Below are 57,671 nucleotides of genomic sequence, written 5' to 3' on the forward strand. Positions count from 1 at the left end.
GGCCGCGGCACCAACTCGTGTGGAGTGATACAAACACGCCAACCAGGTCTCGGCATGGTGGGCAACAGTACGTGGACATCTGTCCATCCGTGCACAAAATGTGGCGCTCGCGATCGGACGATCCGGAGGCGGGGGATTCCGTGACACCACACCTTTGAAAGTCCGGGCCGAGGGCTTGGCCATGGACAGCATTGTCGAGGGAACCTTGTACGCCTGGGCACGGACCGGTACCGGCGATTGGCTTGCGAGCGTGTCGTTTTCGATCCCCACCGGCAACAAAATGGGACGGCTCGACCTCGACCGACAATGGTGCCCCGCCGCCGCCATCACACCCATCACATGACCGACACCACCACCGAAGAAGCCATCAGGATCGACCTCAACCACCGACAATCAACACACACCACCGCAGCAGCACAGGAGAGACCGTGAACATCGGCGACCGCTACCACCTCGCACCCGGAGCACCCGGCATCGTCGTCGTACGCGACATCCAACCCGAGGGCCTCATCCTCGTCGAAAACGAAACACCAGGCCCCGGCGTCTACCCCTACCTCGTCAAACCCGACACCCTCGTACCCGCCACCACCTGAACGGCCAACCCTGCAGCAGCCACCCCATCAACAAACGGGCAGCCAGCAGGTGAATCCACTCTCGCTCAGTCCTAATCAATGGCGCACCGGTGCCACCATCGCGTGGACTCGAACTGGCTCAACGGGATCGGGGAGAGCGGTGCGAACTGTTGATCTTCTTGAATAACTCCTCGAAATTGTCGAGAGTCTCTGCACTCAAGGCATCAACGAGGTCTGGGTTGCGCATCAGAGCGTCTGCGGGGCCATAGTGGTCAAACGAGCCATGGTGTGCTTTGAGCCTCTCCACAATCCGTGATGCCTTTTGATCCTCAAGGTTCGCTTCTGTGATCGAGGTGTTGTAGGCCTTGTTGAATAGCGTCAAATAGTCAGCCACAGTGAATAAATCTTCGATGTCCGCGTGGGTGCGCGAAACTACTTCACCAACTCTGATCAAACGGTTGCGATGTATCCGCCCGGCGTCCAAGGCTGCCTGTATCCGGCCTCCACCTTCGGTACCGGAATCCATCACGACGGTCAGATCTGTCCTGGCTCCGAGCAGGGCGATATATGCAGGCAAATTCGACGCACCGCCGGTCGGCAGAAGACTCCACCTGGCATGGAGCGGCGTGCGTTCAGTCGCGGCCATCCGAGCAGACAACACAGTCAGGAACACAACGTCACTAGCACCCTCGACAGCAACGTTGTCCTTACCCACGAACAGGTGCTGGGTCGCGTCGTACCCAAGGGCCGCTTGGAGCGGGAACAAGCTGTTGTCATTGACCCCTAGGACATCTTGTGTGACCTTCGCTCCCACACTCTTGCCCTTGTCTTCCACTATGCGTATCCGCTCGATCCGATCGGTTTCGACCATGAATGGCGAATGCGTGGTGTACACGACCTGCACTGCAGAACCCAGACGATCGTTGAGAAACGTCAGCAGGTCGCGCTGAGCCAAACCATGCAAGCTCAGACCCGGCTCGTCCAGCAGGACAATGAAATTTGTGCCCTTACTTTTCGCCTCGAACTCGGTGAACGCCGCAAGGAACGAGAAAAACCACTGGAATCCGTGGGACCGGCGGTCGATGTTCGACGTGTATCGGTGCTCGGTGTTTTCCACCCGGATCTCGAGATAGTGATCGATCTCGGCCCTAGTGCTGTCGGGGTACCCGTTGTTCGTCGGTACGAGTCGCACGTCCTTGTCCAGATCGAACGCCACTCTCAGGTTCGCGTTCTGCTTCCAGTACGTGAAAATCTCGTCGGTCAGATCTGCACTGACCGCTTCCAGCTCTGCCTTTCGGTCTTCATAGTCATCAGAAACCAGTTCCTCGGGGGAAGTATTGGCAAGGTTGAGCAGAGCCCGCGCGGTCTGGGTGCCGGTGGATGCGATCGCATCGGCTCCATTCAAGCTGGCGATGTTGATTCGGCCGGGTAGCAGGGCATACTCGTCGAAATAGAAGAAGGTCGGAACCCGGGCCCAGATGGCGTTACGACTCCGGTCGAACGGGTTCTTGTCGCCGTCAAACACCGCTTTGACTTCAGCGACGTCGTCTTGCCACCCGTCTTTGCTCTCGAGTTCTGCGAGGACCTTCCGTACCGCGGCGAGACTATTGGCCTGCCCGAACGCTTCGCGGGCCTCGTTTGAGATGTCCAACTTCGACAGCGCCGCCGCGACCAGGACGGACCCGTTTGCCGGGTTGGTAACGAAGGCTTGGGGCTCGTTGTACCAACGCGATACGGTTACCGTCCTCGATGCCATGACACCTGCGCCGAACCTGTCCTCCATGGCTGTTACGTCGGCGTCGTCCAGCTCGAAAACGGCCGAAATCGCACTTTCAGACCCGATAGTGTCCTCGCGCTGGTCCTTCTTCCACAACCACCTCGGGTAGTCGTCCTTCACTACCAATTCCGCTTTGCCGTGAGGCTTGATACGGAGAAGCGCCTGAAGAAAGCTCGTCTTGCCAGCCTCATTCAAACCCACCAAGCACGTGAGTGAGTCGTCGAAAAGCAGCTCGCCGCTATCGACGATGTTCCTGAATTTTCTGATACGGACCGACTTCAATCGCACCCAAGTCTCACTTCCTCGATTAGTGTGCTCAAGGCTACCCAGAGTCGACCCCGGTAAGGGGCAACCTCAAAACTAAAGCTACCGCGACACCGAGCGTCGTCACCCTCCGTCGCTCCCGCACAATCACCTTCACAGCCGTACCCCACACCACGCCGCCGTAGAGCACCAGCTCCGGCGGCGTTCCGCGTCCCACCACCCGAAGCCGGCCACGTTCACAAGCAGGCCCTGGCGGGCCACACGCACCCCTACGGACTGCACCGAACCGAACTCCGCTTCGCTCCGCACTCAAAAGAGCGAAAAGAATCAATTTCTTTCGACGTAGGTGGCTTCTCCGAGCATCCATCACCCGTGCCCGCCGGCTCAACCCCTCGCTCCGCTGCGCTACGGCCAAGGCTCCGAACACTTTTCGTCCCGTAGTCGCTGCGCTCCCACGAAAACTGTCCGGCCGAAGGGTTGCCCCGTCGTTCCCGTGCGCTGGTTTCTCTCCCCAGCCACCACGGCGAAAGAAATTGGCAGGGCGAAGGTCCGGCCACCAGTCGAGAGGAACAGGTCACCATGCGAGCACAGCACCCCACCACCGCCGACGAAATCGACATCATCGTCCACCGAAACGGCAGCCGCAAAGTCCGGCGCACCGTCAAACGCGCCAGCGCACGCCGCGACCGCCGCACCGCCCGCCGCGAACTCCGCCACTGAAAACCGCGCTACCCCAACCACACCCGCACACACCGAAAGGCTTTCGCCATGACCCAACACCGCATGTCCCTCGCCACCGCTGCCGACACCCTCGCCGCCATCCCCGCCCTGCTCGGCTTCACCCCCGACAACTCTGTCGTCATCATCGCCCTGGCCGACGACGGGAACGGCTCGCACCTGGTCGCGCCTACCGCCCGCGTCGACGCCCACCAGGCCGAAGCCGCCGCAGGCATCATCACCGACGCGCTCACCCGGCAGGACACCCCCGTCACCGCCGTCATCCTCGCCGCCATCGCAGACACCACCCACGCAGGCGCAGCCCTGCTCGGACTCGACGCCATCCGCGACGCGCTCGCCGCAGTCGGAATCCGAACCATCCGCGCCCTGCACACCTACAGCCTCACCGCAGGAACCACCTTCACCGACCTCGACCGCTTCACCGACGGCACCATCCCCGACCCCGCCACCACCGAACTCGCGACCGCCCGCACCGCAGACGGAGCCGTCATCGCCCCATCACGCGCCGACCTCGAGGCCCGATACGCCCCCACCACCGAGATTCCCGAATCCCTCGCACTCGCCGCCGCCGCCACGATGGGCACCGACTTCCTACCCGTCACCTTCGACGAGCTCGCAGCCGTCATCCACGCCCGCGAAATCCCCAGCGCCGACCTCACCGCCCGCGTCGGCCTGGCACTGGCCACCGGCCACCTCGAAGTCCGAGACGCGTTCCTGGCCCTGTCCGTCCACGGAGACGCCGACGCAGCAGACGCGTTCACCCGCATCGCCGCCCCGCTACGCGGCACCGCCCGCGCGAACGCCCTCACCATCGCCGCCTACTTCCTGTACTGCACCGGCGACGGCGCAGCAGCACACGCAGCACTGCAGGCCGCCGAGCGCACCACCGAACGAGCCAACGTGCCATTGCCCAGCCTGACGGGAATTCTCCTGCGCGTCCTCAACGCCGGAATGCCGCCGGAACAGGTCAGAGGGATCGGCGCAGTCATCACCCCCGACTACGTCGCCGCCCACATCGGCACAGTACAGAGCTACACCTGACGATCGCTGCCGAGCGTGGCCACCGGTTCGAGGTGGCCACGCCCGGCAATCCAGGTCGCGGGCGCGGGGCCGGTGCATCGGGCATCGAGCCCTCACACCGACAAACGCGCACCACCCGCAGCAACGACAGGAGGGCCGGCGGGTGCGGCGAGGTGGCGTGGCAGAGGAAGAGCGGAACAGCGCTCAGAGAGACGTCGGATCGGCCGGCCACACCATATCGACCTCGGCGGCGGCGGGACGAGTGTCCTCGACCCGAACACCGGCCACGATCGCATCGAGCGCCAGATCCGACGGCGGCGGCTCAGCGTTCACCACAGCTTTGGACAAGGCATGTTCGATCCGCGAGCGCTCCATACCCCAGCACCCTACCGACCAGCACGAACACAGCCACCGCCACGAGTGCAGCGACACCGAGAGAGGGAGGTTCTTTTCGATCCGTCTGACTGCGCAACGAGAATGCATCACCCGTCCTCTCCCGGATCAACCCCTTCACTCCGCTCACGCTCCGGCCCACAGGGCCCAGCACGACTGTTCGCCCGACCCGCACTCGCTGCGCTCCCCGGCGAACACTCGCACCGGCCAGGCATTGACCATCGACGCCGTGCGCCGCCGTCTCTTCTCCGCGCCACCCGGAAGCGAAAAGAACGCAATAAAGGAAGCCCGATACACGTATCCGCACCCGTTTTCGACGGGCCCATCGGGTATCGAAATGGGTAAGTGAAAAACACCGAAAAACGTTATAGCGCAACGTAAATGACTATATCTACACCTGGTGCAAACGGCATTTTTGACGTAGAATAAAAGCCAATAGAACAATTCCGAGAAGGAGGCAACCATGTCGATCACCGTGTACACGAAACCGAATTGCGACCAATGCGATGCAACGAAACGACGGCTCGACAAGCACGGTCTCCAATACCGAATCGTCGACATCACCGAAGACGACACCGCCCGCCACTTCGTCACCTCCGAGCTCGGCTACCTCCAAGCGCCCGTCGTGGTCGTCGACCGAAGCGACGGTGACCGCGAAGACTGGTCCGGTTTCCGAATCGGCCGACTCGACGCACTCGCAGCCTGACACCCCCACCGACACAGGAGAACCGCCATGCACCTCGTCCCCGCCTACATCCCCGACGCCGACTACATCGACCGCCAGATCGATGCCGAACTCGCAGCAGAGCGCGACACCGAACAGAACGACACCCCATACGGCGACGCCGAGCAAGTCGCATCGTGACCACCACCCCCGAAGGCGTGGCCGCTAGTAATCCCATATCCGTTCACGACGACTTCTGACCCGACACCGACACGAACGCGAGGCCCGACGATGAACGCACTACGCGCAGTCCCCACACCCGGCGACGACCCGGCAGCGCAGGCACGCGCGGACCTCGCACCCGTCGAGGACCTCGACACAGCGGTCGAACCCGGGTACGACCCGGCCACCGACCCCGAAGCGATGCTCCTGTGCGCCTTGATGGATGTGCGCAACCAGAGTGCCGATGGAAGCGACGTCGAGCGGATCACCAGGACGCTCACCGCGGCGGACTTCGAGGATCCCGCGCACGCGCGTATGTACGGCCACATCGTCGACCTCATCACCGCCGGCCAACCCCACGACTTCGCCTCCGTCACCGGTGCGCTCATCCGATCCGGAGCCGACGGAGCCAAAGACGCCCCGCTACGCAAACGCCTCATGGGCATCGTCACCGCCGGCGCACACTCCGTCGCGGCCGTGCACTACGCCGACAACGTCCTGTCCCAGTCCTACCGCCGCAGCTTCCACATCGCGGGCCAACGACTGGCTCAGGCCGCCGAAGAAGCACCCGAAGCCGACCTGTTCGACTACATGGTCGAACTCGGCATCCGGCAGCGGGCAGCGTTCAAAAGGCTCAACAGCTTTCGGCAACCACCGACATCCTGAACGAACCCGCGCGGGCACCGGTGGGCGCATCGACGACGCCGAGGGCACTACGGTGCTAGCTGGCCACAACCGAAAGACGAGGACCGTGACAGAGACAGGTGAGCACGCCGAACGGCCGCCACAGGGCGCGCCGGACCGCACGAACGCACCCCCGACCGGTGCCGCTGTCGATGCGGGTCTGCCCGTCCACGTCCGCGAGCAGATCGCTGCTGTCGTCGACGCGTCCGGCGACCTCGAGCGCGTCCCCACCGGTAGTGGCGCGCTGACTGTGCAGGTGTGCTCGGCATCAGAAACCTCGTACGACGCCGCGACGTGGAGCACCCTGGGCACCTACCGCGCCGCTGACGCCGCAACCTTGGCCGAACGGCTGCTCGACGCTCTCGGAGACAGTGCGAACATCGGCACCGACCTCGGTGTCCTCATCGTCACCCACACCCACACCGACACCCTGGAGGCACCGGCCATGACCGCACCCACCGCCGACGGAACCCGCGCGCCGGCCGCCGCGCCGCTGCTCACCCTCGACCTCGCCAAAGCCGACGTGCTCGACGACGACTTCGAGTGGCCCGAACCGGGCAGCGCGCAGGCATTGTGGACTCCGCACTGGCTGCTGCAGGCCGCGATCAACTCCGGGGCCGTCACCTACGACCGGCGACTGTGGGGCGAGCTCGCACTGTCGGCCGAGTTCACCGCCCCGAACCGGCACGAGCTCGAATTCGTGATCACCTATGAGATCGACGGCGCACCGAACATCGTCGACGGTGACACCACCGACTACCCCGCCGACTTCAACGAACTCTCCGACGAGGAACAGAACGCCGTCCCCTCCACACTGGTCCCGAACCCGGAGACCGCAGCGTCGTGGCTGACGTACCTCGTCGACGCCTTCAACGCCGTGCACGCGAGCACCGACAAGCTCGTCCGCGGCTGGCCCCACCAGTAGAACCCCTGGAACGATCGAACCCCCGACCACAATATGGCGGGGGTTCATCTGTCGGGCAGTCGCTGTCGCCGAGAAGGACGCAGGCTAGGGCATGAACGTACTGCGACCGGAGCTGAACAATGCACCGAGCGCGAACGCGAACGCGAACACGGCCACGAACACCACGATCCGGAACACACCACTGGCGAGCATTCCCGTCGCGCGCAACGGCGCGAATTTCCACGTGCCGTCCGCTCGCTGTCCGGACCGCAACACCACGTACGCCAGGATCGCAGCGGCCACGAGATACACAGCCATCTCCAGCCCACCCCTTTCGTTCCTCGTGTCCTTCACTCGCGCAGACGTTTCGACGCGACCGGTCTTCGATTGGCTGTCAGTACACACCCACCCACCGACACAGTCGGTGCCACAACCGACCGGCCATCACCGCCCACACACGTTCGGGAGTCAGAACAGCGTCGGGGAAGCCTCATCGAGCAACGCAGTACGCACAGCGCCCTCGTCCCACCCACCGCGCACCGCATCGCGCAGCCGCCGCGACCGCGCCGCTCTCGCGACCCGATCGGGCCCGTACCAAAGCCCGCGCTGACGCCGGCCACCCCCGCGGCCCTTGGCTCCCATATCGAGCAGGTTCTGTGACTGCGTCCCGTCGACGACGTGACGCACCCCGCCAACGCGGGTGTCCTCGTCGAGAGTGACTCGTACACAGATCGGGTTGTCACACAGGTGCAATGCCGTCACCTCGTCGGTGAGCGGTACACCGAGCGCACGCGCCAACGCGTACCGGTGCGGGCGCACCACCCGCTGCCGGCCATCGCGCATCAACCAGAACCGGCCGTACCCGTCATCGGCTACCGCGCCGACCCAGATCGCACACGAATCAACGTGCGGGCCGCGCACGATGTAGCGCTCGAACCGCGTGAGTTCTGTTGCCCCGCCGATACCTAACGGTTCCGGCACCGACCCGGCCCGCCGACCATCACCTAACGTCTCCCGGCGACTGTGCTTCTACCGGTTCTGTCTCGGCGTCGTGGATCGTCCGGAGCGTCTGCACGGCGGTGAGTTTGAGGACTGGGTCCGAGGTGTCGAACACTCCGAACTTCTCCAACCGCGAGATGTCGACGGGGGAGCGCACGGCCGCGAACACTTCCGCGTCGATCGCCGACTCGAAGTCGCCGCCGGCCGCGAGAGCGTTGATCATCCGCAACAGGTCCGCGAACTGCGGCGCGGTCCGCGTGGTGATGAGAGGGCCGTAGGTGTCGAACGCCTCGTTCGCCTCCGCGGTTTGCAGCAGCGCAAGGATGTCGAGCTCCAACACATCGGACTCGCTCAGGTCCGTCTCAGGGTGGTTGCCGGTCATCGCGCACCCGCCTGATCCATCAACAGCTGTCCGACGGCGTCGGAGATCTCCGTCGGCGTCCCGGCCGAATCGAGCAGGTGCAGTCCGGTGTCGACCGGACCGCCGCGCACGATCGTCGCGGCGAGGTGCTCCTGCTCGCGGGTGATCGCCAGTACCCAGCATTGCGTGACGACGAACTGGGTTGCGTCGAGCAAGGTGAAGAACTCGCCGTACGCAACCGGTGCTCCCGGCTCACCGGCACTGTCGGCGTAGGCGATCGACGCGGCGAACGTCGACGGGTCGGGCCCGACGGAGTTCGAGACGACGACGCCGAGCGCGCCGAGGGCGCTCACTGCGCACCCTGCCCGGCGGAGGCGAACTCCTGCGCCGCAGGCGGTGTCTCGGAGTTCGGTGCGGGGTCGGTATGCGGGGGAGTAGCGGCGTCGGGCGACTCGCCCGAACCGGGCTTGTCCGCGTCGGTGGCGGTGCTCGCAACACCGATGCGCACCGGCCGCTTCTTGCGTCCCGATCCTGTCGAGGCCGGCTTCGGGGACGCGATGACAGAGGTCGGCACCGTCAACCCCATCTCCCGCAACTGCTGCGCCGTCCATCCACCGTCGAGCGCGGCCCGCAACGCGGTAGTGACCGCGTCCTTGGCCTTCTCGACGGACTTGGCAGAGGACCGTTTCGCGGCCTGGGCTTCCTTGATCGCCGCGTCGGCGGCCGTACGCGCTTTCGCGTCGTCTGCTTCGGCCTCGACGACCTTCTGCTGTGCGTCGGTGATCGCCTCGACCTTCGCGATGCGCTCGTTGATCGCCGCTTCGGCGGCCGCGCGGATCGCGTCCTTGTCCAACGGGGTGACAGTCATGTGTGTGGGCCTTTCTCGTCGAACCGACCGCCCGCAGACACGGGGAGAGTCGGTGAGGGTGCACGTGATCAACGTTCGGCGGAGGGCCCACACGGCACCGCCAGAACGCACTGCAAACTCTACCGCCCAGGCGTCGCAGACGACAGCGGACGGACGAGACGACCTACCTGCCCGACCGGTGCACGGCCCGGCGGGGGAGTCATCGACGAGGGAGGGGATCGGGTGCGGTGCCCCCAACTGTGCACCGGCCTTCATCCTCATGTGGATGCCCGAGATTCCTCCCACCGCTCCGCTCGATCTCAGGCACCCACAATCGGGGCCGGACACACAGATAGGGGACATCGCACCCATACGGTGCTCACGTGGGACCGGCGGGCGAGGGCTCGTCCGGTGGTCCCGTCGAGGTTCCGACAGTGGGGTGTTCACGACGACGTCGAGTCATCGCTCTCAGGAACAGCTCTGACGATCTGACGTGCGGACATCAGCCGCTCGGCCTCTACCAGATCCACGCCGACTAGCTCCGCCGCACGGGGCACAGATCCCTCTGACGTCGACAGCCGTTCCAACTCGGCAGCCATCACCTGTTCGGCGGCGTCCCGTTGTGCCCGCGCTGCAACGAATCGCCGCGCCGCCCTCTCGCGCTCCCGCACCGCTGTACCCGCCTGGCGGGTGGCCTTCTGCCATCCCCGCTCACGGGCGGCTACCCGATCTCCTGTCGACCCCATGACCCCGTTGCCTCTCGATCTCCTGACCCCCGCGACCCCAGCTCCGACCGCCCCAAGTCTGTGGCCTGGCCGAAGACATCTGAGGGCTTGGCCTTACTGCACAGGCTTCGCCTGCCAAAAGCCTAGGTGATTTACACACCTCTTGCTGAATTTCAGACTTTGGGGGGTTCCGGCCTTCCGCCTGCCCGCCTGCGGCGTCTAGGGTGGCGGTGTGATGACGCTCCACGTACTGCACGCGGGCGATGGCTACGAGTACCTGACCAAGCAGGTGGCCACCGCTGACCGCGAACGGGAGCACGGCCAAGATCTGACCGATTACTACACCGCGCACGGCACACCGCCGGGTGTCTGGTTCGGTGCGGGCCTGGACAATCTGGAGCAGATGCAGGCCGGGATCGACCCGACTGCGGGGCCGTCGATCACCGGCGGTGGGCAGGTGTCCGAGCCGCAGATGAAAGCGTTGTTCGGTAGCGGGCTGCATCCGAACGCCTCGGCGTTGATCGAAGATTCAATTACCAAGGGCGCGAACGAGAAGGCCGCGCTCAAAGCAGCCCGCCTGGGCCGTAAGTTCCCCGAATTCTCCAACGACATCGAACTGCTCCGCGAGCACAAGGCAGCGGTGGGGGAGTTCCGTAGGGAGCACGGGCACGCGCCGTCGAAAGCGCAGTCGCAGCAGATCATGGACGAGGTCGGTACCCGGTTGTTCACCGACGGCCACGGCCGCCCGCCGGAAGATCAGCGCGAGCTCCGTTCGTGGATCAGCGCGCAGAAGTCCCGCGTCCGCCAGCCCGTGGCCGGCTACGACCTGGTGTTCACCCCACCGAAAAGCGTGTCGGTGATGTGGGCGCTCGCCGACGACGGGACCCGCCGAGAAATCGAGCGCATCCACAAAGAGACCGTCACCGACGCCCTCGGCTGGATCGAGAAGGAAGCGTGCTTCACCCGTACCGGCAACACCAGCCAGGAAGTCCAGGACACCACCGGTCTGGTCGCGACCCTCTACGACCATTACGACTCCCGCGCCGGGGATCCGAACCTGCACACCCACGCCGTCGTCTCGATCAAGGTCTGCACCGAATCCGACGGTAAATGGCGGGCCCTCGACGGGTCGATCCTGCACCGGTACGCGGTGCCGGCCTCGCAGCGCTACAACGCCACCATCATGTCCAAGCTGCATACCGAACTCGGTTTTTCCCTCGCTGCCCGCTCCACCGGTCACGGCCGGCAGGACGTCGTCGAAATCGAGCAGGTCCCGCGTGAGCTGTGCGAGATGTTCTCCTCACGCCGCAGTCAGATCGAAACGCGCAGAGACCAGCTCGTCGCCGAGTACCGCGCCGAACACGGCCGGATGCCGTCCCCGAAAGCGATGTACTCGCTCTACCAACAGGCGAACCTCGACACCCGCGCCGGCAAGCAGGAACCGCAGACGTTGCGCGAGATGCAGAACGCCTGGCTCACCCGGTCCGCGCAGATCCTCGGCACCCCACGCGAGGTCGACGCCCTCGCCGCGGGGTGGCAACAGGTCCAACGAGAGCACGCCTCCGGTGTGCGCGAGGTCGGCGAGCACATGCGCACCCTCGATTCCCTCGACGAGGAGGTCGAGCGCGTGCTCGAACGCCTCGAAGACAAGCGATCGAACTGGGCGATCACCCACGTCCACTCCGCCGTCGATGCGAACTTCGCCGCCGTCGCGTTCACCGACGACACCGCACGGCGCGCCGCCACTGCCGCCGTGATCGACCGTGTCCTCGCAACATCGGTACACATGCCGCTCCCAGAGCTGCCCGAAGCTCCGACGGCGCTGCGCCGCCGCGACGGCGAGTTCATCCTCACCCGCCCCGGCACCGCCCTGCACACCTCGCACACCGTCCTCGCCGCAGAACGTTCCCTGCTCGACGCCGCACAGACCCCGGTCGCCTACATCGCTCCGCAGGCCGCGCTCGACAAGGTCATCACCGCCGCCGCGAAAGGCAAGGACGGACGCACTCTCAACGCCGGGCAACGTGAACTCGCGGAACATTTCGTCGGTAGCGGCACCCTTGTTGCGGTCGGTATCGGACCGGCCGGCACCGGCAAGACCACCGCCATGAAGGCCGTCGCCGACACGTGGAAGAAGGCCGGATATCAGGTCATCGCACTCGCACCGTCGGCCGTCGCAGCGGAAACCCTCGGTGAGGAAATCGGGGTCACCGCGCACACTCTCGCCACCCTGACCTACCCGTGGCGAGGCAAGAACGGCGACGAACCCCTGACCCTGTCCGACCGGATCGACATTCGCCCCGGTGCGATGCTGCTCGTCGACGAAGCCTCCCTCGCTTCGACCAAAGACCTCGCCGCCATCACCGAGATCGCTGCAGCCAAAGGCGCGGTCGTGCGTTTGCTCGGTGACCCGAACCAGCTCGACGCCGTCGAAACGGGCGGTGCGTTGCGGCTGCTCGCCGAAGAGACTCGCGCGCCCGAACTGACCACCGTTGTGCGGTTCGGCAGCGACACCGAACAGGCCGAGAATTCGCTCGATCTGCGGCACGGCGACCCGGCCAGTCTCGAGATGTTCTACCAACGCGGATGGGTCCACACCGGCACTGCCGCGGAGATGAAGGACGCCGCCGCCGGGGCGTACCTCGCCGACATCGCAGCCGGTAAGTCCTCGCTCGTCATGCTCTCCACCGGCGAGGACGTCCGCACCGTCAACCTCGCCATCCAAGAGCACTTCCGTAGCCAGGGAACGGTGAAGTCCCGCCGCACCGCCGAGCTGTCGGACGAGCTCACCGCAGGGGTCGGAGATACCGTCCTCACCCGCAAGAACGCACGGTGGCTGCGCACCAAGGGTGGTCGGCGACGGAACATGTTCGTCCGCAACGGTGACCTGTGGACCGTCACCGCAGTCGGCAAAGACGGCTCGCTGACCGTCCGCAGCAAAACCCACGACGGCACGGTCACCCTGCCGGCCGACTACGTGTCCGGCTTGACCGAACTCGGCTACGCCGCCACCGTGCACCGCAGCCAAGGCATCACCGTCGACACCTCCCACACCGCGCTCAGCCCCACCACAGACCGGGCCGGGCTCTATGTCGCGGCCACCCGCGGGCGCACCAACAACGAGCTGTACGTGCCCGTCGAACCGGGCGTCACACTCGACACCGAGGGAATGCACCTCTCGGAGATCGACACCCCGAACTCCCGCGAGGTCCTCACCGGCATCCTCGCCAACGACAACGGCCACAAGGCCGCCATCACCGCGATACGCGACGCCGCCGAACACGCGAACAGCCCCGACCGGCTCCGCGAGGCATACCTCGCCGCCCACACCCGGCTTCGTGATCACTGGCTCGACACCGTCCTCGACCGGGCACTCCCGGCAGCGCTTCTGGCGACCGCGCAAGCCGAACACCCCGGAAGCCTCGCAGCACTGCGCGCGACCCTCGCCGAGATCCACGACCGCGGCGACAGCGCCCGCCACGTCCTCGTCGACGCACTCGCCGCCGGCGAGCTCCACACCGCACGCGACGTCGCGAGAGTGCTCAACTCACGGATCATCGAGGCACGCAGCTCCACCGACACCACCGACACCACCGACACGGTGGCCGGCGCTACCGGGCGACCGGAACACGAGCTGCCCCCGCTCCCGCCGCGCACACCCGGCACCGACAAAGAGCTCGACGATTACGCCCGACTCGTCGCCGACCGCTACACCACCGTTCGGCCGGCACCCGCCGAAACCGATGGCATCGGCCGACGGATCCGCGACTACGACGCTGCCCACGCCGAACTCGACGCTGCACGAGTCCAGCGCCCCATCCAGGCCGCGTTCGAACCCGCGACCGCCGAACGCCTCATCGCCGAACCCGGCGTGCACCGACTCGGCCGACACCTGCGCACCGCAGCGCTGGCGGGACTGTCACCGGAGAACGTTCTCGCCTGGCACGCCCAGCAACTGACCACACGCGGCGACGACGTCACCGCCCGCGCCCTCATCAAAGACCTCGTACCCGCCGTCACCGACGCGGCCGAACGCGCGAACACCAGGTGGCTCGCCGAGCACGAAGACACGATGCGCGAGCACTTCCCGATCGCGATGGCCACCGCAGCACGTAGCGACGACCCCCGGTGGAACACCGCTATCGCCCGAATGCGGGAACTGACCGCACACGGCGGCTACGACCTCGACGAGCTGTGCCGCGACATCCACACCGCCACACACCCCGGCGTCCTCGCCGGAGGCATCGTCGACGCACTCGACGACATCGCGCCCACACACCGGACACCGGTCGACCAGGACGCACCGCACTGGGTGCCGTCACCGGACCTCGACGCCCACCTCGTCGATCCCGTCCTAGGCGAGCAACTCGACAACCGATACGACGACATCGCCGCCGAGCACGCCGCCGCCGTCGACCGCATCGCCGCCGTCCCCGACCCGGCCTCGACCCCGGACCTCGAATTCACCCGCCACCTCGAACAGCGGCCCGACGACGACGCCCTCGCGGCCGAATGGAATCGCACCGCCGCTGAGATCGCCGCCTACCGAGACCGCTACCAGATCACCGACACCACCTCGATCGCCGGCGACCGACCCGAGAACCGGGCCGAGCACGCGCCGTACAACACCGTCCACACGAACATCGACACCCTGCACGACCACATTGAGCAGCAACGACGCGACGAGCACGAAGAACAGCAGCGACTACAGCGCGAGGCCGAGAACATCGAGCACCACCACACCATCGCGCAGCAGAACATCGAACACGGACACCAGCGGCGCGGCCCGCGGCTGTAAGCGCGGGCCGGTCGCACTCGTGGCCATCGGTGAGACCGCGTGTGAGGCCGCCCGCCACGCGGACGGCCTCATACACGCCGTGGGCTACTTTCTCGTCAGAGCACCCAGTACGGCGGCGAAGATCGTTGCTCCAATGGATGGGTCCCGCGAGAAGTACGTAGCGGTCGCACCCATAAGTCCCGCAACTGCAAATGCGGCAGGAGTCGTCAGTGACGGAAAGAGGTTCCGTCCGGCCTGGTCAGGATCGTCGTTCGATCCGTTCGGTGTGTTGTTCATGCAGACAACTGTGGCGGGCTCTGGAGCTGCACGCACGCCGCTCGGAGTACCGTGGTGGCCGGTCACCGGGTCTAGGCTGGCCGGACATAGCCCCGTTACTCTTATCTACTTTAACGTTGCAATGTCCGGTTCCCGCAGCACCGGCTACATCGGTACTAATTCGAGGAGATCTGATGGTTGACATGGCGAAATCGGAGGATCTCGGCGAGCCCGAGAACAGCGACGTTACCGACACCGGGGAGCCGTCGGCAATCCCCAAACGGGTGTTCGCTCAAAAGTTCACCGCGGAGCAACAGGCGAAACTCGCGCGTCAGGAGCAGTACAACAAAGCAGTGTTCGAGGGATGGGAGGCGCGCAGGACCGCTCGTCGCGAGGCCCTGCTGGCTCGCAAGGACGCGGTGAAAGCAGCAACCAAGGAATACAGCCTGCTCGGCCTCGGCAGCCAATACGAAGACGTCAGGTTCGAGGACGTCAGAATCCGGACTCCGTTCGTCCGACTCGATCCGAAACGCCCTCTTCGCGCCCCCGGCGAGAAGTATGTTCGCTCAACAGATCTGGACACCCGACCTGCGTCCACCCGCTTGATCAACCGTAAGAACTCGGCACTGAGGGTTCTGATGTCGGCGATTTACGTAGCGCACCTCGAGTTCGAGGCCGGCAAGACGTTCGTCAACAAGCACCCCAACGTGTTCGGCGAACCGGAGCTCGCGGCGTGGTGGAAGCTTTGTGGTCTTCATGTCAAACCAACTTCACCTGCTCGAATCAATCGCGAACGAGGTCGGGCGCTGAACCGGGCGCTGTCCGTGCTGCACGATGTCGGGCTGGTGCACACCGGATCGGACCCGGTGGCGGGAAGGTTCAAGAACTGGATTCTGAACTCCGAGGCCGGAAACGGTCGACGGTACACAGTGCCGGCGGAAAGGCGCAGTCCCGAGACCGTGCGCGTACCGCGCGCATTTTTCGCCCGCGGCTGGCACCTCGTCCTCGAACCGGGCGAGATAGCCACCTTCCTGGCAATCGTCGAATTCACCCAGCGTATGGAGGGGCAGCCGCGCTCGTCGAAAAAAGACATCGGCGTGGCCCTCGGAGAAACGATTCGATGGGAACGCTATGGACTCAGCGAGGACACCTACCTGGAAGCGATCCATGCTCTGGACGAGTTCGGGCTGATCGATGTATTCGACCCGATGCCGAACCGCCGACGTGGAAAGTTGAATCCCTCGCGGAATCTGATTCCGGCAGGTGAAGAGTCCGACGAGCAAGTGCCCTACCGAGTGATCTATCCACCGCCGCCGGACTCGGTGACGGCACCCTTCGCAACCGATGCCGTCGACGTCGTCCTGAGTCGCCTTGCGTACCCCGTGCCGCTCTGGCTGGAGGATCTGCCGGTCGACGACCGCGTGGCCGAACGTTTGTTGGGGAAATGAGGAAGTCCAGAGGCGGTCCAGGTCATCTCCGGCGCATGTACGGCTTTGTTTCGAGGATCTGGTCGAGGGCGGACTGATCTCTCGCCCAGTCACGAAGGTTGTCGTCGAAGTAGCCGATCAGCGCGATGGCATTGTCGAACTTGTTCTTGATGAAATTGCCCGATTCGAAGCAGATGGGCTCGTGGTGGGCAATCCTGTTGCGCACCGTGTGCAGTGGGTTGACCACCTGACGCAGAAACGCCATGTCGTTGCTAGTTTTGCCGCGCGGCGCGTTGTCGAAGCCTCGCCTGATTCGAGTCCCGAACTTTATTTCCTTGTCTCCCGAAACCATGAACTTCCAGAACCCGAAGTCCACAGCAGCAATCACGTCATCCGCGCCGATGTCCGCGACTCTCTCGAACCCGCCTTTGCCCTTGCCGACCCGCTTCTTCAGCTTCCCGTACGCCTTGGACAGGTCCTCGAAGCAACTGCCCATTTCCGATGTACCCTCAGGGACTTCCAGCGCGTAAAAGACCCAATCGTCTTCCCTGCGCAGCTGCTCGTGCCGCTCGCTGAGCGAGATGTCGATCGCATGGCGAAGTGTCACCTCGGCGTGACAGATCACCTCCCACAACGCTGTGGACGCCTTGAGGTTCCATCGATACAGATCGAGCGCACCCTCGACCTTGCGGTGCCCCGCTGCGTCCAGGTATTTCTGCATCCGAGCGTGGGGCATCGACTCGAAGACGAAGTCCAGGTTCACCTCGCCTGCGGCCGTGCTTGTCACCCGTGCTCCTGCCTGCTAGCATTTCCGCCGAAGGCTGACGGATCATCGGTTATCTTAAAGGTGGTAATCGTCCGCAGTTGCGTGACCCTTGAACATACTCAACCCCGCCACTCTGTGGCGGGGTTGAGTTCTTTCGAACGGTGCAATTGGCGGTTCACAGTCCCCGAACGTCGCGTGACCCATCGGCGGCCGAGCGGGGAGTGAGTCCCTCTACGACCGTGATCGCCAACAAGACGCCTTCCGGGGTGGTGTTCGGGTAGTACAGGCGGCCGTGCGCGTCACTCATCTTGAAATTGGCTTGCGAGCTCCCGGGCAGCACGTGGGCTTTGCATTCCACTGCGATGTCGCAGAGTTCACCGGGTGCGGTGTCGGGGATCGGCGTGAGGCTGGGGGTTGCGACCTGGCTGGAACCGCCGAGAGGGCCCATCCGTTTGATGTAGCGGTCTTCCCAGTGGACCGATCCACCGTTTCGGACGCGCCAGATCTTCGTGAAGCGTTCGCCGGGAGCCATCAGTGTCCCGTCCGGAATCGTGATGTCGGCGACCCACAGAGACACATCCCCGGGCTCGAGGTGTAGATCCGCAGGCGTGAGCTCGGTCGACAGCGCTCCGGTCGTCGGGTCGTGGGAGCGGCCGATGCGGTCAGCGGTCTTTCGGTCCTTTTCCTCCTGGGCATCACGAAACAGAGACAGCAGCAAGCCGTTCCAGCCGAGAGCCTGATCGAGCGCCGTGGCCAACGCTGGGCTCGGACGCAGGATGCCGCGTTCGATCTGGCTGAGGCTTCCTGGTGTACACCCCACCCGCTCCGCGAGCTCGGTCTGCTTCAAGCCCGCGATCGCACGTCCCGATCGCACGTGATTGGCGAAGCGTCCGAGCGCATCGGTGGGTGGATCGAGCTTCTTCGGTGGCCGACCCCGCCCACGCGTGCTCTTACCCTCGTCCATGACGGTGCTCCCCCCTGGCGTCGCGCGAGTGCGCGAGGCGATCCATTAATTTAGCGGGTGCGTCATAAATATGTGCGGGTGCAGTCTTGTCCCACGGGATCGGAAACGGTGAAAAGCCTTTTGCCGACAGTGTTCTCGGGATGAGGAGAGTCCAGTGAAACTCAAGAGGAACATCGCAGCCCTGGCCATGGCAGGAGCTGCAGCCGGAGCCCTGACTGTCGGCGCGGCTGGTACGGCGCAGGCAGCCCCGAGCGGAGATCCGCTCTCGACCGGGTGCGCGAACGGTGCCCAGACGATCTGGGAGAACACGTATTTCGGCTCCGGAAAGGTCGAGGTTCGGTACAGCCCCAGTTGCGGTACGAACTGGGTCCGCGTCACGGGCGCCGCCGGCCGGCAGAGCGAAGCCGGCATTGCCTCGCAGGCTTCGGGTTGGCAGTGGTCACCCTCGTACGGCAACAGCCCGAACAGCTACTGGACGCCGATGGTGTACGCCCCGGGCAGTGCGTGCGTGACCTTCCGCGTGAAGATCGGCAACGCCAACGGCATCGGTCTGATGGACACCGGAAACAAGCAGCTCTGCTAGTCGTCCCAGTTCGCCGGCGAGCCCCACCACACCCAGTGTGGTGGGGCTCGTTCGGTGTGCAAGCCAGGGAAGAACGTTGGGTCTAGTTCTAGCGCAGCACGAACTGTTGGGAGAGGAACCAGAACGGTAGCAGTGCCGAGATGGTGTACCGGACTTCCACGAGAACGGGTCCGGGGCCAGCGCCATGTGCATATTCGGTGGTGAAGGTGCTCCCTGGGTGAAATTTTCCAGGCGGCACGGATACCCAGGAATTTGGGTACAAGGCGTCGGCGGGGATTGTGATGTGCTCGATGGTTCGGTAGGAGAACCGCCGAATGGGACGGGTGCCAACGACGTTGAATGTGAATGTCCTGATGGTTGTATCTTCGAGTGTCACCGATTCGCCGAGTGACTTCGATAGCAGGGGCATCGCAGAGACTTTACGTTGTACGGCCTTGACGCTGTGGGATGAGAGACGAGTGCCAGTCCGGACGTCCGCCGGACCGCGACTCGACACCCCTTGTTCCGGAATCGATCTCAAGGGGCAGGCTTGTAGGTCTCAGTGGCTTCGTCGTACTCCCACCGTGCGTCGTCGATGATGACGGCGGTGAAATCGTCGGCGGGATCTTCTGCGACAGCACTGTCGGTGTCGATCATGTCGATGACCTGCTCCATCGTCAGTTCCGATGGGGCCTCGGCGGGTGCGGCGTCGTGCTGGGTCGGCTCGATCGGTGAGTCGTCGCGCTCGTCGATGTCGGTGGCGATGAATTCGGCGAAGTCGCCGGCGACGGCCGGCGTCGGCGGGGTGAACCCGCACGAGTGGGGAGTGCACTGCTCGAAGTCGGTGATCGACTTCATCCGGTGCACCATCGGCCAGAGAACTTGGTAGTGCCACGCTGCGGGCCCACCGTGATAGGCGTTCTTGCCCTGTTGGTACGCCTCACGGCGGGCGAACATCGCTGCGGTCAGCTCTTCGACCACTGGGCCGTGTTTGAACCAGCACGGGGGAATGGTGCGGCCGAGCTCGTAGCGGTCGCGTAGCCATTCCACCCAGGTGCCGAGCTCGACCCACAGTCGGGCGGCGCTGTCCTTGTCGAGGTACGGCCAGTCGATCGCACCGGGGGTATACGCCGGGAGTGCCATGACGTCAGCTCTTCTCGTAACCGGTAGCGCAGTACTCGTCGAACGCCTTCTGATTGGCCTTCACGCGGGCGGCGAGCACGGGTACGTCCCAGACGGAGGGAACGTGCAGCTTGATCGGTTTGGCCTCCCGGTAGCGCAGTAGGGCTTGATCGGCGGGCATCCGGGCGATGTCGCTGCCGGCCATGACCGGGACCGACCGGGGCCCGGCCATCCGGGAGGCGCTCATGTATTCGTCACGCATTCCCAGGCCCTTCGAGATGGTCGCCAGCTCGTCGGCGTCGCCGAGGCCGGTCAGATACAGGCGAGTGGGGGAGTCGTTGGACAGTTGCTGGCCGGCGACGTGGCCCCAGCGTTGTTCGTTCTGCAGCCGGGAGTGCACTCCGGCCCAGATCTGGATTCCGCGGCCACCGGAGTCGGTGATGAGCGAGGGCATGTTCGGGATTGCTGCGACGTTGTTCATCTCGTCGAGCACCATGCGCAGCGGCGGGTCGATCTTGTCGTCGGGCTGGGTCAGGCCGTGGGTCTTCGCCACGTGATAGAGCTCGGCCGACAGAACGGTCGTCATCGCGGCCGCCGACGCACTGCCACCCTCGGAGATGAGATATACGGTGTTGCGGCCTTCGGTGATCAGGGAACGTAGATCCGCCGATTCGCTGAGCGGGACATTGAGCGAGCGCATCAGCTTCGGCGACGCCAACGGCTCGAGCAGGCGTGTGCAGGCACCGATCATGTCGTCGGAGGAATCGGCTTTCGATTCCAGCGCCTGACTCAGGTCGGCGTCCCAGTCCGGTAGATCCCTCGACAGAACCTCATGCACGGGCTTGACGTTGCGCGAGGCAGCCCACACCCGCAGTGTGACCAGATCCTTGTCCAATACCGCTGCGGCATACAGGTAGCCGCGCATGAGCATCGCGGCTTTGCCGTTCCAGTAGCTCGAATTCGAGGTGCCGTCCATCGGCATGGCCTGCACCAACGCCGCGGCCCGCCGCATGGCCACCTCGGGGTCGTCGCAGCCGTCGAGAATCGACCACTGCATCTTGTTCGGATACACCGTCAGCCCGTCCGGATCGAACACCTCGACCCTGCCCACAGCCGCGCGCTCGGCCCACGTCGCGCGCAGAAGGTCACCGCGGGTCGAGGTGGCCACCACCGGCCCGATCGCCTCGACGACCGCCTTGTAGAACATGCGCCAGGTCTTACCGGATCCGGTGGGGCCTTCGACCAGCACACCGTCTCGGTACTGCAGAAACACCCCTTGTTTCTTGTCGTCGTACAGCGTGCCGATGCGCGTGGTCTCCGCTGCTGCCTCGATCCGGCGGACCGGGACGTCGGAGAGTGAGAGCCGGGTGGCCTTGGCCTTCTTCACCGCGCTTTTCTCGTCGATCCCGACAGTTGCGAGCGCGGCCCGATCGGCGAATCCGTTCGCCCGCACCCGCCGAGATGCTTTGCGGGCCATGTTCTTCGCCGAGACGATAGCTCCGAGCAGGATGCATGCGGCCGCGATGATGCCGATGCACAGCCAGGTCAGGATCGGGCCGCCCGGCTGAGCACCTACCGGCCACGCCGACGCGGGGTCGGATGGGTTGCTGAACAGGCCTACCACCACGGGGATCACCCCGTAGATGCCGGCGGGAAGTGCAGGGCCGGTGCCGGCGACGAGACCGGACAGGTAGCCGCCGCCGACCACGGAGACGAATGCACCGGCGACGAAACCGACGACGGGGCCGGTGCCGTAGGGAAGTACCGGGGGAGTGGGGCGAAGTTCTGGTGTGCTCATCGGGGGCGGTCCTCGCTGGAGTCGGGCCGTGGAGCAGGCGCGGGAAGGTATCTGCGGACCACGTCGCTGCCGGCGACGGGAGTGGGCGAGGGTGTCGATCGTCGATGGAGTACGGCCGAGCAGAGGGTGTCGAGCTCGCCGTCGAGGCGCGTGATCGCCGCGATGTCTCGTCGCGGGTCCAGTGCGGCGATGTTGGCGCGCAGTTCGCCGATGCGGGTGTAGCGGGCGACCGCGGCGCGGTCAACGTCGCTGATGTCGGCGCTGTGGTGGACCTGGATGCAGCCCCGTTCGGTCGCTGGTGCGATGTCGCCGCCGAACCGATACGCCAGGACCCCGGCCACCCGCTCCGCGTCGTCGCTGCCGTAGAACCCTATCGATGTTCTGCTGTGCGGCAACGGGTCCGGCCTGATGCTGCACAGGCGGACCTCCACCTTGTCGGGGTCGTCGACCCGTGATGGATGCACCGGCGAAGCGACGGCGTTGCTCAGCGTGGAGATCTCGGCCGTCAGAGCAGCGGGCAGCGGCAACCTCGCCCGCCTCACCCCAAGACTGTATTCGTCGAGAATCGCTAAAGCGCAGGCTGTCTCGGCTACCGAGCCCGTCACGGACACCTCGTCCCACGCGCAGAACATGCCCTCCGATGCCGAATCGACTGACGCTGTATCGCACTCGAAGACGGTGAAGTCGAGTGAGACCAGCGTGGCCCAGGATTGTGCGGCGTGCGTCAGGGCGAATGCCGTTGCTGCCGAACGAGACCGGAACAGTCGACCTACGGCGGTACTGCCCGCCACATCGAGGGTCGTCACGTCCACACCCACCAGAGTCGAACGGTCGGCCGTAGGGTGCGAGAGCGCTGCGCTGCGTGAGTGGTCGGTCATGCTGCTGCTCCTTTGATCACTTCGTCGGTGTCGGTGAGTGCGATTTCCAGATCCGAGCGCACGTGTTCCATCAGGATCGGGTCGGCGTTGCCGTATTTGACCAGGCAGTGGCCCTTGGCGAGGGACATGATGATTTCGGTCGACCCCGGCGGCAGGTGGTACATGCGGGCGGTTTCTTCGGCGTCCTCGACCCGGTCCTGCCCGTAGAGGAAGACGATGCCGGCCTCTTTCATCAGCGCCCGCGCCGGCGAATCGACCGGCAGGTCGGAGATGTGGTGGAACGCCGAGACGGTCGACAGTCCCAGACCGCGCGAGAGCTTCATGTTCTCGCGGAAGACCTTTCCGGTGGAGCCGTCGGCGACGTGCCAGCCTTCCTCGACCAGCAGCAGGGTCTGCATGTGCCGGGCGGACCGGGAGGCGAGCACGTTCGCCAACCAGGTGTTGATCACGGTCATGATCACCCGCAGGGCCGGACCCTTGTTCGGCAACGCCGACACGTCGAAGTGCACGAACGGGTGATCGAGAGCCGCGCGGACCTCCGGTGAGGTCGCGCCGTCGACGAGGCCCTTGAGATCGCCCAAGCACAGCTCCCGCAGCGCCAGACCGGGATTGAGGCCCCAACGCCGCGATTCCTGCGCCCACTGATCACCGAACGCTGCGCCGCTGCCGGCGGAGGGGCCCAGGAGCTCGTCGGCGAGTTCCATCAGGATCGGTTCGCGGTTCTCCCGGGCTGCGCGGTCGTTGACCACTTGCAGAGCGAGCCCGAGTGCGGCTTTCTCGGTCTCGACCAGGGGGCGGCCCATCGTGTCCTCGATGACTGCCCCGACGAGTGCTTCCTGGCCGGCCGGGGCGACTCCGTCGGTGCGTTCGACGCCGGTGGCGATCGCGGGGTCGAGCAGGTTGATGCGCATTCCCGTTGTGCCGGTGCGGAATCGGATCGAACCAGCGCCCACAGCATCCGCGATTCCGCTGTATTCGCCGCCCTTGTTGCCCTGGCGTTTCTTGTCGATCACCACCACCTGCCGGTTCGGGAGTGCGAGTTGGCGCAGGCACATCGCGGTCTTGATGAGCGAGGACTTGGCCTTGCCGATGTCGCCGATGACGGCGATGTTGATGTTCTCGATTTCCGACCCGTAGAGAGCGTAGGGGTCGGTGATCACTCCGGATTGGCTGATCTTGTTCAGCCCGGTCAGCAGGCCCTCGTGACGCACCGAGCGGCGCATCGTGGCCAGGTTCAGCGCTTCGCCCTGCCGGGTGGTCGTCCACGCGCCCTCGACGCGGATCTCGTACCAGCCCCATCGGTCGAGCCACTTCTTCCGCGTCGGCGGGTGCCGACGGGTGGTGATCATGCCGGCGGACTGTGCCGCGGCGAGAGTGGCGGCCGTGTCGGCCTGCGCGGCCAGATCGGGGCCGGTGCGCTTGCTTCGCCGGGTCAGCGAGAAACGGCGGGCGGTGCGCGGTGTGGCGGCGTGGCCACGGCGTCGGTCCTGCTTGTTGTCGGTACTGGTCATCGTCTCTCGCCTCGTTCTGTGGTCGGCGGACTCTGGGTTCGGTTCATCGGGAGCGGGTCCATTTGGTGGCCGCGAGTCCGCGGCCGAGGGGCAAGGTGACGAATGCGGCGACGTCGTGGCGGTTGTCCTGCCATTCGATCTCGCCGATACCGCAGTCGTCGGCGGCCTGTTCGACGCGTGTGCACGCCCGCAGGGCGTCGTCTTCGTCGTGGCCGGTGACCGAGACGGCGAGGGTGTAGATCATTCCGTGGTGCCCGGTTCCGGGCATGAGATCTTCACGGCGACGGGAGGATTCGCTGATCGCGACCTCCGATGCACCGTCGGTGATCTTTCCCTTGCGCTCTTCGGTGATCTGACGGGCCTTGTCCTGGGTGACGTCCTTCTTGGTCGCAGCGCGGGCCTTGGATGCCTCGACGAAGTCCATTCGCGCGGTCACCGTCCGGATGGTCGGTGCTGCGGGGATCTCGTCGTCGCCGGCATCGGGTTCGACTCCGGTGAGCAGGGTCGCCAGCCACAGCGGGCCGACTTCGACCGGTTCGATGGCGCGGGTGGGGATGATGCCGACTCGGGTGTGCCATGTGCCGGCGACCTCGACCGATTCGTCCCGTCCGACGTAGGAGGGCCAGCAGTTGTCCCACCGGACGCCCCTGTGGGCGTCGAGGGGGTAGCTGGGGTCCTGGAATGCCCGCAGGACCGCGCAGGCGCGCTGTTCGCCGTAGACCTCCACGCGCCCCATTCCGGCACGCTCGAGGGCGCTGACGGCGCGGGCGGTGTCATCGCGGATGACCTGGGCGATACCGCCGACCAGCGGGGCGTCCTTGCGGCGGGCGATCCGCGCGGCTTCGGCGAGGAACGCGGCCGACTTCGGGAAGATCAGCACCGCGTAGGAGCGGTGCTCTTCGGAGTACGGGCTCATCCGGTCGATCAACTGTCCGTAGGACCGGATCGCCGGAACCACGGCCAGGTCGGGGTCGCCGGCCGCTATCTGTTCGGTGACCCAGTTCTCGTGCGGGACCATGTCGGCGGGGACGCTGCGGTGCAGCAGTTCCAGGCCGCGGACGAACGAGGACCGTTTGGCGAATCCGGCGAGCACTCGCCCGAACGCCGCCGAGGTGACCGCCCACGCATCGTCGCCGCGCAGGCCTTCGGCCAGGCCCTGTTTCGCGATGAGAACGGAGTAGTAGTCGTTGTCGCCCGGGGTGCGATGTTCGAGGATGAACATGTCGTCGAGGCCCGTTCCGGCCAGGTCGACCGGCTCGGTGCGGTACAGCGGAACCGGAATCGTCCACCCCGGATCGAGGGCGGGGTCGCCGTAGTGCGGATCGGAAGGCGAGACCCAGACGTGCTCGCCTCTCTTGCGGCGCTGCCTGTTGCGGATCGCTTTGACCTTGCGGGCCGCGTACGACTCGTGCAGGCCGAAATCGAGTGTCGCGCACAGGACGCCGCCGATCAGGACGGCATCGATCGCCAACGTCCACGTCGACTGCCCGACCATGAACAGCAGATACAGGGCCACCACCAGCGTGGCTGCCCATGCGGCGACGACCGGCTCGGGGAACGGGAGCACTCCCCGGCGCGCGGTCTGACGGCCGAGAATCGCCGACCGTGGCCCGCTCACCGCCGCGCCCCCCGCCGGGCAGTCGGCGTTGGGTGCGGACCGAACCAGCCGATGTCAGTCGTGGCGGTCATGGTCTCTCCGTTCGTGTTGTGGGACATCAGTTGTCGCTGTCGGGGTGTTCGGGGGCGCTCTGCGCGGCCGCTCCGGCTTTGTTCATCGCGGCCCCGGCCGAGGCGAGGGCGATCGGAGCGACGACAGTCGCGGCGCCCGCCGCCATTCCTGCTGTCTTTCCGGCGGCGGCGAGCAGCCTCGATTCCGAGCCACCTGCTTTCGCGCCGCCGTGGCCACCGCTCTTGCCCGGTAGACCGCCGGATCTCGATGCGGTCTGGCCGCTCTGCTGACCGGCATGGGTGCTCGATGCCGACGAGCCGCCACCCGGCCGGGAACCACCGCCACCGCCGCTACCGCCGCTACCGACGCGGCCGGGTGCATCGGCGACACCGGCATTGCGCGAGGCCGCGCTCCCGCCGCCCCCGGTTCCTCCACCGCCGCCGCCGGCGCGCATCTGGTACATCCCCGCGCTCGATCCGATCATCTGACCCGTGGCCGACCCGCTACTGCCGAAGTCGGCGGAATCGGAGGCGCTCGGCAGGATCGGAGACCACTTGAGCAGCGCGAACGGGGCCAGTCCGACCATCACCAGGCACACGGCGATCGAGCCGAGGTCCCCGAGGGATTCGAGCTCGCCGTCGTCCGCGACCGCGCCGGCCGCGGAGATGTTGATGGCCGCGAAGATCGCGGCGAGGATGACGAACAGCAGAGGCTTGGACAACACGATGCCCAGGAACACCATCACTGGGCGGAGGGCCTTCTTGCGCCAGTTCGGATGCACCCACATGCCGAAGGCGATCGCCGAGACCACGCCCAGGATCGGCAGGGCGTTCGCGTGCATCAAGAACCCGAAGAACAGCGACAACGCGCCGAGGAACATCAACCCGAACCCGACGATGGCACCGACGGCACCGCCGATCAGGGTGGTATCTGTCAGCGGGCCGAGGACCGAGGAGATGTTGTCGACCACCTCGTCGGTGGAGCTACCGAGCAGTGAGACCAGACTGACCGAGAGTTCGTGCGCGAGCGAGATCAACAACTGCGCGAACGAGGGCGCGAACAGCATCATCATCACCCCGGCCGGGGCGTAGGCGAACAGGTCTTTGGCCAGCTCCATACCGGGTCTGCTGCCGTCGGAGGATTTGTAGATTGCCAGCAGCACCATCAGCGCCATGACGAAGATGCCCAGACCCGTCGACATCGCGTAGACCTTGAGAAATTCGGGGTCGGTGGGGTTGAACTCACCGATACCGGCGAGCCCGTGCAGGACCGATGTGGTGGTGCCGACGGCGGCGCTCTTGAGCTTGTTCGCCCAGGAGTCGATGACGTCGGAGGGGTCTTTGACGAAGGCGACGATGTCGCCGACCGCGCCGACGGTGTTGTCCCACACCCAGGAGAAGCCGTCGACGTACATCTTGCCGACCTTGTACTGCGGGGTCGCCTTGAACGCTGACTCGAGGGTCTCGCTCAGGCGGTCACTGAAGCTGGTGTTCTGATCGATCCAGTTCATGGTGCCGCCGAACAGTTTTCCGACCCTGGTGTTCCATTCTCGGCAGGTCACCTCGTCGTCGCGGTCGGTTGCCTTGCTGCAGTTGACGTACATCGCGTGCATGCACAGCGACCCGGGCACTCCCTCGGCGCACGCGTCGGTCCAGGCCTGCTCGGGAACCTGGTCGGCATTGGGCTGCGCCTTCATCTCGGCGAGCGAGGCCGCATCGGGAGTCGAGGCCCACTCGAAGCCCCAGGTGCTCGAAGTCTTGGTCGTCCACCGGGCGAGATCCTGTGCGCAGGTCGGGGCTGGGGGAGCCATCGCGGCATCGCCGGCGGGATAGACCGGCGGGTAGAACGATTCGAGCACCGCATCGTCGGTGATGGACAGCGCGGCCTTGCGGTTCTGCTCGACCCCGAGATCGACACCGGTGGTCTGCGAGCCGACCGCGCCGGCATCGATGAGGACACCGATCAGAACCGGGTCCTTGCGCACGGACACCGCGGCGGTCCACCGCGCGATGCGGTCGTTCTCGGTGGCCGTCCAATACAGCAGGCGGCCTTCGTTGCTCATCACCGATCCGACGTACTGGCCCATATCGCCGCCCTTGTCCTTGCAGGGCCCGGTGAACCACGGTGCTGCTTTGAACTCGTCGGTACCTGCGATGTATTTGCGGAGATCCGCAGGAAAGGTCTCGGGTAGCTTCTTCGCCGTCGTGGTCGCGGTCGATCCGCCACCGGGAACCGGTGCCGGAACAGCCGAGGGCTGCGCGGCCGCGGGCCACGCGAACCCGACCGCCGCGATGACCGCCACCGCGATCGTCAACAGAATCCTTCGCCACATCGCAGGCCGACCCTTCATCAGTTGACGTAGAAGGCGTAGAAGCCGTCCGCGGCCTGCTTGGCGAGGGAGGACTCATCGGCGGGGAACTGTGCTTCCTCGAGGGTGGGGCCGGACTTGTAGCTCCAGTCCTTGGCCTTCCAGTCGTCGTTCTCCCACACCATCGTCACGGTGGTGGTGGAGTAGATGGCCAAGATGCCGACTTTGTCGCTGTCCTGGCTGACCCGGCTCTGGCTCACTCCCATGCCCCAGACCGACACCGTCGCCGAATCCTGCGAGAAGTTCTCCACTGTGACGATCATCGGAACGCCGTTGACCGTGCCGCGCTCGGTCTCCTGGCGCTCGGACGAGACGTCGAGGACCTCTGTCAACGCCGGTGTCGGTTCTGCCGCTACGGCAACGTCTTTGAGGCGCTGAGCATCGATGCGACCTGCATAGGCTTGGCCGTTGGCTTGGGTGAAGTTCACCGCGGCGGTCTGGGCGCCCGCTTGATCGCGGGTGTAGCCGGCAGGGACGCCGTCGATGGTGGTGGTCGGGCCGTGCGCGGCGCGGATCGCATCGGCTCCGTCATCGGTGGAGCTCTCGCTCCCCCCGGATGTCAACACGACCACGGCAATCACGACGACGAACGCCACGGCGGCGGCGATCATCGCCAGTACCCACTTGGGCAGCCCGAACAGGCCCGATCCGGGCGAGCCGGACGCCGATCCCGTCGCGCTGGTGGTCGAGCCGGCGGCGCCGACTGCGGAGAAATCTCGTGCCATGTCAGTTCTTCTTTCTCATCGAATGGGGTTGAGCCGGAACGTTGTTGGTGATAGGTCAGCCAGGATTGGCGACGAACATGATTGCGCCGACGATGACGCCGCCGATGGCCAGAGCGCCGACCGCGACCCCGGCGACTTTCGCCTCGCCCATCGAGTCGCTCATCTCCGCGCCGTAACCGCCGGCTTTCGCGGCGCGCATCTTGTACAGCGCGACAAGCAGTTTCACCGATGCTCCGGCGAGCAGGACACCCCAGATCGAGGCGGCGACCCGCGCCCACACGTTCTGGAAGGACGGGCCGAGGAACTCGAACGACGGCTTGATTCCGTTGATCGGGTTGAAGTCCTGGGCGGAGGCGGGGCCGGCGAAGATGACCGCGAGGGTGAGTGCGGCGGCGGTCATCGCTGCGGCATTCCCTGCGCGACGAGCGAGGGCGCGGCCCCGGGTCGGGGTGGGAGGCGGTGTGATCATCGGTGGCGTCCTTTCACTGGAAACGGTTGGTAGAGCAATAGAGTCGGGTGGGGCAACAGGTTCGGTGGTCATCGGAACGGGTCCTCTCGGGGTGGTTGGTCTCGGGGTGGGACGGCTCGCGGCCGCCACTGCTCCCGGGGCGGGTGCCGGTCGTAGTCCGCGTCGGCGTCGTAGCTCTGCGGAGCGGGCTGTGGGATCGAGTGCGGGGGGAGCGAGTACGGACGACGCGGCGGGCGGCGTTCGGCCTGCGAGGGACGTGTGAACTCCTGTGGGGCATATGCATCGGCGTATTCGGCGGTCCGCTCGTACGCGCGATCGGCGAGCCTGTCGGCGATCTCCGCTGCCACGTTGGTGTACGCCTCGACGGTCGCCTGTCCGAGCTCCTGATAGCGGATCCGCTCACCGCTGGCGAACTTCGGCTCGTAGGGCACCCGCATGATGCGTCCGACCCCGCCGATGGCCTCGAACTCCTTCTCGAGCCAGCCTTCGAGCCGCAGTGCTGTATCGACGGAGTCCTTGTCGCCGGGAAGGACGACGGTCAGGATCAGCGCCGATCGCACCAGGTGCTCGTAGCCGCGGGCGATGATGCCGTCGAGCATGTTCATCGTCAGGATCGCCATGTCGCGTCGCAGCGGAAGCGGGATGACCAGGATGTCGGAATGCTGCACGGCCCACTGCCAGTTGCTGGCGGTGGCGTTGTTGCCGGTGTCGACGATGATCAGGTCACGGTGACGGCGCAGCACTGCCATGAGCGCGGCGCATTCGTCCCACCCGATCCCGCTCTGGCGGCTCGTCGAGCTGTCGGAGGCCAGCACCTCGTCATGGGTGGGCTGCAGGCGCAGATAGTGCCCCAGGGTGCCCGAGACTGCATCGGCGGAGGCCAGGGCGCGGGCGTTCTCGAGGATGTCCCACGGTCCGAGTTCGGGATCGGTCGTGCGGTGCGCGCGATGGCCGAGAGTGCCGGAGTTCTCGCACGCATCCCAGGCGACGACTCCGCGGCCGCGGTGAGTGCCGAAGGTGTTCGCCAGCGCGGTGGTGGTGGAGGTCTTGCCCGCGTCGCCCTTGAGACCGATGACCGAGACGACCATGCATCCCGGGAGCGGCTGCTGGACCCGTCGCACCGATTGGCGGAACCGGGCTTCGGCGGACTCGGGTAGAGGTGGGCGGGTCAGTCCCAGAGCGGCGTTGACCCGGCCGCGTAGTCCCCAGAGGGCAGGGCGGTTGTCGAGCTCGGCGGTCTCGGAGTCGAAGTCGCGGCCGCCGTACTCGGCAGGAATGTCGATAGCAGGTTCTTCGTTGGCTGCCAACGCATCCTGACCCACTTGGTAGGGGTCGGCGAACACCTCGTTGACGTCCCCGTCGTCGAATGCGTCGGTGCCGGCGTCGTGCTCACCGTCGGTGTCCTCGTCGACGACGGCAGGTTCGGGGTTGGGGTCGCTCTGGCGGCGCAAGCGTTGCTTGCGGAGGTCGACGGCGGTCTCGGCTTCATAGTTCTCGCGGTGCTCGCTGTACGGGTCAGGAATGCTCATCGGAGTTCCTTTCGGGGAGGGGGCGGATCCGGGGTGTGCTGCGCGGTCATCGGTCACAGTTGTTGCACCGCATCGACTTTCCAACGGCCGTCGTCGTCGACGACAAGGACGGCGACCTGGACGGTGTCGACGCCGGCGACCGAGCCGTCGGCGGCGATCGCGGTCTGCTCGACCTGGTACATCCGGTGCACAGCGCTCGCGGTATCGATCGCGCCCTGATTGGGCACGTTGGACACCGTCGGCCAGACCTGGGCGTCGACCGAGGCCCATTCGAGCCATTGACCGCCCGGGCTCCCGGTGGGCGTGGTGGCGAGGAGCTGCTCACGGAAGCGGTCGGTCAGAGCGGACCCGGTACGGGCAGCGGCGTCGTTCGGCCCGGCGTCGACGGCGGTGTTCCAGGTGAACCACGTGGTGACCACCCCATCGGCGACAGCGACAGGATCGCTGTCGTCGACCCCGGCCAGGGTGTCCGGTATCTGGGCCGGGGTGGTGGCCGGCGACCGTGTCTGGGTGGCGCTGGGGGCCGCGCCGGGGGTCCACTGCTGCGCCGGTGCACCTGCGGTGGTGGCGGTGGTCGGCGGTGTGGCGGTGTCGGTGGACGAGCAACCTGCGGCCAGGCCGACGGCGACCAGGAGCGCGGCGGCGATGGCGGCGTTCCGGGCGGCAGTCACGACGGGTCCTCGTCGACGAACAGGTCCGAGAGCCGGATCGCTTGCCAGGCCTGGAAACCGGTTTCCTCGCACCAGTCGACGGCGCGGTTGTCGTCGGTGATGTCGAGTTCGAGGGAGACCCCGTGGCTGGCTGCGACGCCCGCCAGTGCCGTTCCGTCGACGTGGGGGTTGCTGATGTGCAGCAGCAGGCGCACTGCCTCGACGCCGGCGTGCTCGCGGGCTTTGCCTGCGAGGAAGATCGCCTTGCCGGCGGCGGAGTCGTCGGCGGAGGTCTGGTTGCCTTTGCGGAACACCGTGTCGTTGCGGTGGAAGGTGCCGTACCAAGCGGCGTCGTCGACCGGTCCGAGAATGGCGAAGCTGCCGCGGTCGTCGCCGGCGGCGTACAGCTCGATCAGTGGTGCATTCTCTGCGACGGCGGCAATTTCGTTCGTGCGTGCGATCGCTTCGCTCTCGCGGAGCTCGTCGTAGTCGATGTCGAGCTGTTTGACGAGTTCTCGTTTGATCTTCGGCCACATCGAGCGTGCGAACAGGTTGTTCTCCTTCGCCCACGTCCGCAGGTCGGCGCTGGTGTACTCGCGCAGGGTGTCGGCGGCCGAGTGCACTGCGGCCGCTGCTTGCTCCCATTCAGTTGCTGCCGAAACGGTCATCTTGAGGTTCTGCCTTTCATCGGTGGACGGGTAGGGCGGGCATGGAAGTGTGATGTCAGACAAAGCGTTTGGCTTTCAGTCCGGACGCGGGAGGGGTCCAGGGCGAGATCTTCACGACGTCGCCGGATTGGGGAGCTTCGACGACGGTGTTCGCGCCCATCCAGATGAAGATGTGTCCGGAGTGGGGTTGGATGATGTCGCCCGGCCGCAGGTCGGCAGGGTTGGCGATGGTCGTGCCGCGGGAGTCGTTGATCTGGGCGGAATCGAGGTGCGGGAGCACGATGCGGCCCGCGGTGGCCTGGGCGACGGCGTATTTGACCAGACCGGAGCAGTCGAATCCGACTTTGGCGAAGTCTCCGTACATATCGGCGACCCCGCCGTCTCGGGTGCCGACGGTCGGCCCGTTCTCGTCGCCTCCGCCCCAGGCGTAGGGCGTGCCGAGCCACCGGGTGGCGGCGTCGACGACGGCCGATCCGGACGACGGGCCACCGGGAACGATCGCGGCTACTGGTGCGGTGAACTCCTCGATCGCGAACTTGCGGATGTTGGTGATGTAGCCCTGGGTTTCACTGTTGGTGCAGGTGTGGCCCTGGGAAAGAGTGGCACCGGGTCCGCAGTTGTACATCGACAGCGCCAGATCGACGACGTTGCCGGTCAGTCGACCGTCGGCGAGGCCCTTTTTCGACAGCTCGACCATCTTGCAGTCGTAGGACGCCATCGACATCACTGCGTCGGCGACCGAGTTCATCTCCCGCTTGCCGTCGCCGTCGCCGTCGACGCCTTCCTGCTCCCAGGTGGACGGGAGGAACTGTCCCGGGCCGGTGGCACCGGACCGGGCGTTGTAGGCGTTGACGTCGAACTTGCTCTCCTGCTTGAACTGCCCGGCAATGAGCGGTGCGGTGATCTCCGGGCAGGTGGCCGCTGCTCGGTTGATCCAGGGCTCGAATTCGGGTGGGACACTGCCCGGTTTGAGGTCGGATCCACCGATCGAGGGGCGGGCGCATCCGGCCCCGCCGATCGGGCGGACCGAGGCGGCATTGACGATTGCCGGGGACGAGGTAGCCGAGGTGTCCGGGGTCGTGGGGGCGGCTGGTGTGGGTTCGGCGGCACCGGCGAGCCAGGGTTGCGGGTCGGTCGGTGTTCCCGCGCCGTCGGGCAGTCGCCCGCCCTGCCAGACCTCGAAATGCAGGTGCGGGCCGGTCGATCCGCCTTCGTTGCCGATGCCGGCGATGTGTTGACCCGCGGTGACCTGATCGCCCTTCTTCACCGTGATCGTGTCGGCGCTCATGTGGCCGTACACGGTGGACAGTCGCTGGCCGTCGATGGTGGTGTCGATGATGACCCAGTTGCCAAACCCCGCTGCCGGACCGGCTTCGGCGACGGTTCCCGAGGTCGCCGCGTAGATCGGGGTGCCCAAAGGCCCGGCGAAGTCGACGCCGCGGTGCATCGTGCCCCACCGAGGACCGAAACCGGAGGTGATCTCGTAGGTTCCGGCCAGCACGGGTTGGGTCTTGTTTCCCGGTCCCGGTGCCACCTGCCCGGCCGCCGGGGCTGTGGGTAGGCAGTCGTCGACCTTCTTGGGGTTGTCGCTGCCCAGCACCACGCCGCCGACCAGCACCACCGCGGCCGCGATGACCGCGGCCCCGGCTTTGATGCCGTTCGAGGTGGTGCTGGACTTGCCCATATGCCTTCGACGTCCTTTCATCTGATCGGTGACGCGAGGTCACATGCGCTGCGGGTGGACAGGTGCGGTGGGCCGGATAGGTGTTCGGGGGCAACGGGTTCGGTGTCCGGCGCGGTCAGCCTCCGATTGCTTTGGTGTAGATCTCGACCATTTCCTGCAGGGCGGTGCGTTTGCCGTCGACGAGCCACTGGCCGTAGGACTCGTGCACCCGCGAGCCCAGGAAGCTCGCTGCGGTGACGCCGGCGTCGACGATCTGCCCCAGGGCTGCGGCGTCCGGGGAGGTGACCGTCGCCAATGCCGAATTTCCCAGTCCGACAAGGTCGCTGCTCTGTGCTTGGCTGCTCATCAGCGCGGTCATCGCATCGGTGGGTGCGTGCAGTTGGTCGGCGGACATCTTCTGGCTCGGCATCAGGACGCCGAGTGCGACGTTGGCGAGATCGATTCCGATGGGCAGCAATTGACCGAGAGCGAGAAGGTTTCCGGTCTCGACGACCTGCCATGCGACCTCTTGGAGCTGTCCGACGTCGCGGGCGAGGCGGATGACGTCGACGTTCGCGAGCAGACCTGCCACCATCGACGTCGCGGCCGCGGTGCCGGACGGGTCCGGAATCAGGCTGATCAACCGCGCGATCGAGGACAGATCGACCCCGGCAGCCATCTTCACCAGTGGAGAGAGCTGATTGTTCAGCTCACCCGAAACCCGGTGCGCTTCTTTGATGTTGCCCGAGAGCAAGAATCCGGGGAGGGCTTGCAGGTTCGCCGCGACGCCGTTGTAGTCGACCGACGTCACCCCGGTCACCACGCCTAGGACCTGGTTGATGATCGTGACCGGCTTGATGGCCGACAGAACCGATGTCGCGGTCGCGAGCTGATCGGCCGGGGTGCTGGCCAGCGGAGACACTCCCGTGCTCAACGTCTGCGCGGGGCCGGACAAGGCCGCAAACGTGCTCGCGGCATCGGTGGGAGCTGCGCCGGCTGCGGACGGGGTCGAGCCGCTCAGAGCCGATGCGCCCGACAGGACGCTGCTCGCCAAGCTCACGACCTGGTCGGCGGCACCGACGATCTTGGGGATGTCGATCTGGTCGAGCGCGTCGACGACTCCGCTGGTCGCTGCTTCCGGTGACCCTTCGGCTGCGGTGCGCAGGCCGTCACGGGCGGCGGGGTTCGCCGCCATCCACGACTGTGTCTGGGCGACCGGTGCGAACGTGCCGGACAGGAGCTTGGCCTGCTGGCCGATCTCGGCGATGTCGAGAGCCGAGGAGGTCGAGGTCGGAGCGCCGGCGGTCTGCAGCTTGTCCACCGAGGCTGCCAGCGAGGACGCGGCACCGGGTGCGGCGGAGAGGTCGGCGAATCCGTAGTCGGAGGTGACTGCGTCCAGGAACGACGACGCACCTGCACCCGCGCCGGTGGCTGTCGGGGCTCCGGGGGTCGAGGACGTCGACGGAGTGGGGGTGCTTTCGGTGGCGCTGGTCGAGGTGGGCTGCGTCGATGTCGCGGTGGACTGGCCTGTCGCGGTTGCTGCGGTGGATTGGCCGGTTGCGGTGGCTGTGGGCGCGCTGGTGCCGGGTGTGACGGTGGCTCCGGCTGCTGTTTCTACGGTGCCGGGTGGGTTGGCGAGGATGCGGCCGAGCGAGGCCAGGAAGGAGTTCGAGGACGTTTCGGTGTTGCAGTACTTGTCGTCGGGGTGGCAGATGTCGAAGACCTTCCCCGACAGGGCACCGAATCCGCGGGCGTCGGGTCCTCCGATTCCCTGACCGGCGAGGGTGGGACCGACGACCTTCGCACCTGCGGTGCCGCGCTTGGGGTTGGCCAGCAGTGCGACCGCCAGTACCGAGGCCGGCGGCGTCGGTCCGGACCCGGTCCCGATGTCGACCGCTACGTCGTTGGCGATCTGAGCGCCCTGGGAGTAGCCGCCGATGACGAATTTCGAGCCGGGGCAGCGGGTGAGGGCGTCGACCGTGGCCCGATCGCCTTCGGTCTTGGAGGTCGCGTACGTCATGCCGGACTGGAGGAATGCCTGTGCGGGGTAGGAGGGGTAGACGACCTGGATCTGAGATCCGTAGCGGCGCTGCAGCTCCTGGCCGACTTGTCCGAGCATTCCGGCCGGTTTGGTGGGGTCGGCATCGGCGCGGGTCTCGGTGGTTCCCGGTGCCAGGACCGCCACGTATCGCGCGCACGGCGACCCGGCTGCGGGTGCGGCGGAGGCGACCGGGGCCACGAGGACGAGTCCGGTGGCCACGGCGGCGGTCAGGGCGGCGAGTCGGACGGAGACGGCACTGCGCATGGTCTATTCCCCTACTTCGGTGATCGATTCGATGAGATGACGCCCGTCGACCACGGAGGTGGTGACGCGCTGGGTGCGGTACTTCGGGCCGGGTGTCCCGTCGGGTTGGACGAGACTGACGGTGAGGGTGAACAGCCCGGGCAGGACCGGATCGAGGTCGAGGCAGTACATCGAGCCGACAGGGGTCGCGGCGATACCCGCGTCGAGGTTCGCCACGCTGGTGAACGGCGGGGCGGCCGGGGAGAGGAGCTCGAACGCGGCGGCACCGGACCGTTCGACGTACAGGCGGTACTCGAACGCCCTGATAGCGTTCTCGCCGCTGTCCTGCCCGCCCGCGGGCATCGAGCAATCACCCTGCGCGGACTCGGCAGGAGCAGACGTCGGTGAGCTCTCGCTGGGTGATTGCTCGGTGTACGTCGACGGCGCGGACGTGATCAGTGCATCGGCCGGCAGTGGGCCCTGCGCGGGTTGCGGGTCGTCACCGGTGGCCACGATGACGCCGGTGAGGATTGCGGCGACCGTGACGGCAGCGCCGCCGAACAGCAGGGCTGCTCGGCGACGACTGCCGTCACGGGATCCGGATGCGGCGCGCGGTGGTTGTGGACGTCTCGGTGACCGGCTCGGGCCGGTGGCGCTGACGATCGACGAACCGTGGTGCTCACGCGCCATGAGGGTGAATCCTTTCGGGGACAGATGAATCCGGGGAGAGAGCGGTCACGCAGGGGCGAAGGCGGCGTTCAGTCCTGCGAGCGCGGCGTTGGCCTGATCGACGATCGGTGCTGCTGCGGTGGTGACCGCGGCGACGGTGTCGGCGACGGCAGGCTGCTCGAGGGCCTTCGAGGTGAACCCCTGTGCTGCTTCGACGGCAGGTGCGGTCCACACCGACGCGTCGCTGACGGCCTTGTCGACGATCGGTGCCGCGTTCTGGACTGCGGTGTCGGCGGCCGCGAGCACCTGGCGGCCGTTCGGGTCGGCAGCAAGAGTGTCGCGGACCTGCCCGACGGGTCCGGGGAGATCGACGGTCGCGGCCGGCGGGATCGCCGGGACGCTGTCGGCGGCCGGGGGAACCACCGCGGGTGCGGGGGCCGGCTCTTCGATGATCTGCTGTTCGCCGCCGAGAACGGTGGCACCGAGGACACCGCCGATGGCAGCGCCAGCGCCGGTCAGACCCAGCACGATCGGTGCCGACAGGGCAGCGCCGACGCCGGCACCGGCAAGTGCGGCCGCACCGGGAACGAAGATGTACCCCACCGGTCCGGCCCAGATGACCGCGGGTGTGGCTGCGGTCGTCGCCGCAAGTCCGAGCGCGCCACCGATAGCAGCACCGGTGCCAGTGATCACTGCGGCCGGGGCCACCGATGCAGCCAGGCCGACAGCGCCACCGGTGATGACACCGGTGGCGGTACCGGCCGCGATGCGGTCGGCACGAGGTGCATCGGCGAAACCGTTGTCCACGAGCCAGTTACCACCGTCGGCTTGAATTGCCTGGGTGGTGTTGTTGAACTGCTCGACGAAATTGCGGTCCACGATGTTCGGGTCGTACGGCACGAGTTCACCGCCGACGAGGAAGTACCCGTCAGGTGCGTCGATCGGGGCGATGACCTTGCGCTGCACCGTCGGGACCGGCGGCGGGGGCGGCGGAGTCGCCTGCAATGCCGGGGGTGCTTCGCTCGGGGCGGCCTGCGGAGCAGGGGCTTCGTAGTAGGTGTTCTGGTAGTACGAGGACTGCTGGTTACCGGCCAGGTAGTCGTCATAGCTACGCGACGGGGTCTGCTGGACCTGTGGTGATGGCTGGTAGCCGGGTAGGTACTGGCGTTCTTCCGGTGCGGCCGGCGGCGGGGTGGCCGGAGCCGTTTGCGGTGTGCCGGTGACGCCCGGCTGTGATTCCTGCGGGGCGATGACGCCCGGCTGTGAGGGTGCGGCCTGCGCGGGAGCGGCCTGCATGGTCAGGCCTGCGATCGTCACCGCGGCCATGGCGGGCAGCGATTTGATCACCCGCCCTCGCGTGTTGGGTGAGCGGTGGTGTCCGGTGCCCGGTGTTGCTGGCATTGTGTGTCGATCCCTTCCTGGTGCGACCCGATGGTCGGGTCGTTCTGGTGAATGCGATTGCGGAGCAACCGTTCTGGCGACGATTGGTTCTAGATCAAGTGAGTGGAGAAAGTGGATGGGTGCGTGCGATCCATAGGTTGTGGGCCAGTCGCACGCACCCATCACGTGCTAGAGGCTCAGAGCCAGCCGAAGAACACCGACCAGAACCAAGGCTGCTGGAAAATCCACATCGGGTATCGAAATCCTCTCTGTCAGAACGGGTGTGGGTTCGAGGGGTGATGTCCCGGCGGGGCCGCGCAGTACCGAACATGATGAAATGCGCTTACTGCGCGACCCTCGCGCCGGTCCACCGTTCGAGCTACAGGACGTCGGGGGAGCTCCTGTAGCTCACGAGCGGGACTATCAGCAGAAGCCCACTCGGGTCGGGCTGCAATTCGAACCGCCAGGTCTACGGCTTACTGGAAGTAATGGATCGATCAGTGCACGATGTGGATGGACCCCACTCGGCTAGCAGGGCTCCGTCGTCACCGATGTACTGGTGGCGACCGGAATGCCCGTGGTCGAGCGAGCATGCAATCAAGTCACCATGTGTCCGATTCACGACGATTGACGCGCAAAACTGTCTCTGTGCGAGGAAAGTTGACTCCATCGCATCCCGTGCGGCACTCACCTCGGTCCACCCCCACACCCTTGGCTAAAGTGGCAATGTCGGTCGAACGCACTTGTCGTCGCGCCTCGTCCGTGTTGGCCCAGCACTGAACTTCGAAGCTGTCCAATTCTGGGCTTAGCTGTCGACGGCAATGGTGGAGCGGAAACCGCGAGCGACGTGACCATGTGGAACTCCCGACAGGAATGATCGGACGGAATCTGTGAGCAAACCGTCCTAATGTCCCGCGCTACAAGCAGTGCCGAGAGCGACAAGCACCGAGGAATCCCTTTTGGGCGCGCAATAGGACTGTAGAACAGGTTTGGTGCACCGCGCAATTGGTTGAAGGTTGTGGAACTCGGAACGGGCGAGCGCATTGTTGCAACGATAGCGCGCAACTATAAAACGCACAAGACATCGAGGTTGACGTGGATCGAGGAAGATGAAGCTGTCTTGGAAGGTCGATAGAGAGTGGGGACAGTGCCGCGAAGCGGGGTTCGTGGATTTCGGGCCGATCGGTTGCGCGAGCTTCGGGTACGCGCTGGGTTCAGTGCTGACGACCTTGCGGCGACTGTGGGCGCGACTAGGCAAGCGGTATCCACCTGGGAAACGGGGCGTTCAACGCCACCGCCGGCGACCCTTGGTCGAATCGCGAATGCCCTGCACACGTCGGTCGCAGCCTTAGTTCCGATTCCGGAGTCTCAGCTCAAATTGTCCGACCTGAGGGTGCATGCGGCGCTTTCCCAGGGCGACGCTGCGCGGATGTTGGGGATGTCGGCCACTGTTCTCGCCGACATCGAGCGGGGGCGCAAGCCTGAGACGGAGGAGCGCATCGAGTCGCTTGCGGAAGCGTATGGGGTATCCACCCGAACGGTGGCAGCTGCATGGAGTCGAACTCGCGATGCACGCACGACACGCGCGCAGTCCTTGTAAAAAACGCAACTATTAAACGTACGTGCAGTGCGGGCGCTGCGATCGACGTGAGTCCGCAATAGTCTCTGTAGATCCGCATGGATCCGCGAGATTTTTTACTCTTCGCACAATTCGGTCAGAGTGACAAGTGCGGCCGTGGTGTGCTGATCAAGCGAGACCAGAACCGCGTTGACTTTCATGGGCTTCCAATGTCCGTCGAGAGTTCTGAATCGAAGCACGGCGTTAGTGCGTTCGCGTGCGAGTGCATTCGACATTTGCTTCGCAATTGGTACGTCGTCCGGATGAATGGCCGGTACCGGTTCGTCGGGAAGGTTTTCCCAGCAGATATTCGGTACAGGTTCAGAGTTGTACCAGCGCAACAAGTTCAGAGTCCTGAGGTTGACCAGTGCGCGGTACTCGCCCTCCTTGGTAGACGCCTCCAGGACACGATGCTCGAGTATCGTGGGTGGGGGAGCGATAGTGATTTCACCTGCGGGGCCGATGTCATGCGTGATGCCCCTCAGGATTATTTCGGTGCCCGCAGCCTGGTCTTCGGCAATCATCCGGCACGAGAAGTGCGCGGCCCGAAGTTCGCCGTCGTCCCGTCTCACTGTCCAAACTGCTTGATGGGTAGTGCCCGGTGCTGACTGCACGATCTTGGCCATAGCTTCGCTCTCGTCACGGTTTGTGACAAGTCGGGTGAACGCTCCCGCGAGTGCGCGCTGGGTCTCGCGCTCGTTTTGCGGAACGCGGTACAAATCGAGTAGATCATTGCTTCCGCTTGCTGTGCTATTCGTGAGGTTGAACTGCCACGCCCCGGTGGCGTCTCGCGGAGGTGGAGTCTCATCGCGCCGGCCGAGCCACACCCATGCCCCGTGCGTACGGCCCGCAAAGGTTTGCAGTGGTTCGGCCAGTACTCGCCTGTATCGGTCTCTGGACAGCCGATCCACCATGGCTCCCGTAACAAGCGTCTCCGTCACCGCGGCCAGTGCCTCGTTGCGGCTGGCGGAGCTGCGCAGAACATGACGAGGTGAAACAAAAGACTTGGGCGAGGACCCAACTCCGATCACGGACGGCTCTTCATCTCCGAACGTCTCTATCAGGATCCAGCTATTCGACATGGTTGACCGACCCCCGCAGGTCTGGTGAGTGGTTTCTGTTGATGACGACTTGCTAGGTCCGTCGCAGTGCTCGGAGCGAAGGCAGCAGCCGTTGGTAGTGAGGGCCAAGCACGCGCGTTGTCGCGGCGACGAGGCGGGCGTCGTTCCCTATTGTCACCTGCGACTTCCCCCTCCACGCACCCGCAATGATTTTTTGGGCGGCCACTTCGGGGGTGGTTCGGGCTATGCGTCTATCGAAAAAATCGGCAGTCCGCACGTGATCAACGCCCGGTGCCGCCCGCGCCGTCCGAGCGATCGACGTCTTGAGTCCACCAGGGATCACACAGGTCGCACGCGCGGTTCGTGACGCCAGGCGGAGTTCCTGGTTCAGGGCTTCGGTAAAGCCCCGAACGGCAAATTTGGATGAGTTGTATGCCGAGTAGCCTGGTGCGGACATGACTCCAAATGCGGACGACACGTTGATAATTCGGCCTCGACGTGACGTTAGAATGTCCGGCAGAAAAGCGCGAGAGCTGTTGACGACGCTCTCGAAGTTGGTTGCCATCACGAGATCGAAATCAGCTGGGGGAGTGTCGATGACATCGCCGCTATATAGAACACCTGCGACGTTGAAGACCGCATCAATACCGCCGAGCCCATTGCGCGAAGATGCGGCCCACGAAGTGATTTCGGCCCGGCTGGAGACGTCGACACGGGTCGCTCGCGCGATCGCGGCCGTCGCAGCACATCGAGACTGTGTGTCGAGGAGGGCGTCGTAGTTGCTGTCGGCGAGCGCGAGTGACCACTTCTGTTGTGCTAGCTGCAAGGCGATCTCGCGGCCTACGCCCGAACCCGCGCCGGTAATCGCTGCTTTCCATTCACCTGGCATCTGCTCGCCCCTCCTGCGCCTCGCTACCTTGGGTAACTAGGAACAGTAACGAAAGGCTTGCAGTCGCGCTAGCAACCAGCTGGTCTGTATTTCGTTTTGTATCTAGTCGTTCCGGTGCGCTTTGTTCGGAGGCGCTCGGACGAGCGGTGAACCATATGCGTGAGTACGACTCGGGTCCGTAAATGTTGGCAACGCATTTGCGGGACGGTCGGTGTAGATAGGTGTCGGAAAGTCGATCTAATGTCGCCGCGGTAAATTGCATTTTCCGCGCCGTCTTGAGGAAAACACCAGTTCAGCACAGTTTCGCTCTGCAGAGACGTCGGCAATCTGCGTTAGGCTGCGCATATGGACTTCCGACCAGGCCGAACACATGCGGTGACCCCTTCCGCAGGCATTTCGGGCACGGGAAGGCCGATGGCTGTCGAGCCGGAGATCCCGCCCGCCGTCGCGAAGCGGATCGCAAGCGCCGTGCAGTCCTCCCGCTCCGAGGGAACGCGCAAGACCTACGCGGCCGCGTGGAAACGCTTCACAAGCTGGTGCGAGACGAATGGTCACGTGACGCTACCGGCGCACCCGGTCACTGTCGCCGCCTACCTCGTCGACGCCGCCGATACCCGCACCGAAGCAGGGGAGCGGGCCTATGCCGTCGCCACGTTCGGTACTTGGATCGCGGCGATCAACCACCAACACCGAACCACCGGACATCTATCGCCCTCCGCGCACGAACTCGTCACTGCAACCCTGTCGGGGATCCGGCGGGAGTACGCGGCCGCGGGGGACCGACCCCGCACCCCGCGAGACCCGTTGCTGGTCGACGACATCAAGCTGCTCGTCGCGACCGCGCGGGAACGGTGTCACGGCTGGGCCGACGAGGTCCTTGAACGCCGCGATTCGGCCATTCTGCTCCTCGGGTTCGCCGGTGCCTACCGCCGCAGCGAACTCTCCGAGATGGTCTGCGGAGACGTCACCGTGCACCGGCACGACGGACTCCACATCCGGCTACGTAAGTCGAAGACCGACCAGGAGGGTAGGGGAGCGGTGAAAGCCCTGCCCTACACGGAGTCCCACCAGACCTGCCCGCCCTGCGCGTACGTCCGATGGGCGCAGGTGGTCGCCGCCTTCGATGCCGGCGGCCGGCCTTCAGTGATCCGGCTTCTCAGGAAGCGGGATCCATTCGACGGTCACGTGTGCCGTGGGAGGGTGCCCCGCACCGCCGCACGGGTGCCCCTGCTTCGTACAGTCACCAAGAACGGCAATCTCGGTTCCACCGCGCTATCCGGAGCGGCAATCCACCAAACCATCCGCCGCCGCGCCGAACATGCCGGATACGACCTCAAGGCTCTCGCCAAGCTCGGAGGCCACTCGCTCCGCGCCGGTTTCGTCACCCAAGGCAACCGCAACGGTGCCGACGGATCCGCCATCGCCCGACAGACCGGACACGCCAGACTCGACTCCGTCGAGGTGTACCGCCGCGAATACGCACCGCTGGTGGGCAACGCCGTTACCGACATCGGCCTGTAAGTACTGCGCCGATTCGCGTGGGGCGGCAACTGGAGCCACGTCAGCTCGTGGAATAACATGTAAGTAATTTGGTCGTGACGGTTGGCCAGGAGGAGGTGAAGTCGGTGGCACTGGTAAAAGATGCTGCGCTCGAAGATGCGCAGGAAACGCGTCGGGCGCATTGGGGTACCCAACTACCAATCGATCCCTTCTCGATCGCGCGAAGCCTTGGTATCGAGATCACCTATATGACCCTGGATCCGGGCATCTCTGGCATGTTGATTCGCAAGAAGGGGCGAGCCCCTCAGATCATTGTGGACGAAAATGACACGCCTGCGCGGCAGAACTTCACCGTCGCCCACGAAATCGGTCACTACATCGAACGCGTGAAGGTCGACCCGGAGGGGTCGTTCTCTTTCACTGATTACCGCGGTGCACCCGCTGGCCGCGACTTGCACGAGTTCTACGCCGATGAGTTCGCAGGAAACCTTCTTGCCCCGCCTCAAGCTGTGAAGATGCTGTCAGCCCGCGGCATGAGCACAATCGAGATGGCCAAGGCCTTCGACATCTCGCTTCCAGCAATGCAGACCCGGTTGCGGCGACTGGGCAAAAGTTAGTGCACGGCGAGGAGTTTGGGGCACCAGACGACAACGGCCCTATGGATGATGACTTCGATGCATGGCTTGAAGCGAATCCGGACCCTGAGGACTTGGACGAGTTCTTCGACAACGCCAAGTTGAGTGACCTCCAAAGTCAGCATCCAACTTTCATGGGGACCGCAGAAGAGGGTCGGAACCACCTGGCGAAAATGAACCGGGCTGAACAGAAGAAGGCCCGGCAACAGAACAGGCTGCGCAAGCGTTTTTTCAAGTGGGCCGGATTAACCGTAGTCGGAAGCCTGTTCGGAAACTTTGTCCTGTTCACGATCTTCATGATCTGGAACAAGGGGGATATTGCAGACTCAGTGATGATTGCCTGGATCAGCGCAACGGTCGTCGAGGTGCTCGGCATCGCGTACATAATTGCGAACTATTTGTTCGACAACCCAGGCAGCAATGCTTCCCGGGCTAGGCTGATACGGCCGAGTCCAACTGATTCGGTGTAGCTCCGTTCGGTCAGTTCGTTAGTCTGTCCAGCTGTAAATTGGCTGCCAAGCCCTAATGGTCGAACTCAAACGGTCTGGATAGTGAATCGCCCGTGTCGATCCGGTGGTGGTGGCGTGCGCTTCGATCAACGCAACTGCGCATTCGGTGACGTAGACAGCTACCGCGATAGCGTCTGCCATCATCGAAAACATCGATGAGATGTCACCTCCGACAAGGGTAGCCGGCCAGGTTTCTCCGTGGCTGAAGCTCGAACATACGTTGTACTGCTGCTCGACAAGTAGTCCAATCGGTCTGGAGCCAATTTCTGCCGCCAGGTGTGGAGGAGAGTTGTCCTGGATCCATCGTCCGGCTGCGATAACCCTCGCGGTGGGTTTTGCCGATTGCGGGCCGAGTCGGTTCAACTCGGCAATCCATCCTTGGACTTCGTCGCGCTCCAATGTCGGGCCGGGTTCCCCTCGACCCAGTGCCAGTGAGATCTCACCGTCAAGGTATCGCTTGGCGTCGCCAACGTTTGCGAGCGACATCCCGGCTGCGCGCCGTCGTCTAATCTCGCGATCTGGGGAGGACATTACCCAGATTGCCTGCGAAGAGCACTCGAATGCTGTCCGGCACAACGACATAAAACTCGCCGCATGGTGGTTGAACGGCATTGTGTGGGCGACTTGGTCGGTCAAAATATGCAATGCCGAAAGTTGGTCGGTGGCCCACATGATCGGTCCGACCGCCGCGCCTACCACGCCTCGGGGAGGTATTTCGGGAAGAGCCGGAGCGTCATCACGGGCAAGAGAGCTATCGCTGTCTGGAAAGTCGGGGGCCGTAGGCCCGCGCATAGACCAGTTGATCAAAGTGCAACCTCGCTCCACTCTGGAAACTACACGTCCAAGCGGTGGATGTTGAGCCAGGCCGAGCGAGTAAATGGCTTTCCGGAGCACGACTGCATCAGACCACATAACGGCGGGCAGTGCAGTAAATCGCCGTTACCACCTCCAAAAGCTGCTTCCGGCTCATCCGCCAATCAGGCCAAGCCTGCGCCGGCGCGCGTAGCGAGCGATGGGGAATCGCGTTGTGCCCACCGTAACTTCCGTGCGGTTCGCCGGCATGTGCAGCGCTATGTGTCGGTGTCTGTCGGCATGATCACTACATGTCCAGGAAACGGGATCGGAAGAAGCCGTTGGAACGTGAGACCGCCGCGGGTGGGCGTACGTCCAACAAGGCAGTGGTCTATGACGGTATACGCACCGTGATTCAGGACGAGTTTGAGTGGCGAGGTGGGCCATCACTGCTACCTGGCATCGTTCCGCGCGGACTTCTCAGCCGTCGTCGTCAAATGGTGCTGGCTGTCTTCGATGAGTACCTCCCGGACGACGTGGTCGTTCGAATCCGAATCACGGCGTCGATGGCTGCCACCCTCGCCAACCTCCAACCGGATTTGTACGGAAAAGGAGGTTCGGGTTAAACCACAACGAGGGGGGCGAACATAGCTCAAGCCAAGACCGTGCTGGCTAGTGACGACACGTGGGACGTTGTGATCGACTGGGAACGTTTTCTGAACGAATCTCCCGAATCCCAGGCCGAAGTCGACGACCAAACGCAAATCTTGGAACACCTTGCGGCACATGAGCCACAGCACATCTTGATGCATCTGAGCAGCACGGACTCAAGCGACTACGTTGATAGCTTGACGGGTTCGCCAACCGTTCGAGCATGGCGTCACTACGTTGGTGAAGCAATCGATGAATTTCGCTGTGAGTTGGCAGCCAACCGTCGCGTGACCATGACTCCGACCCATGAGTCCACCGCAAGTGACGATGTAGAGCATTTTCGACGCGCATTGAACGAGAGCGCTGCCCACATTGACGACAACCCCAGGCGAGCCGCGATGCAAGCGCTGGGTGCAGCGAAAGAGATGGTGAAAGCTCTTGGCTATCTGGCGGCAGAATACACGGCAGGGGACCGAGAGCCACTTCCCCCCGAGCCCACTGCCGACCGGGTGGGACGAATACATCGGTCAGTTTTGGCCGGACATATTCGAACTGTTCGCCAGTGTGCCTGCTGCCAATGAACCAGCATCCGTAGAGTTTCTCACGACAGTTCTGCAGGCGACTTGCGAGCGAGTCATTACGTGGCTGACGGAGATTGGTGTCCGATACGAGAAAGACGAAAATCTCAACGACTACTGCTGGTGGGACCGGCGGGAGTTCTGACGCAAGGATAGACGACACCAAAGGAACGTAAGAGAAAAACTAACGCGTGACGAGGGCTCGACAGGCTATCGGAGTCTCTGATCCCTCATTTCCTTCGTGAGGTGGTGACAGTCTCCGTCATTATTAGAACGGTTCGAGACCTGCCCTCCCAGCGGCAGTTTTGAGGTGTAAGTACACCGGCGTAGCGGCCCGGCGAAGCGGCTCAGTCGGGTCGAGGTTTGGTGGTCACGACCCGAGGTGCATACACATCCGTCAAGGAACCTTGACGGTGCGGTAACTGCCGTTTACGTCGGGCGCGCCCGAGGCCATCGTGTTCGCACGGCGAGATCGGTGCCGATATGCGCAGTCACATGCTGCGTCGTCGGACCTCCGTGCTCGTTGACGCACCGACCAGTTGGACCTGCCCTGCCCAGGTGGCACCGGGCCCGTTAAACGGGCAGACGTTGATGGACTGAGTGAGACTTCGCAGGACGCTCGACCCTGGAACTCGCTCAACACTTACTCAACACTTTGATCTCGGTTCGGGTGGTTCCATCAGAACTTCGGTGGATACTTGAATTGCGAAAACAGCTGGCCGGATGGTGTATGTGGATCCATATCGGTCCGCAAATCCGTGTGAGCTACTACCAAGAGGTTAGGGGTTCGAATCCCTTCGGGCGCACAAGAAAAGAGTCCCCCACCTGCGAATCTGCAGGAGGGGGACTCTTTTTCATTGTCGGCGCTCGGCTCGACGACACGGAAACGTGAGTCCCCGCCATCCCGGTGCTGGTTCTGTTTGCAGAACTCCAACGCGCAAAGTGCGGGACGGCAGCGTTTGGCAGGTGAACTGGGTGGACGAATTGAGTTTGCAGAACCACTCTCTTGCAAAGAGAGTGGCGCTTCGACGGAGTGGTCCTGACTAGGGACGTCAGGCGAAGCCGCCAAGGGGCCCGCACATGATGGCGGATTCAGACCGGCTCTCGGTAAGCCGGGCGCGCCGTCGGGCAGTCTAAAATGATGCGCCAAGCTCCCGTGGTGCCCCAGCGCTTAGAGTCGTCTCTCGTGGAGTTGAGTACGCAAGGTGCCTGGGGTGTTCTGACAAGCAGTTCAGACGCGATCGCTGGTGTTCTAGGAGCTGGCGCAGGTGGGATGATCGGCTTCAGCTCGCTCGTCACAGGAAATCACCGGAAGATTTTCATCGCTGTCGGCGTAGTTCTGCTTTTGCTGATGGTCGTCGTGGTTGTCGCGGCAGCGGTCAAGCGTCGAAGTGTGCAAGCCGCTCTAGCAACGGAGCGGTACCAGCTTCTTGACAAGGATCTTAGCCCGCTGTTGCAACTCCTCGCAGAGGCCGTGGCTACTCAAGACCCCGGTCTTCGGAGCCAGTACTGCGCTCGGGTCCGTCAGGGCGTGGTGGCTGCCGCGTCCGTCATCGTTGCACCGGCGGCGGCGACTGGAACCCGCGCCAACCTATTCCGCAGGAATGGCGACGAAATGATCCTAGAGCCTGGATGTTTTGCCGGTCGAGGTGACAAGTCAACGCGTACGTTCAAGAAGTCTCACGAGACTTCGAGGCAAACAATGAAGAACAAATATCGGTTTGTAGAGGAAGTCGACGACGCGTCCTTGATCTACAAGACCTATCTCACGTACCCCGTCGCGGCGACGGACACCGAGATTTTCGGCGTCCTGACCGTCGACTGCATGGAGGTTGGCGACCTTAGCAAACGTGACATACCTGCCATGTGTGTCCTGTCCGCTATCGCTGCCGCCAGCTACGCCCTCGACGCTGCTTCAATGTCCGGTACCCCTCAAGGGGCCGCGCTATGATTGAGGCAAGGACCGCCACGTTAGGACAGGTAACGAAATGACTGCACAGCAGCGTGAAACAGTTGGCGATGCGCGAAAGCGGGACGCCATACGAATCTTGAAGTCTGACAAGCCTTCAGGGTATACGGCGCCGCGCGAACAGCGTGGAATGCCTTTTGGCTTCGCAGGCAAGAAGTTCAAGGGCTAGGCCATTCCAGGTACCGATGCGTCCGCGCTTCAGTCCGAGTGCTGCTCCCAGCCAGTTAAGACCAGCATTTACTTAGTAGGGCGCATGGATTAGCACGAGAACTGGCGGCAGAACACCGTTCGGGTGAAACAACGGTCGCTTTCGATTCGAGCGAGGTCCAGGGTTTGCTCGGTGCCGCTGCGGTTGACCCGTGGTCCGTCGTTCAATAGCACTACGCGGACGCGATGGCGGAGCCCGACGTCCTCAGAAGCCCAACGTAATTCGTCCGACATTACCAATGCTGAGGGGATACGTGAAGTCTGGAACCATCACCGAATCCAGCCCCACGTCGCCTAATTGCAAGAAACCGCCGTTCGGATCGGCTGTGGCAGACCCTGCTAAGAAGGTGAACTCAAGCCTCAGGTCGAGGTAAAGCGCGCGGTTCGCTACGCGTACCGTATCTCTTGCATGCGCCTTGGAATGGAGCCACTTGGACGTGTTTTGGATCGTTCCGTGGGGGGTGTCGTCTGTTCTCCAGACGTCGAGAAAGACTGCGCAAACTAAGGTCTCTGCTTCTACGTCGGAAATGACGGCAAGGCACAACCGTTCGCGTAAGCAACGTCGTTCTGGCACATTCTGTCCCTGCCCGCCTGCGCGTGAGAGCTGGGCTTCCGAGATCCACATACCGACGGGCAGGATCCGACCCGTCGGAAGGGCCGCTGAGGCGACTGGGCCCCGGCATGTACGGCATCTTGTTTTACTCAAACGTCAGCAGCCACAACAAGATCGCAAGCAGGATCGCCGGCGATAGCGCTCCTGAGGCGTCCAAATCATCCCACTGTGCTTCGGCCAGGGGCGAATGGTGCTAGATGGATCGCGGGCAGATGCCGAAATCTGCGGACGTGTTGGGCGATGAAGTAGATCATTCAATTGGATGACCGAGTTATAGAGTCCGCGGAGCCGTCCTAGCATGACCTAGCTGTCTGGGAACTGATCACGGAACGCACGGTCAGCCTCGGCGATTCGTGCGCCATCGGACGGCAGTACCCGATCGATGACGGATTCATACGAGTGAACCAGTTGCCTCCAAGCGCTACTCAGTTCGGAGACTTCTTGGGAAACAGAACCTGTACGTAGCAACTCCATCCGAGACGCAGCGGAGATCCCTCCAAGTGTCGCGAATGCCACCTGTTTCCAGGCATTGAGACGTCGAGAATTCAGTTCTAGTTGCACGCCGATCACAGCGCCAATCACCGTAACGGCGCTTGCATGGACGTAGCCAGATAGTGCGTCATATTCTTGGCCTCCAATCTCCGGGACCATCAATTCAATCAGCTTCTTGTAGTTCGGTTTCGGCAGCTTGGGTAGCTGCTTTTGTTGGCTGACCCAACGGTTGAAACCACTTGCGAACTGCGCGTCGACGGGGTCGAGGCGTGGATCCGAGAATCCAGCCTCAGCCAGGCCTGATCCGACCAGCTTGATCATTTTCGCGAGACGGGTGTCGACAGTGTCCTCTGGATCTGAGATGTACCAGCTCCGGCTGGAGTACTCTGCGGCTGATCTCGCCAGCACTGCGGGCGAAACAACTTTGGGCTGTTCTTCGAGCAGTGATAGTCCAATCGTGTGCACAAAGTCGCCTCCGCATAGTAGGTAGAATTTGCCGAGTCGATGCGTTGTGAGAAGAGGGTCGGGGAACTCCGTCGTCCCGCGCTCCAGATCGAAGCTATGTATGTCGACGTGCGGTTCGGCGTAGTCGATGTTCGCCACTCGCGACATTGCCGACGAGACCATCAGACAGAACTCACCAGCGGTACGGATGTCAGGGACTTCGGGTTGCGGGCCGATCATGACCTCGACCACGACAAATCGGGAAGACGGTAGATGCTCATAGAACAATTCTGGCAGTGTTGTGCATGCTTTCGAACCGCGACACGTTTACGACAAGGAGACCGTGTATGAGGCCCAGTAAGGATGGCAGGTAATCAAGACTCAAAAGTTGCGTCCACGCATCTAAGAGGTCTTTTATATCCAAGGATGGGCAACTACGGAAAGAGCTGACAGCTAACACGAGGTTAGGGGGTCGAATCCCTTCGGGCGCACAGAAGAAGAAGCCCCGAACTGCAGAGATGCGGTTCGGGGCATTTTCGATGACCATCCGATTTGCGGCCGCCTCAACACACACTCGAAATTTTGGTGAGATTTCGGCGCGAAAGTGTTGAGCTCGCGGAGTGCCGAGTACGCACAATGTCATGTCGACGAGGCGGGCATCCAGTCCAATCGTCAATTGGGACTTGCCCTTCCACGCTCCTGCGATGGTTTTTTGTGCGACATGCGGCTAGATGGCGGGGCGCGCTGCACCTCGGCACGAACTGAGCGATGACGACCTAGCCGAATCTTGAGGGATCAGGGCGATGCCACCTGGACGCAGAATATGCCAGACGCGGCGACACCTGTCGCTGGTGAATTACGAGACCGCCGATGGCCCGACGCAGAGGCTGCCGGATTGATTGTGTACGCAGACAAAGACGAATCAGCGTGCAAGATCGCGGGCTCAGCGGCCGGCTTGCCTACCGACCCCCAGGTCAGCCTACGAACGGCCTAAATTGAGGCGAGAATGGGTCATTGCTCGACGGATGCCGGGCCGCCTCTCGAAGGCTTCCGCTCTGATTCCGATCGCTTTGCTGAGCCGCCGGGCTTGCCCCCAAGATGCTCACGGAAGTACAGCCGAGGCAGCTTCAACAGCTCGGGCAACGACTCCAAGAAGCCAGTTCCATCGTCTACGGGCTTGAGCGGATCTGTCGACAACTTGTGCTGCCGCCGGAGTTCGCTGAGACGTTTCCTGATCGGATCGTGTTCATCGCTATCTTCCAGGACCGCCTCGATGTCGCGCAAAACTCTGCTTGCTGCGTCGCGAGACATCCCTTCGGCATGATCGCGCACAAACGACTTGATGACTCGTTCGACACGGTCCAGGTCGCGAACGTTGGATTCCGAAGACGCCGCATCATCGAGCTTGTCCCGGAGGAAAGCAACGAGCGCCGCGAAGTTCTGTTCGAACGCAAGCAACCCCACAGGCCTAGGGCTGGCCGCAACCGCGGTTTCAAGGTAGTGGACCAACTCCTTGTTGTACCCGACCTTTTGCAGCTTTTTCCCACCAAACGCGCTGGAAAAAGCTAGTTGAAGAGCTGGGAAGAGGCTGCCTTCGCTGCCAACGAGAGCCGCATTGACGTCCTCTGCCCGAAGCATGGTCACATCTGAAGCCGGTACGCCTAAAAAGCGACGAGCATAGAATCGGGCGCCTTCAACGGCAATGGTCGTTGGAACCAAATCCTCGGGTTCAGCCACGCTCACCTCTGGCCCCAAGCTGAGGTCAGCCCCCTTCGCCCAATCGCCCAGATTGACGATGTGTCGATCTTGGAGCACTCGCTGTCGGTCTGCCTCACCTTGCGCCAGTTTGACAATTGCCTCCCGGCCAGCGTCATCGTCGTCAAGCAACGCGACGCAGGGCGGTTTACGAGTGTCACGTCCGCGCGCCAGGTAGGCCATATAGGGCACATGGCTAGCTGACGCGCACGGGACGATCGTAACCTCGTTGAGATCTATAAGTGTGCTCGGCGGTAGGCCCCTACGGCGTAACAGCGCCAAGGCACCAGTAAGAAGGATCTGGTCTGTGGGGCCTTCGACGAGTAGGTTAGTGCCGCCGATGAAGGCGGTTTCCGCTACGTGAGCGCCAATAGACGTCCGAAGAGGCTCGTAGTGGTTATTTACAATGTCTCTAACGAGCCGCGTGCCTTCTTGGTCCGTTCCCTTATCGAGTACCCGGATTCGATGACCTGCGTTCTTGTTGATCAGGAAGGGGGAGTGCGTCACATAGATCACCTGATCCATCCGATTCCCTGCTTCCGGCCGCGCAAACTCGTCCAAAACCCTCAAGAGGTCAGCCTGAGCTGCACTTGACAAATACGCATCGGGTTCGTCCATGAGGAGCACCTCAGTCCGAGACAGCGAACGCTCATGAGCTCGTAACTGCACGTAGTAGCCAAGAAAATATGTAAGCCCCCTGCTTCGCTCGCTAAAAGAATAGTCCGTGCCAGTCTTGTCGCGAATTGTGAAAGCGACCTCCCGTTCGCGGGGCGCGAGGCGCAACTCGAAGTCGCGATCCTGACGCCACCAGCGACGAAAATTAAGGTGGCGTGCTATCGAGCGGTTCATCTGCTCGATCAGTGCGCCAACCTGACCCTCCTTGCCGTCTCGGATGGCGCTCTCCAGTTCTGAAAATTTACTAGGAGAGATTCGCGCGACAAGGAGCAGCAGGTCGCGTCCCAGCTGCTCGGACTTCGTGATGGACGCTTCGTCGACATCGTCTGTGCTCTCACTCGGTGCTGCCACACCAGCGATTCCTGAAATCAACTGAGACCAAGACGATATCCCGCCAGTTCGAAGGTTCTCATCGAACTCAAACCGATCGCGCCTTTTACTAAGAAGACCGGGCTCCCGGCCGAGAAGGGCGTCGAACGAAATGACATCCGGGATCTTCGCCCGTGTCTCCAACTGATATGGTTTTGGTAGGACATCTTGCACACCAGCAAGGCCGGTCGCATCGAGCGAAACCGGTGCATGACCCTTTCGGATCAAGAGGTTTTCGCCGCCTCCCATACGGAGAAGAATGAAGCGGTCGTCGAGAGCTAGTGTCAAGCCCGCTGCTCGCAGAGCATCCACGTCGGCTTGCGTTGTTAGCATGCACTCTGCACCGAAGTCTGGACTTCGAATTAGTCCCACTTCAACGGAGTACAACTGCGAGTAACGACAGAAGTCTGCTGATGAGATGTCAGCCCCAGACAGGGCGCGCATCGTCGCGCCGATGAGGTGGCTTTTGCCCGATTCATTCGCGCCGACGACTGCGGTAACTTCGGGGTCGATATCGATTTCCACGAACGGGAACCACCCATGCCCATGAATCACCTCCCAGTCGTACTCCTTACCTCGGACTGCCTTGGCTTCCTGGTCATAGTTGAATGACCGATAAAACCGAACGAGCACTCGAGTCAGCAGCATGGATCCTCCTGAGGAACGACGATAACTTGAGGGTAGGGGGTGGGCCCGACAGATGTGCTGGACAACGTCATTTGGTGTGCGCAGGTCTGATGCAGTGCTTCAGATCTGCGGTGTTGGCGCCGCTCTTGCAGAGACTTTCCTGGCTTTAGCTGACATTCACCAGGTCGTGGCGAAACTATTTCGCTGTAGCCAATTCCTGCGCCTGCGTAGCGGCGCGACCCGGAAGTCTCGAACGCAGGTGCAGCCAGTAAGAGTGACCAGCGCATCCGGTACCCGTAGGCAGTGTGCCTGGCGCACGAATCCGAGCACAGTCAGATGGGGCGTATTCGCGGCGGTGGCGGCCTTGGATGCGCCGTCGTCAGGAGCGTCAAGGATTGCACCTCGAGATGCTCGCTCAAAGGGTACTCAGACAACCTGGACGGGAATTCACCGTCTGCGACGACCGCGTCTTGACGGTCCAGCAAGTGACCGACATCCCGATGACCCCCCGGGCTCCAATGGAACATTTGAAGTCACCAGGTCGGTTCGAGTCGACGTGCTGTGTCGAAAGATGCGTCATTGCGGGCATTGCCATCGCTGTCCTCTCCTGAACAAGTTGCCGGTCGAGTCGGTGATGTCGGGAGAAGATCTTCTCGGTGTTGGCCCCAGTGGCCGTTAGATCACATGGATGATGCCGCAAACGTCAGAAACACGATGAACAAGCCGACACCACCGAGCGCCGCACCGATCACAGCGTCCCGACCGTTGGACGCGTCGCCCTCGACCGCGCGGCCGAGACCTATCCAGCCACTGATCACCGCGACGATTCCGGTCGGGATGGTCACGAAGTCTCCGACGAACGGCACGAATGCGCATATGACCGCCACGATGCCCGCCACCAACGCCAGGCTTCCGGCACCGTCGCGGAACATCGACTGAGAAGCGGACTTACGTTTCACCGAGTCTCCAATCGAGTGCAGCGCGACCGCGCCATTCGGACCTGTCAGTGCAGGTACAAGATGACGCCGCCTCCATAGTAGATACCCAACGGATCGTGGCGTCGGCAACTTGTCACCTGCTGCTTCGGGCCCTTCGTGCGAATACCGGGTCGGCTTGGGAACGGCGGGAGGTGATCCAAGACGGGTCGAGCACGTTTTCGACAGTGGTGCAGAGGGACTCGTCGAACACGACTACTCGATCGGCTATCCGCCACTCGTTGTCCCGTCTTTCGAAGCGGTCCACATATCGGCATTTCACGGTCGTCAAGACGTGCGTCGACGATCCGATCTCGGGTTCTTGCCGCAAGTAGCACAGGCAGTAGGACTCGACCTCGGCCACCTGTTCGGAAGGCTCGAGATCGATGATGACGTTGGTTATGAAGTGCATCGAGCTGTCGATGGTTCGATGACGAAGCTCGATGTCCTCGATCAGACCGTCGATCGTGCCGACATAGCCCCCGTGGTGGTCGACGGCGTCAGGGAAATAGCACCTTCTCAGGCTCTCGAAGTCCTTGCGGTCGACAGCCCGGGCGTATCGATACAGCACCTCGGTGATCGCCACTCGGTCTTCACTCGACATCAGCAACCGGCTTTCAACTCGTTGGTGATGCGGTGGTAGATCCCGCCGGAGGTCAGGCCACCGTCGATGACGATTTCTGTGCCGGTGATGTACCGCGATGAATCCGACAGCAAGAACGCGACCGATTCTGCGATTTCTTCGGCGTCGGCGACGCGCCCCGCGGGTACCGATTGCAGGCTTGTCTCCACGAAAGTCGTTGAGCCGGAATGTAGTAACGGTGTGTCGACCAGGCCGGGATGGATCGAATTGACTCGAACTCCGTACTCGGCGAATTCGAGTGCTCCTACCTTCGACAGGCCACGCACGCCCCACTTGCTGGCGCCGTAACCTGCCGCGAAGTAGCCGAGCATTCCGGCGATGGACGACACGTTGACGATCGAACCCCCATCACCCCGTTTGAGGAGTGGCGCACAAGCTTTCATTCCATAGAACACCGAGCTCAGATTGATGTTCATGACGCGGTGCCAGTCTTCGACGGTCGTGTCCTCGATGCCCGCTCGGTGACTGACACCGGCGTTGTTCACCAGTCCGTCGAGGTCACCATCCGATGACTCGATGTCTTTCGCCAGTGCCGTCCACGAGTCCGGTGCGGTGACATCGAGCTGGTAGAACTTTGCTCGACCGCCGGCATCGAGAATGTTCTTCACCACAGCTTCGCCTGTGGCCTTCGAAATATCGGTGACCCACACCTTGGCTCCCCGGGCCGCCAGCATTTCCGATTCGACTCGGCCCATGCCGCTTCCTGCGCCGGTCACCATGATCGTCTTGTTCTCGAAGTTCATGCGAAGGCCCTTCACTCTGTCTTCAGTTCGGTCCCCTTCGTCTCGGTCACGAAGAAGACCGTGGCGAAGGTGATGACGGCGCAGAAGACGAAGTAGCCGGCGGGTGCGAGCGGATTTCCGGTGAGTGAGATCAGGTACGTGGCGATGAAAGGTGCTGTGCCACCGAGCAACATGTTGGTGGTGTTGTTGCCCAGGGCCAGGCCTGTGTACCGCACCGAGGTCTTGAGCATTTCCACGTAGGTCACGTACGAGGCACCGTTGACGACGGACACCGCGATGAACAACACCGACTGCCCGACGACGGCCTGCCACAGCGTGCCGCCGGCCATCATCATGAACATCGGGACACCGAGAACGATGGCCGCGAAGCTACCCGCGAACAGGACGGGCTTCCGCCCGTATCTGTCGGCCATGTAGCCCGAAACAGGCAGGGTGATCACTCCCAGAACCAACGCGAGCGAGGTCGAGAGAAATGCTGCTTGCGAGGTCTGGCCACCTTCGGTCCTGAGGTACGTAGCGGCGTAGACCGATGCGATGTAGTAGCCGCCGGTGATGAGCGCACCGAGCAGGATGATCTTCACGACGCTGCCGCCCGAGGTGCTCAGTAGCTCCGAGATGGGGAGCTTCTTGGTCTCTCCCTTGTCCTCGAGCTCCTTGAACTCCGGGGTGTCGTCGAGACGGTTCCTGATCCAGATGCCGACGCCGCCGATCACGAGGCTGAGCAGGAACGGGATTCGCCATGCCCAGGAGAGGATCTGTTCGTCGGTGAACACGGAGTTCAGTGCCAGTGCGCACAGCGAGGCGAGCAACGATCCGATGTAGGTTCCGGTGTTGACCATCGACGTCTGGGTCGCACGCCACCGCGTCGGCGCGGACTCGGAGACGAACGCGTTGGCCCCTCCTAGCTCACCACCCGCAGCAAATCCCTGCAGGCATCTGCACAGGACTAGAACCGAGGTGGCCCACACTCCCAGAGTGACGTAGGTCGGGAGCAATCCGATTCCGGCGGTTGCGATCACCATCAGCAGGATGGTCCAGGACAGCGCATTCTTGCGGCCGTACTTGTCGCCTATGTGTCCGAAGAAGATTCCGCCCGGAACGCGCAGGAAGAAGGCAACGGCGAACGCCGCGAACGTACCGAGAAGGGCGGCCGTCGGATCGTCGGACACGAAGAACAGCGCGGCGATGGTGGTGGCCATGTAGCCGTAGATGCCGAAGTCGTAGTACTCGACGACGGTTCCGACGACAGCGGCCCGGATCACTGTCAGGGGAGATTGTTTCGGGTTCGTGCTGGGGGCTCGTGCGTCCGACTCGGGCTGCACGGCGCGATCGTTCGTAGTCATCGGTGTCCTCGAGGTCGGGGGTGGTCAGGCCGTCAGTGGCTGTGCATCGACGGTGTGAAGGGCGGCATTTCGACCGGCAATCCGGCCCATGGTGAGTGCATTGGCGACAGCGTTACCGCCACCGACGTACCTCTGCCCGAGAACTCCCGCTCCTGCCTCGCCTGCAGCGAACAGGCCGGGTACGCGGGTGCCGCGTGTTGTCAGCACCGCGGAATCGGAGTCGATCTCCAAACCTGCATGTGTGCACACCAATTCGGCG

52 protein-coding genes (1 of these 52 running past the window's edge) are annotated in these 57,671 nt (G+C 63.8%); 16 read left to right on the forward strand and 36 right to left on the reverse strand.

The features are described from left to right. The first annotated feature begins 428 nt into the window (after window positions 1-428). Entirely contained in the window at window positions 429-593 is a 165-nt protein-coding gene (locus tag CH275_RS29540; RefSeq protein WP_155289017.1) for a hypothetical protein, read from the forward strand. Window positions 594-711: 118 nt separating this feature from the next. Here the strand turns inward: CH275_RS29540 and CH275_RS17800 are convergent, their stop codons facing one another. Continuing rightward, window positions 712-2,637 carry an ATP-dependent nuclease gene (locus CH275_RS17800; protein WP_094629913.1) on the reverse strand — a complete coding sequence of 642 codons (1,926 nt, stop codon included), beginning with the start codon at window positions 2,635-2,637 and terminating at the stop codon, window positions 712-714. 555 nt (window positions 2,638-3,192) lie between these two features. On the opposite strand from CH275_RS17800, the gene CH275_RS29545 reads away from it, so the two are divergent. Both CH275_RS29545 and CH275_RS17805 read left to right on the forward strand, forming a co-directional pair. Beyond that, window positions 3,193-3,333 (forward strand): hypothetical protein, encoded by a 141-nt coding sequence (locus CH275_RS29545; protein WP_155289314.1) that lies wholly within the window; start codon window positions 3,193-3,195, stop codon window positions 3,331-3,333. 48 nt (window positions 3,334-3,381) lie between these two features. Beyond that, window positions 3,382-4,392: a DUF4192 domain-containing protein gene (locus CH275_RS17805; protein ID WP_094629912.1), complete on the forward strand. Its 1,011-nt coding sequence runs from the start codon at window positions 3,382-3,384 to the stop codon at window positions 4,390-4,392. 183 nt (window positions 4,393-4,575) lie between these two features. On the opposite strand, the gene CH275_RS29550 is transcribed toward CH275_RS17805, so the two are convergent. Then, window positions 4,576-4,746: a hypothetical protein gene (locus tag CH275_RS29550; RefSeq protein ID WP_170944875.1), complete on the reverse strand. Its 171-nt coding sequence runs from the start codon at window positions 4,744-4,746 to the stop codon at window positions 4,576-4,578. A gap of 481 nt (window positions 4,747-5,227) precedes the next feature. Here CH275_RS29550 and CH275_RS17810 point away from each other — a divergent pair, with 481 nt between their 5' ends. The 4 genes from CH275_RS17810 to CH275_RS17820 all read left to right on the forward strand — a co-directional run bounded on the left by CH275_RS17810 (window position 5,228) and on the right by CH275_RS17820 (window position 7,259). Then, complete coding sequence (locus CH275_RS17810; protein WP_008719967.1) at window positions 5,228-5,470, forward strand: glutaredoxin domain-containing protein; 243 nt, start codon at window positions 5,228-5,230, stop codon at window positions 5,468-5,470. A 27-nt stretch (window positions 5,471-5,497) separates the two neighbouring features. Beyond that, entirely contained in the window at window positions 5,498-5,629 is a 132-nt protein-coding gene (locus CH275_RS30060) for a hypothetical protein (protein ID WP_254924082.1), read from the forward strand. 90 nt (window positions 5,630-5,719) lie between these two features. Further along, window positions 5,720-6,316, forward strand: coding sequence for a DnaB-like helicase N-terminal domain-containing protein (locus CH275_RS17815; protein ID WP_094629911.1), 597 nt, complete (start codon window positions 5,720-5,722; stop codon window positions 6,314-6,316). An 85-nt stretch (window positions 6,317-6,401) separates the two neighbouring features. Then, the gene (locus CH275_RS17820) at window positions 6,402-7,259 is read left to right on the forward strand and encodes a hypothetical protein (protein WP_094629910.1); all 858 of its coding nucleotides are present in this window, start codon (window positions 6,402-6,404) and stop codon (window positions 7,257-7,259) included. Window positions 7,260-7,343: 84 nt separating this feature from the next. On the opposite strand, the gene CH275_RS17825 is transcribed toward CH275_RS17820, so the two are convergent. The 6 genes from CH275_RS17825 to CH275_RS17850 form a co-directional block, all read right to left on the reverse strand. Continuing rightward, a complete protein-coding gene (locus tag CH275_RS17825; protein WP_094629909.1) occupies window positions 7,344-7,556 on the reverse strand; it encodes a hypothetical protein in 213 nt (70 codons plus the stop codon). 150 nt (window positions 7,557-7,706) lie between these two features. Next, on the reverse strand, window positions 7,707-8,219 hold the full coding sequence (locus CH275_RS17830; RefSeq protein WP_094629908.1) for a hypothetical protein: 513 nt from the start codon (window positions 8,217-8,219) through the stop codon (window positions 7,707-7,709). A gap of 19 nt (window positions 8,220-8,238) precedes the next feature. Then, the gene (locus CH275_RS17835; RefSeq protein ID WP_094629907.1) at window positions 8,239-8,619 is read right to left on the reverse strand and encodes a hypothetical protein; all 381 of its coding nucleotides are present in this window, start codon (window positions 8,617-8,619) and stop codon (window positions 8,239-8,241) included. Then, complete coding sequence (locus tag CH275_RS17840; protein WP_094629906.1) at window positions 8,616-8,951, reverse strand: hypothetical protein; 336 nt, start codon at window positions 8,949-8,951, stop codon at window positions 8,616-8,618. Before CH275_RS17840 ends, CH275_RS17835 begins: the two co-directional genes overlap by 4 nt. After that, window positions 8,948-9,466, reverse strand: coding sequence for a hypothetical protein (locus CH275_RS17845; protein WP_094629905.1), 519 nt, complete (start codon window positions 9,464-9,466; stop codon window positions 8,948-8,950). Before CH275_RS17845 ends, CH275_RS17840 begins: the two co-directional genes overlap by 4 nt. A gap of 422 nt (window positions 9,467-9,888) precedes the next feature. Next, window positions 9,889-10,191 carry a hypothetical protein gene (locus CH275_RS17850; RefSeq protein WP_094629904.1) on the reverse strand — a complete coding sequence of 101 codons (303 nt, stop codon included), beginning with the start codon at window positions 10,189-10,191 and terminating at the stop codon, window positions 9,889-9,891. Between the two features lie 214 nt (window positions 10,192-10,405). Between CH275_RS17850 and mobF the strand changes: the two genes are divergently transcribed. After that, on the forward strand, window positions 10,406-14,968 hold the full coding sequence (gene mobF, locus CH275_RS17855) for a MobF family relaxase (protein ID WP_094629903.1): 4,563 nt from the start codon (window positions 10,406-10,408) through the stop codon (window positions 14,966-14,968). An 84-nt stretch (window positions 14,969-15,052) separates the two neighbouring features. Here the strand turns inward: mobF and CH275_RS29245 are convergent, their stop codons facing one another. Then, window positions 15,053-15,244 (reverse strand): hypothetical protein, encoded by a 192-nt coding sequence (locus CH275_RS29245; protein WP_141214651.1) that lies wholly within the window; start codon window positions 15,242-15,244, stop codon window positions 15,053-15,055. Between the two features lie 173 nt (window positions 15,245-15,417). On the opposite strand from CH275_RS29245, the gene CH275_RS17860 reads away from it, so the two are divergent. Beyond that, on the forward strand, window positions 15,418-16,671 hold the full coding sequence (locus CH275_RS17860; RefSeq protein ID WP_141214650.1) for a hypothetical protein: 1,254 nt from the start codon (window positions 15,418-15,420) through the stop codon (window positions 16,669-16,671). A gap of 22 nt (window positions 16,672-16,693) precedes the next feature. On the opposite strand, the gene CH275_RS17865 is transcribed toward CH275_RS17860, so the two are convergent. Continuing rightward, on the reverse strand, window positions 16,694-17,437 hold the full coding sequence (locus CH275_RS17865; protein ID WP_094629901.1) for an Abi family protein: 744 nt from the start codon (window positions 17,435-17,437) through the stop codon (window positions 16,694-16,696). Between the two features lie 154 nt (window positions 17,438-17,591). Next, window positions 17,592-18,380 carry an NBR1-Ig-like domain-containing protein gene (locus tag CH275_RS17870; RefSeq protein WP_094629900.1) on the reverse strand — a complete coding sequence of 263 codons (789 nt, stop codon included), beginning with the start codon at window positions 18,378-18,380 and terminating at the stop codon, window positions 17,592-17,594. Window positions 18,381-18,534: 154 nt separating this feature from the next. Between CH275_RS17870 and CH275_RS17875 the strand changes: the two genes are divergently transcribed. Continuing rightward, window positions 18,535-18,963 (forward strand): DUF2690 domain-containing protein, encoded by a 429-nt coding sequence (locus CH275_RS17875; RefSeq protein WP_141214649.1) that lies wholly within the window; start codon window positions 18,535-18,537, stop codon window positions 18,961-18,963. A gap of 516 nt (window positions 18,964-19,479) precedes the next feature. On the opposite strand, the gene CH275_RS17885 is transcribed toward CH275_RS17875, so the two are convergent. The 15 genes from CH275_RS17885 to CH275_RS17955 form a co-directional block, all read right to left on the reverse strand. Further along, a complete protein-coding gene (locus CH275_RS17885) occupies window positions 19,480-20,085 on the reverse strand; it encodes a hypothetical protein (protein ID WP_094629898.1) in 606 nt (201 codons plus the stop codon). Window positions 20,086-20,089: 4 nt separating this feature from the next. Continuing rightward, window positions 20,090-21,862 (reverse strand): type IV secretory system conjugative DNA transfer family protein, encoded by a 1,773-nt coding sequence (locus CH275_RS17890; protein ID WP_249305507.1) that lies wholly within the window; start codon window positions 21,860-21,862, stop codon window positions 20,090-20,092. After that, on the reverse strand, window positions 21,859-22,740 hold the full coding sequence (locus CH275_RS17895) for a hypothetical protein (RefSeq protein WP_094634001.1): 882 nt from the start codon (window positions 22,738-22,740) through the stop codon (window positions 21,859-21,861). The genes CH275_RS17890 and CH275_RS17895 overlap by 4 nt, the downstream gene beginning before the upstream one ends. Beyond that, on the reverse strand, window positions 22,737-24,251 hold the full coding sequence (locus CH275_RS17900; RefSeq protein WP_094629896.1) for an ATP/GTP-binding protein: 1,515 nt from the start codon (window positions 24,249-24,251) through the stop codon (window positions 22,737-22,739). The genes CH275_RS17895 and CH275_RS17900 overlap by 4 nt, the downstream gene beginning before the upstream one ends. 43 nt (window positions 24,252-24,294) lie before the next feature. Then, window positions 24,295-25,869 (reverse strand): hypothetical protein, encoded by a 1,575-nt coding sequence (locus CH275_RS17905; protein ID WP_094634002.1) that lies wholly within the window; start codon window positions 25,867-25,869, stop codon window positions 24,295-24,297. 97 nt (window positions 25,870-25,966) lie between these two features. Beyond that, on the reverse strand, window positions 25,967-28,234 hold the full coding sequence (locus CH275_RS17910) for a hypothetical protein (RefSeq protein ID WP_141216550.1): 2,268 nt from the start codon (window positions 28,232-28,234) through the stop codon (window positions 25,967-25,969). 35 nt (window positions 28,235-28,269) lie between these two features. After that, window positions 28,270-29,013 (reverse strand): hypothetical protein, encoded by a 744-nt coding sequence (locus CH275_RS17915; RefSeq protein ID WP_094634004.1) that lies wholly within the window; start codon window positions 29,011-29,013, stop codon window positions 28,270-28,272. A gap of 55 nt (window positions 29,014-29,068) precedes the next feature. After that, window positions 29,069-29,482 carry a hypothetical protein gene (locus CH275_RS17920; protein ID WP_249305509.1) on the reverse strand — a complete coding sequence of 138 codons (414 nt, stop codon included), beginning with the start codon at window positions 29,480-29,482 and terminating at the stop codon, window positions 29,069-29,071. A 68-nt stretch (window positions 29,483-29,550) separates the two neighbouring features. Next, window positions 29,551-31,011, reverse strand: a complete 1,461-nt coding sequence (locus tag CH275_RS17925; protein ID WP_141216551.1) for a MinD/ParA family ATP-binding protein — start codon at window positions 31,009-31,011, stop codon at window positions 29,551-29,553. Between the two features lie 53 nt (window positions 31,012-31,064). Continuing rightward, a complete protein-coding gene (locus CH275_RS17930; RefSeq protein ID WP_094634006.1) occupies window positions 31,065-31,682 on the reverse strand; it encodes a hypothetical protein in 618 nt (205 codons plus the stop codon). Continuing rightward, window positions 31,679-32,329 (reverse strand): hypothetical protein, encoded by a 651-nt coding sequence (locus CH275_RS17935; RefSeq protein WP_094634007.1) that lies wholly within the window; start codon window positions 32,327-32,329, stop codon window positions 31,679-31,681. The genes CH275_RS17930 and CH275_RS17935 overlap by 4 nt, the downstream gene beginning before the upstream one ends. A 55-nt stretch (window positions 32,330-32,384) precedes the next feature. After that, entirely contained in the window at window positions 32,385-34,013 is a 1,629-nt protein-coding gene (locus CH275_RS17940) for a peptidoglycan DD-metalloendopeptidase family protein (protein ID WP_249305511.1), read from the reverse strand. Window positions 34,014-34,128: 115 nt separating this feature from the next. Further along, complete coding sequence (locus CH275_RS17945) at window positions 34,129-36,297, reverse strand: cutinase family protein (protein ID WP_094634009.1); 2,169 nt, start codon at window positions 36,295-36,297, stop codon at window positions 34,129-34,131. A 3-nt stretch (window positions 36,298-36,300) separates the two neighbouring features. Next, window positions 36,301-36,966 carry a hypothetical protein gene (locus CH275_RS17950; RefSeq protein ID WP_249305513.1) on the reverse strand — a complete coding sequence of 222 codons (666 nt, stop codon included), beginning with the start codon at window positions 36,964-36,966 and terminating at the stop codon, window positions 36,301-36,303. A 45-nt stretch (window positions 36,967-37,011) separates the two neighbouring features. Continuing rightward, entirely contained in the window at window positions 37,012-38,346 is a 1,335-nt protein-coding gene (locus CH275_RS17955) for a hypothetical protein (RefSeq protein WP_249305514.1), read from the reverse strand. Between the two features lie 1,126 nt (window positions 38,347-39,472). On the opposite strand from CH275_RS17955, the gene CH275_RS17960 reads away from it, so the two are divergent. Next, a complete protein-coding gene (locus tag CH275_RS17960; protein ID WP_094634011.1) occupies window positions 39,473-39,925 on the forward strand; it encodes a helix-turn-helix transcriptional regulator in 453 nt (150 codons plus the stop codon). A 95-nt stretch (window positions 39,926-40,020) separates the two neighbouring features. Here the strand turns inward: CH275_RS17960 and CH275_RS17965 are convergent, their stop codons facing one another. Further along, window positions 40,021-41,025: a GAF domain-containing protein gene (locus CH275_RS17965; RefSeq protein WP_094634012.1), complete on the reverse strand. Its 1,005-nt coding sequence runs from the start codon at window positions 41,023-41,025 to the stop codon at window positions 40,021-40,023. 52 nt (window positions 41,026-41,077) lie between these two features. Beyond that, window positions 41,078-41,893 (reverse strand): SDR family NAD(P)-dependent oxidoreductase, encoded by an 816-nt coding sequence (locus CH275_RS17970; RefSeq protein WP_094634013.1) that lies wholly within the window; start codon window positions 41,891-41,893, stop codon window positions 41,078-41,080. Between the two features lie 414 nt (window positions 41,894-42,307). Here CH275_RS17970 and CH275_RS17975 point away from each other — a divergent pair, with 414 nt between their 5' ends. The 3 genes from CH275_RS17975 (at window position 42,308) to CH275_RS17985 (ending at window position 44,498) form a co-directional block, all read left to right on the forward strand. Beyond that, entirely contained in the window at window positions 42,308-43,414 is a 1,107-nt protein-coding gene (locus CH275_RS17975; RefSeq protein ID WP_249305516.1) for an integrase, read from the forward strand. 74 nt (window positions 43,415-43,488) lie between these two features. Continuing rightward, the gene (locus CH275_RS17980; protein ID WP_094634015.1) at window positions 43,489-44,010 is read left to right on the forward strand and encodes an ImmA/IrrE family metallo-endopeptidase; all 522 of its coding nucleotides are present in this window, start codon (window positions 43,489-43,491) and stop codon (window positions 44,008-44,010) included. 41 nt (window positions 44,011-44,051) lie between these two features. Next, a complete protein-coding gene (locus tag CH275_RS17985) occupies window positions 44,052-44,498 on the forward strand; it encodes a DUF2569 domain-containing protein (RefSeq protein WP_141216552.1) in 447 nt (148 codons plus the stop codon). A gap of 18 nt (window positions 44,499-44,516) precedes the next feature. Here the strand turns inward: CH275_RS17985 and CH275_RS17990 are convergent, their stop codons facing one another. Beyond that, complete coding sequence (locus tag CH275_RS17990) at window positions 44,517-45,209, reverse strand: hypothetical protein (protein ID WP_094634017.1); 693 nt, start codon at window positions 45,207-45,209, stop codon at window positions 44,517-44,519. An 815-nt stretch (window positions 45,210-46,024) separates the two neighbouring features. Here CH275_RS17990 and CH275_RS29250 point away from each other — a divergent pair. Beyond that, window positions 46,025-46,561: a hypothetical protein gene (locus CH275_RS29250; protein ID WP_143546811.1), complete on the forward strand. Its 537-nt coding sequence runs from the start codon at window positions 46,025-46,027 to the stop codon at window positions 46,559-46,561. A gap of 1,270 nt (window positions 46,562-47,831) precedes the next feature. Continuing rightward, window positions 47,832-48,509: a hypothetical protein gene (locus tag CH275_RS18000; RefSeq protein WP_094679680.1), complete on the forward strand. Its 678-nt coding sequence runs from the start codon at window positions 47,832-47,834 to the stop codon at window positions 48,507-48,509. Between the two features lie 1,141 nt (window positions 48,510-49,650). Here the strand turns inward: CH275_RS18000 and CH275_RS18010 are convergent. The 7 genes from CH275_RS18010 to CH275_RS18040 form a co-directional block, all read right to left on the reverse strand. Further along, window positions 49,651-50,535, reverse strand: coding sequence for a hypothetical protein (locus tag CH275_RS18010; protein WP_143546812.1), 885 nt, complete (start codon window positions 50,533-50,535; stop codon window positions 49,651-49,653). Between the two features lie 759 nt (window positions 50,536-51,294). Continuing rightward, on the reverse strand, window positions 51,295-53,730 hold the full coding sequence (locus CH275_RS18015; protein WP_094679683.1) for an AAA family ATPase: 2,436 nt from the start codon (window positions 53,728-53,730) through the stop codon (window positions 51,295-51,297). A 659-nt stretch (window positions 53,731-54,389) separates the two neighbouring features. Beyond that, window positions 54,390-54,668, reverse strand: a complete 279-nt coding sequence (locus tag CH275_RS18020; protein WP_256991104.1) for a hypothetical protein — start codon at window positions 54,666-54,668, stop codon at window positions 54,390-54,392. A 112-nt stretch (window positions 54,669-54,780) separates the two neighbouring features. Further along, the gene (locus CH275_RS18025; protein WP_094679685.1) at window positions 54,781-55,287 is read right to left on the reverse strand and encodes a nuclear transport factor 2 family protein; all 507 of its coding nucleotides are present in this window, start codon (window positions 55,285-55,287) and stop codon (window positions 54,781-54,783) included. Beyond that, window positions 55,287-56,069: an SDR family NAD(P)-dependent oxidoreductase gene (locus CH275_RS18030; protein ID WP_094679693.1), complete on the reverse strand. Its 783-nt coding sequence runs from the start codon at window positions 56,067-56,069 to the stop codon at window positions 55,287-55,289. Before CH275_RS18030 ends, CH275_RS18025 begins: the two co-directional genes overlap by 1 nt. Window positions 56,070-56,080: 11 nt before the next feature. Further along, the gene (locus CH275_RS18035) at window positions 56,081-57,412 is read right to left on the reverse strand and encodes an MFS transporter (RefSeq protein ID WP_094679686.1); all 1,332 of its coding nucleotides are present in this window, start codon (window positions 57,410-57,412) and stop codon (window positions 56,081-56,083) included. 24 nt (window positions 57,413-57,436) lie between these two features. Then, a protein-coding gene (locus tag CH275_RS18040) for an FAD-dependent oxidoreductase (RefSeq protein ID WP_094679687.1) crosses the window boundary here: on the reverse strand, window positions 57,437-57,671 show its end. The gene runs 1,205 nt beyond the window's last position; the window shows 235 of its 1,440 coding nt (coding positions 1,206-1,440); its start codon lies off the right edge, out of view — the gene reads right to left on this strand; the stop codon is at window positions 57,437-57,439.

This window comes from Rhodococcus sp. 06-235-1A (assembly GCF_002258785.1).
In the GTDB taxonomy this organism is placed as follows: domain Bacteria; phylum Actinomycetota; class Actinomycetes; order Mycobacteriales; family Mycobacteriaceae; genus Rhodococcoides.

What these genes read in the sequence shown, in the direction of transcription:
- CH275_RS29545 (WP_155289314.1), top strand. Translation starts at nt 3,193, where the DNA reads ATGCGAGCACAGCACCCCACCACCGCCGACGAAATCGACATCATCGTC.
- CH275_RS17805 (WP_094629912.1), top strand. Translation starts at nt 3,382, where the DNA reads ATGACCCAACACCGCATGTCCCTCGCCACCGCTGCCGACACCCTCGCC.
- CH275_RS29550 (WP_170944875.1), bottom strand. Translation starts at nt 4,746, where the DNA reads ATGGAGCGCTCGCGGATCGAACATGCCTTGTCCAAAGCTGTGGTGAAC.
- CH275_RS17810 (WP_008719967.1), top strand. Translation starts at nt 5,228, where the DNA reads ATGTCGATCACCGTGTACACGAAACCGAATTGCGACCAATGCGATGCA.
- CH275_RS30060 (WP_254924082.1), top strand. Translation starts at nt 5,498, where the DNA reads ATGCACCTCGTCCCCGCCTACATCCCCGACGCCGACTACATCGACCGC.
- CH275_RS17815 (WP_094629911.1), top strand. Translation starts at nt 5,720, where the DNA reads ATGAACGCACTACGCGCAGTCCCCACACCCGGCGACGACCCGGCAGCG.
- CH275_RS17825 (WP_094629909.1), bottom strand. Translation starts at nt 7,556, where the DNA reads ATGGCTGTGTATCTCGTGGCCGCTGCGATCCTGGCGTACGTGGTGTTG.
- CH275_RS17835 (WP_094629907.1), bottom strand. Translation starts at nt 8,619, where the DNA reads ATGACCGGCAACCACCCTGAGACGGACCTGAGCGAGTCCGATGTGTTG.
- CH275_RS17845 (WP_094629905.1), bottom strand. Translation starts at nt 9,466, where the DNA reads ATGACTGTCACCCCGTTGGACAAGGACGCGATCCGCGCGGCCGCCGAA.
- CH275_RS17850 (WP_094629904.1), bottom strand. Translation starts at nt 10,191, where the DNA reads ATGGGGTCGACAGGAGATCGGGTAGCCGCCCGTGAGCGGGGATGGCAG.
- mobF (WP_094629903.1), top strand. Translation starts at nt 10,406, where the DNA reads ATGACGCTCCACGTACTGCACGCGGGCGATGGCTACGAGTACCTGACC.
- CH275_RS29245 (WP_141214651.1), bottom strand. Translation starts at nt 15,244, where the DNA reads ATGAACAACACACCGAACGGATCGAACGACGATCCTGACCAGGCCGGA.
- CH275_RS17860 (WP_141214650.1), top strand. Translation starts at nt 15,418, where the DNA reads ATGGTTGACATGGCGAAATCGGAGGATCTCGGCGAGCCCGAGAACAGC.
- CH275_RS17870 (WP_094629900.1), bottom strand. Translation starts at nt 18,380, where the DNA reads ATGGACGAGGGTAAGAGCACGCGTGGGCGGGGTCGGCCACCGAAGAAG.
- CH275_RS17885 (WP_094629898.1), bottom strand. Translation starts at nt 20,085, where the DNA reads ATGGCACTCCCGGCGTATACCCCCGGTGCGATCGACTGGCCGTACCTC.
- CH275_RS17890 (WP_249305507.1), bottom strand. Translation starts at nt 21,862, where the DNA reads ATGAGCACACCAGAACTTCGCCCCACTCCCCCGGTACTTCCCTACGGC.
- CH275_RS17895 (WP_094634001.1), bottom strand. Translation starts at nt 22,740, where the DNA reads ATGACCGACCACTCACGCAGCGCAGCGCTCTCGCACCCTACGGCCGAC.
- CH275_RS17900 (WP_094629896.1), bottom strand. Translation starts at nt 24,251, where the DNA reads ATGACCAGTACCGACAACAAGCAGGACCGACGCCGTGGCCACGCCGCC.
- CH275_RS17915 (WP_094634004.1), bottom strand. Translation starts at nt 29,013, where the DNA reads ATGGCACGAGATTTCTCCGCAGTCGGCGCCGCCGGCTCGACCACCAGC.
- CH275_RS17920 (WP_249305509.1), bottom strand. Translation starts at nt 29,482, where the DNA reads ATGATCACACCGCCTCCCACCCCGACCCGGGGCCGCGCCCTCGCTCGT.
- CH275_RS17925 (WP_141216551.1), bottom strand. Translation starts at nt 31,011, where the DNA reads ATGAGCATTCCTGACCCGTACAGCGAGCACCGCGAGAACTATGAAGCC.
- CH275_RS17935 (WP_094634007.1), bottom strand. Translation starts at nt 32,329, where the DNA reads ATGACCGTTTCGGCAGCAACTGAATGGGAGCAAGCAGCGGCCGCAGTG.
- CH275_RS17940 (WP_249305511.1), bottom strand. Translation starts at nt 34,013, where the DNA reads ATGGGCAAGTCCAGCACCACCTCGAACGGCATCAAAGCCGGGGCCGCG.
- CH275_RS17945 (WP_094634009.1), bottom strand. Translation starts at nt 36,297, where the DNA reads ATGCGCAGTGCCGTCTCCGTCCGACTCGCCGCCCTGACCGCCGCCGTG.
- CH275_RS17950 (WP_249305513.1), bottom strand. Translation starts at nt 36,966, where the DNA reads ATGGCGCGTGAGCACCACGGTTCGTCGATCGTCAGCGCCACCGGCCCG.
- CH275_RS17955 (WP_249305514.1), bottom strand. Translation starts at nt 38,346, where the DNA reads ATGCCAGCAACACCGGGCACCGGACACCACCGCTCACCCAACACGCGA.
- CH275_RS17965 (WP_094634012.1), bottom strand. Translation starts at nt 41,025, where the DNA reads ATGTCGAATAGCTGGATCCTGATAGAGACGTTCGGAGATGAAGAGCCG.
- CH275_RS17970 (WP_094634013.1), bottom strand. Translation starts at nt 41,893, where the DNA reads ATGCCAGGTGAATGGAAAGCAGCGATTACCGGCGCGGGTTCGGGCGTA.
- CH275_RS17975 (WP_249305516.1), top strand. Translation starts at nt 42,308, where the DNA reads ATGGCTGTCGAGCCGGAGATCCCGCCCGCCGTCGCGAAGCGGATCGCA.
- CH275_RS17985 (WP_141216552.1), top strand. Translation starts at nt 44,052, where the DNA reads ATGGATGATGACTTCGATGCATGGCTTGAAGCGAATCCGGACCCTGAG.
- CH275_RS17990 (WP_094634017.1), bottom strand. Translation starts at nt 45,209, where the DNA reads ATGTGGGCCACCGACCAACTTTCGGCATTGCATATTTTGACCGACCAA.
- CH275_RS18000 (WP_094679680.1), top strand. Translation starts at nt 47,832, where the DNA reads ATGATCGGCTTCAGCTCGCTCGTCACAGGAAATCACCGGAAGATTTTC.
- CH275_RS18015 (WP_094679683.1), bottom strand. Translation starts at nt 53,730, where the DNA reads ATGCTGCTGACTCGAGTGCTCGTTCGGTTTTATCGGTCATTCAACTAT.
- CH275_RS18025 (WP_094679685.1), bottom strand. Translation starts at nt 55,287, where the DNA reads ATGTCGAGTGAAGACCGAGTGGCGATCACCGAGGTGCTGTATCGATAC.
- CH275_RS18030 (WP_094679693.1), bottom strand. Translation starts at nt 56,069, where the DNA reads ATGAACTTCGAGAACAAGACGATCATGGTGACCGGCGCAGGAAGCGGC.
- CH275_RS18035 (WP_094679686.1), bottom strand. Translation starts at nt 57,412, where the DNA reads ATGACTACGAACGATCGCGCCGTGCAGCCCGAGTCGGACGCACGAGCC.